Genomic DNA, 56,476 nt, shown 5'->3' with positions numbered 1-56,476 from the left:
TGACCAATTTGGCCCCATATTTTGTGCAAAGACGAAGAATAAATTAAAGCCATCACTTAAATAAGCTGGCATGGCCCAGGCTTCTGCGTCCATTGGCTCAGGGATCACATTTTCTTGGAAAACTAGTAATGGTGCTGTTTTAGCAGTGATTGGTTGATCTAAAATAAAAATAGCATTCTCAAATTCAGGACTGCCGGGTTCTGCGGATAAATTCACGGCGGGACCTCCCTAATAGCTAATTAATTACGAAAAGTTTTTCAGGTAAAAGGCGTATTTTGCCTTGATCTCTTTGATCGGTTGATCGACAACATGCTCATAACCGGCGGCATCAACTAAAAAGCGTTGACGGACGATCTCAGTTAGTTGTTTGCGCAAAACCGCATTAGCTGCGGGAATTGGCGTGGTATGAATATCGAAATTTTTCAAATAGTTAGGCGTCAATAATTTGGCGAAGTCATTAAAGGTATCCGCAAATACTTGAGCATAGGCCTTATCTGCATAATTTAATTCGATTTCTTCCAATTTAGTGTAATAAACTTGATCATCTAACTTCTTTTTATTCTTGATGATGTGCTGGGCGTCATATTCGTGGGTCAAATAAGCATCCCAATCACGAAAAGCGTATGCGGCTAAGCGTTCAACAAATTGTTGCCCTTCTGCTGATAGGTTTTGCCGTTTTAATTCGTGATCGTCGCGAATAAAGTAAGGGTGAGCGAGCCGTTGAATGACGAAATCATAAAAAGTGGCGGGAATGATTTCGCGAACACTATCTGGATCATATAATGGTCCAGTGCCAGGTTGAGTGGGCAAGTTACGCAAAGCTTGTCGAGTCTGATCAACAGCGAAAATTAAATCTTCGAGATCAGTATTGTTAGGATCAGGCTGGCGACTGATCACTTGTAAGATTTGGGTGTACAAACGAACTAAATCGCTGCACTCTGTTTTTTGGTTAGCAAAGACTGCTTCTTGGGCTTCATATTTACGTGTTTCGCGTTCTAATTGAGCCTCTAACGCAACTGCCATCCGTTCAATTTTTACAGGTAAGACTGGTTGGTCAAAGGATTCTTCTGCCACCGTATGGACTGCGCTACGTAATTGGGGCCGCAGTTCAATGAAATCGGGGTAGTCGAAAACGTTCGGGAATTCCTCCTTTGGCTTAGCTGCATTGGCTGGTTCTTCTGAGTTACCAGTCAACGCGGCGTGATTGATGTGAAAATGTGCCATGATGGGTTCACCTATCTTTCTTAATAAAAAGCTATATCCACTATAGACGCTTCAATTGTAAAAGTGAATTAGTGAAATGCCTAATAAAATTAGTTAGTGCCATAAAATGATGCTTAGACGTGTTCCACTCCGCCTAAGTACAAAATAACAACTAAATTAGAATTGCTTTAAACCGCCAAATAAATTCAACAGGACAACAATTAAAACGGCAATATTGCCAAGGCAAGCTAATAGGATAATACTGAAACGTAAGCTAAATATTTGGTAGCCACGACCAGCATAGTCATGCCGCTGTCGTTGCCCACGATATTTGACGGCGGCGACTAGCGTTAGCGCTAACAAAATCACTTGAAGCAAACTACCAATTAAAGGGGCGTAAGTCTGATTGGTTAAAAAGAAATAGTTCATGAGCGTCAGGGTGCCAGTAATAATAGCTAATAAAAACATTAGGTTACCTCTAATACATATTCTAACAAAATTATGACCAAATGAATTGATTTTTTTGATAAAAATTTTATTATGTGGTACGAAGCTTGTATTTGCGGACTATAAGATCGATTTTTTTAGTGGAATTAGCTATAATAACAACAATAAACGTCGTTAAATAATACATAAATATTCTATATACAAGGAGAATCGAGATGGCGATTTCAACATTACAAAATACCTTTGAACAACAATTTTCGCTGTGGGTGCTGTATTTTTTCGCCTATGCGTTTGTTGGTTGGCTGTGGGAAAGCGCTTATGTCAGTGTGCGCAAACGGCACTGGGTCAATTCTGGTTTTTTGATTGGGCCGATCATCCCAGTCTATGGATTTAGTATGGCGGCGGTATTGGCCGTGATCGAGCCGTTTGAAAATAATTTGGTGGTTCTTTATCTGCTAAGTGCGTTGCTAGTTACTTTGATCGAATACGTGACTAGTTGGTTGATGGAACAATTATTCCACGCACGGTGGTGGGATTATAGTGACGTGCCATTAAATATTAACGGACGTGTGGCGATCCCAATTTCGTTGTTCTGGGGTGTCGGCGTTGTCTTGATCGTTAAGTTTATTCAGCCATTGGTTGCCCACTTAGTACTATATTTAGCCGTGCATTACGGTATTTTTATGGTCATCGGCTTAATTGCCATCCTGATGTTTGACTTCGGCTTTACATTGGCTAATGTTATTGCGTTTGGTGCAGCAACGAAACGAATTGGCGATGCGATCGAGGACAAAAAAGGTGAGCTTAAAGCTAAGGTGGCTGACACAGGTGCTAAATTAGAGCACGAACACGCTTGGCTGGAGGCTTTTCGGGCTAACACGGGTGAACGTGAACAACTGCCTAATTTGAATTTTGTCCAGCGGCGGCTGTTGCGTAGCTTTCCACATTTAAGGTTGAACAACACGCGGACCTCGGTCAAGGATATTTCGGCATTAGCAGAATTACGTAAACGATTGGCGCAACGAAAATAGACGAGGAGATTGTCTAAGTTAAATGCTTCTGCAACTGATGAAATATACGCAACGTTACTGACTACACTTAAGCTTGAACCGTACGTTGTATCAGTGATTCGGACGGATAACGATACTAGTTTCTAAATATAGGCTAACAGCGATTATACCTAAGCAAATAATTTGGGATGCTCGTGAAGCTGTTGCTAGTTTGAAAATCGTGATTGACTTTTGCTGTTCGGGACCCTATACTTGCTTTAAATTAAAAATTAATTAAAAAAGATGTTGATGGAAAGAGTAAGTTTTGCGAGTCGATTTTAAGCGACTGCCAATGGTGAAAGGGCAGATCAAAAGCAGAACTGAACATGAATCCAGAGTCTTAACAAGAGTGAAAGCCTTTGTTACAGTGGAGTCTGTTATTACTCCCGGCATGTTTGTGCTTTTGAGGTGTTACCGTATATTGGTGACGTGAATTTGGGTGGTACCACGATATTATCGTCCCTGCAATATTTTGCAGGGACTTTTTTTGTTTTAAAATTAAATTAAAATGTGAGGTTAGTTTTATGAGTGATGTACAGTTTACAGCAGAAGCAGCACTAAATTTTGGTCCAGCCAATGCGGATCATCAAGTAGTCTTAATTTTAAATTTAGGTTGTCCAGATAGTCGGCAATGGTACTTGAATAATCGGCAGGCATTATTTTTTGCCACTGATTCTGGATCGATCAAGTTACAATTAAAATTTTGGAATAAGCCGGTCGCTGATTTAGCTAACGGTAATATAGCCAATAAGTTCATCGATTATAGTCAGCCAAAAGCAGCACTAGCATATATAGATGCGGTTTATGCGCAACAAAATGAATTAAATGCAGCAGTTGATGCAATAGAATTCATTAAAACAAATTTTAAAACTTCAACAACGACTGAGCCAGCAACGATTGCTGCAATCGATACTGAGGTTGCACATAATCAAATTACCAGCTTACCGACCGTAATTTTCGACGATCAAATTTATGCAGAAGACACTCTAGTACCATTAACAACACTATTAGACAATTGAAGGGGGGATTTGTATGAATCGGTTTCGACTCAATTCGGTTAATCAATGGCTGACTTTGTGGCGTGGAAGTGCCAGAAGTGATACAGCCATGTGCTTTCTGTAGATCAGTTGTATGTAATTCAACTCAATACAAGAAAGTAGGCTGGTTCGATGACCGCTATTAAAAAAATATCATTGCCCATTCAATTATTGATCGCGCTGTTTTTAGGACTTGTTTTAGGTAAATTCATTCCAGGGGCTGATAGCTTTTATAATTTACTAGGAACTGTATTTCTCAATGCAATTACTATGGTGATTTTACCCTTGATTTTCCCAACCGTTGTGGTTGCTGTTGTTCAAATTTTTAAAAAACAAGCATTTGGTAAAATTTTATTGAAAACTTTTGTGTACTTTTTCGTGGTTACCACAGTCATTATTTTTATATACTTAGCAGCTGGCTATTATTTTAAATTTGGGACTAGTGTACAAACTAATGTTGATACTCAGGCGCTAAAAGGAATCGCAACTAAAGTCGATCTATGGACTTTTATCGCTAATGTTGTGCCGACCAATGTATTTAAAGCCTTTGCTGATAATGATTTATTGGCAGTCATCTTCTTCGCGATTGTTTTAGGCCTTGGACTAGGTGCTTATGGGCCACAGAAATCGGCGCCATTATTAAAGTTATTTGATATTTGGACTAAGGCAATTTACAAAATAACTGATTTTATTATTAAGTTATCACCGATTGGGATTTTTGGCATCATTGCTCATGATATTAATAGTGTGGGCAGTGGGAAAATTCTATCATTGATCAACTTTATTGTAGGTCTCTACATCGGGTATTTGGCCTTAGCAGTAATTGTTTTTCCAATTATTGCACTAATTTTCAAGGTTCCGTACCTTCAAACTTTCCGTAGTATTCAGGATTTATTCTCACTTGCCTTTTTCTCAGGTAGTTCAAGTGTTGTCTTACCTAAGTTATTGGAACGACTTAAACAGACAGGAACATCAGCAACGATCACAGATTTTGTTGTGCCACTAGGATATACCTTCAATTTAGAAGGAGCTACTGTGTACCTATCAATTGCGGTTGCTTTTATTGCCAACAGTTATGGTGTACAAATAAACTTAGTTTCATTACTAACGATCACCTTGTTGTTAACATTTATTAGTAAGACGATCGCTACGGTTCCTTCGGGCGCAGTTGTTGTATTGCTAGCTACTGCTGCTCAATTAGGGTTACCAAAAGAAGGTGTCGCGTTGATCTTTGCAGTTGATTTCTTCGCTAATGCTGGCCGCACAGCACTTAACGTTTTAGGTAATGCATTGGCAGCTAAAGCCTTAGATACTCAACGTCAGACTAAAGTGGCCCAAGCACCATTAGCGGCTAAAATCGCTAAAAATTAAATTAATTTGGAGGAAATTATTATGACTGAAGAACAACCTAAAGTTTATGTTTTGCATGAGAATATTGATTGGACACGCCATTTAGTCACCTGGTTAGAAGATAAAAAAATACCTTATGAATTATGGGACTTATCACAAGGCATCTTGGATCTAACCAGCACACCGCCAGCAGGAATCTTTTATAATCGGATCTCAGCGTCTGCGCACACCCGCAATCATCGGTACACACCAGAATTTGGGCAGCAAGTTATTAAGTGGTTAGAGGATAATCATCGAGTCGTCTTAAATGGTTCCAATGCCATTGACTTAGAAATCAGTAAAGTTAAGCAATATCTGGCTTTGCAACAAAGCGAGATCAAAACGCCGGCAACAATTGCAGTTTTAGGTAAAGAAAACTTAGTGGCTGCCGCAAAACAACTCAATATTTTTCCGTTGATCACCAAACATAATCGTGCCGGTAAAGGGGCGGGTGTTCATCGTTTTGATTCATTAACAGAATTAAGTGCCTATGTGGCTAGTCCTGATTTTGAAGAACCTGTTGATGGTATCACGTTGTTGCAACAATACATCAAACCAATCGACGGCCGGATCCGCCGTTCAGAGTTTATTGGTCGGCACTTTTTATACACAGTATCAATCGATTCAAGTCAAGGTTTTGAATTATGCCCAGCAGATGAATGCCAGATCCCTAATATTAGTAAATCTAAATTTGAAATTATCGGTCCATTGGCAGATGGACAACAACAGGCCTATGAAGCTTTTCTCAATGCTAATCAGCTAGATGTAGCAGCGGTTGAATGGGTAGAAGATGCGGCACATAATAGATATGTTTACGATGTGAACACCAATACTAATTACAATGATCAAGCAGAAACGGAGGCTAATATTTTTGCTCATGAGCATTTGGCATTGTACTTACAACAAGTCCTTAATGAGCAATACGCAACAATAACGAAGTAACGATAATGTATTGAATTTATATTATTTTATGTTTTTCAAGACTTGATTTTCTATGAGAAGCTTTAAAATTAAAATTTTAGACTGATCACGTCTAAAAAAACCGGCTAAGTGTCACTTAGTCGGTTTTTGTGTTTAGCTGTGTAGTTTTCAACGGTAAGTACTGTTGTAGAAATCCAACGATATGGCGTTGGTACCGTTGGGGATCGAGCCAGAAGCTTTCGACATGGGTCGCACCTTTAACTAACCACAATTCACGCGGACCTTGTGTGGCGGCGTAATTACTAAAAGCCATCTCGCTGGGGACGAAGCTGTCACGATCACCGTGAATAAAGAAAATCGGTAAATGATTCTGCTGCAGCTGGGTGGTTGATTGCACGGCGTTAAGGTAGTAGCCTAAGCGATGTTTATTGATCAGACTGACCAGCGGTACAAACGGGTATTTAGGTAAATGAAATTGCTTTTTCAACAAATAAGCGAGTTCGGCTTCCACACTGGAATAACCACTATCTGCGATCAATGCTTTGACCTGTGTTGGCAATTTTTCACCGCTCATCATTTCCACGGTCGCACCACCCATACTGGCGCCAAAAAGAACGATCTCAGTATCCGGACCGACTTCTTTGATAATTAGCTGTAACCAATCTAGATAGTCTAAGCGATCAAGCCAGCCGAAGTTGATATATTCGCCAGCGCTGTAACCATGACTGCGATTATCTGGCAACAGGACGTTGAAGCCTAATTGATGGAACATATAGGCATAATTGGCCATGGTTGAGCCGTTACCTTTGTAACCATGCGAAATGATCACAACACGTTTGCTGGCAGGAGCAGGAATAAAATGAGCGACTAAATGGTTAGCCGGTTCGTTGGGATGTAGCTGCCAAGTTGTTTTATCAATTTGTTTATACCAGTCGATATAGTGGTAATAAGCCGTCGCGTATTTTTGCTTGTCCGCAGAAGTTTCAGGCACGTAATCGACGCGCTTAAAAGCATAATCGAACAGGCGCAAACTTGCGCCAAATACGCTGGAGGCGACAACTATTGGTGCCGCCAATTCTGCGGCAGTGCGTTTACTTATTTTCATGATCTCATCGCCTTATTGTCCTCATTATACGCGGTTTTCATGGAAATACCTATTATTTATAACTATTAAAAATTTGGCTGGAGTACGCGGCAGGATAACTAGATTATTAGTCGGCTTGGGTGCTTGGTCGTAGCCAGCGGCCAACTAATCGACGCTGACTGATCAATACCGGGATCAATAAAAGTAGCGCTAGAAAACCGCAGGCGGGAAAGCCCCATAAACCAGAGAATACATCCATTACGCCACCAACATAGAGGCTCCCGATCGGCGTGGTACCTTGATTTAATAGAACGTAAACACTCATAATACGGCCGCGCAGTTCATTTGGAATCGAAAATTGGAACGAAGCATTAGATTGATTTAAGAAAATCATATTACAAAAACCAATCGCCACCATCAGTACCATGGCTAAGCCAAATGAACGCACAAACAACATGGTGGCTTGTAGGGCAGCGGTGCCACCTGCGGCAAACAAATAAATATTTCGCTGTAGACCAAAACGTGACATGTAGCTCATTAAAAAGGCTGCGACCAGTGAACCTAGGCCCGTAGCTGAAAGTAAATTAGCGTAGGTTTGTGCACCAGAATGAAGAACTGTTTTAGCAAAAATAGGGATGATCACGTTATTGTTATAATTTAGCGTACAGACGATCAACATTAGTTCGGCACTTAAGCGCACGTCAGCGTGTGACCAAACATAGGCCAAGCCAGTTTTAATATCAGACCAAATTCGTTGCTGTGACGGCGTTGCGACTACAGCTTTTTGTTTAATTAAGAAGAGCCCCAATAAAACAGCAATATAGCTGATCGTATCGACCAAGAAACAAAAACCGACACTAAATTGGACCATTAATAAACCAGCCAATGAAGGCCCAGCGATTTTAGCTAAATTAAAAATCGTTGAATTCAGCGAGATCCCGTTCATAAGGTCTTTTTGACCGACTAGCTCAACGACAAATGACTGCCGGGTCGGCGTGTCAAAACTTTGCAAAATCCCATAGCCAATGGCGATCAATAAAACTTGCCAATACTGAACGACCTTCAAATAAACAATGACGGTCATGATGATCCCTAAAATTAGAAAACCTAGCTGGGTCAATAAAAGAATTTTGCGTTTAGAATAGCGATCAATCAACGTGCCAGCAACTAAGGTCAATAAAAGGATCGGTATAAACTGGCAAGCCGATAAAATACCAACTAGTAACGCTGATTTAGTCATTTCATAGACTAGCCAAGTTTGCGCAGTTCGTTGCACCCACGTGCCCATCACGGATATACATTGACCGATCCAAAAATAACGGAAATTTTTAACGTGTAAGGAAGAAAAAGTGCTGCGTAAAACATTCATCATTAGCCCAACCTTCGTGGTCAGATTCTGGGGATAATCAAGTAGCAGCTAAACTGAATGCTGAAAATCGGCGAACCTAGTAAATTATTGTTCTCATTATTAGGCTTCGCTAAAGGGATGTCAATTTTTCTTCACCGCGAGTAAATGGTTGATCTAACAGTAAAGTATCCGGCAATCACTAAACTGATGACACAGGTTATTTCCCCCAACCCAGGTTTTCAGTTATACTAGACCGTGAGATTAAAATTGCAGGGAGCGAAAAATAAATGACGAAAACGCGAGCCGAGCTGAAAACTGAGGCCAAGACATTATTGCATGGTCACTGGGGCACGGCAATCTTGTTAAACTTAATACCAAATATTCTGACAATTATTTTGTGGGCGTTTATTATGTTCAGCGGCATGATTCGTGACGACGTTAGCACATTGGCCTGGTTATTTGAACTATTAACGCAAATTGTAGTAGCCTTGACCACTGTAGGTGTGTCGTTAACTTACTTACGTTGGCTACGGGACCCGCAACGGAAAATCAACCCATTTCGCGATCCATTCTTTCCGTTTGATGCAGGTTGGTTCGTACCATTATTGATGTTGGCCGTAGCGATTTACGTTTTTACTACCTTATGGTCAATGCTTTTCTTGATTCCAGGGGTGATCAAATCGATCTCTTATAGTCAGACATACCTGATTTATCAAGACACACGCTTGGCTGGCAAACAGCAGCTTAATCCGTTAGCGGCGATCACGCTTAGTCGGCAATTAATGTATGGTCATAAAATGGATTATTTTATATTAATGCTAAGTTTCTTAGGTTGGGACTTGCTAGGCGTGATCACGTTAGGTATTGGCTTCTTATGGATCGCACCTTACCAATCCGCAACGTACGCAGCTTTTTACAATGATTTGGTGCAGACTAAGGCGGCGCAAACAATAGAAAACGATTCACCAACTGCCTAAACTGATATATTAGACCATTGTGTGTTTTAAGTTAAAGTCGTTTCAAATTGAAGCGGCTTTTTTTTGTTCAAAAAGGTTGCCTGATAGCGTACGTGTAGCTGGATTGTTTGACTAAAAAACAAGGAGCCACGACGGTCATTACTGATGTCATGGCGCCATTAGCTTTGTAAAGTTTACTGGTTTTATTTGACGATTCGCCGTTCTGTTTCTTTATCATGCAACAAGGGTGAATTTTTAGTTTGATGGTTGATCCACAGTACGCTGGCTTGGCCTAGTAGAATCGGTGTTATGATCGCCGTGACGATAATTTCGATAACTTTTAGCATCGGCATTCAACTCCTTACTCAATTTGATTAAATTACGCTGGTTAAACAATTGCGGTAGTAGGCACCATCCAATCGAATGATAATAGCTGGTGGAAGTGCCGGCCAACCGGGATCCATAAGCCGGCGGTCAATATATTTTTAAGGGCGGCCCAGAATAAAGGATCGGCACGTTGTTTTTCAGAAGTATTGATCGTCAGGACTTCACCATCTTCGGCCTTAGCCACGATCTGTGCCTGGTTGACGCTGACTAATTGAGCAGTAATAATGTTCTGCATTTTTTTATCATAATCAAGTATCATATTGAATCATCCTTTACTTTAAATGCTATCTAACGCGCAGCATGTGTTTGTTTGAGTTGATAAATACAGTTTAGTGGCGCTGGCTTAAAGTAACCCTAAAAAAGTATGCCTAATTTATAGCGATTTGATTAGGAGAAGTTTAAATGGTTAAGCTGAGGTAAAGAAAATAGACTGACACATAAGATTGCGGTTCTTTCTAAATATTTGGCTAAAAGCAGAGTAAGTTAACTTCCATTCCGGCGCCAGTGGACGGAACGAGTGGCGCGTTGGCGAGCTAATTTTTCCTAGATAAACCCAAAAGCGGACGGAAAAATGGATCTCGCCAGCCACGCATAGTTCTAAATGGCATAAATCGCCATTAAGAACTATCGACACATCTGGTCCACTGGCGACTCCATTCCAGCAGTCAACAGTTGAACATTCAACTGTTGATCTTTTAAGTGGCAAAGTTAGTGGTAATTAGAACGCAAAACACCGATAAAACAGCTTTCTGACTGTTTTATCGGTGTTTTAAGCGTAGATATTTTATTTTTACAACTATGAGCTCTAACAATTGTCAATTAATCCTAATTGAACTAGCTAAGACGATTAAACTAACTAATTTAAATCGTGATCTAACATTGCCAGTGCGCCACTGTCGCTCGTTCTTAACAACTAAGTTCGACAAGTATCAGAAACTAGCACTTATTCGCCAAGCAGTGTTTGCTTCCCGTTGTCGATTGAACTAAGGCAAAGACCGCCAAGTTCAAGTCGCACTGTCGCTCGTTCTTAACAACTAAGTTCGACAAGTATCAGAAACTAGCACTTATTCGCCAAGCAGTGTTTGCTTCCCGTTGTCGATTGAACTAAGGCAAAGACCGCCAAGTTCAAGTCGCACGCGTTCCATACGCCAGCGCCGGAATGGAACCAAACTAACCCTGCCTACGAGTTAATAGGATTTACATTTCCGAATATTATAGCTTAACCGCCTTAGGGCACACGCGCTATTTTCTTCTACAAGTTGTTTTACGCGTGTAGTCGTAAAATATCGGCGATGATCCCGCGCATTTGTTCCGGTGTTGTTTCACGTTTGTGTAAAACCGGCGCGCCAATTAAATCACTGATCGCGCTAGGCAATGGTAAATTAATGAAGTCAGCCAAGCGCTGATCTGCCAAAATACCATCGGTGGATTCATTTTCACCAGCTAGGGCAGTTAATACGGTATTTGGGAATTTAAATGGACTTGCGGTTGCGACAGTGACGGTCAAAGTTTGATCGTCAGTTTCCGCGCGATATTGGCGGGCGACTGCGGAAGCCACCGCCGTATGGGGATCAATTGTGTACTGATTTTCGCGGAAAATACGATTGATTTCTTTGGTAGTTGCTGCTTCATCGGCATAACCAGCATAAAAATCGCCAAGTTCGGCGCGCATCGCTTCATTGATCTCATAATGACCGCTGGTGGTCAAGTCCGCCATTAAGCGCTTAGTTTGTACGCTATTATGGCCGGTTAGGCGGAATAATAAGCGTTCTAGGTTGCTGGAGACGAGAATGTCCATTGATGGCGATGAAGTCACGTGAAATTCGCGGTTACGATCATAAGTACCCGTGCGGAAAAAGTCCGTGAGCACGTTGTTGCGGTTGGACGCGCAAATTAATTTATTAACTGGTAGACCTAATAATTTAGCATAGTAAGCGGCCAAAATATTACCAAAATTACCAGTAGGAACGCTGAGATTGATCTTGTCGCCTAATTTAATGGCTTTTTGATTCAATAGTTGCGCATACGTGTAAATATAGTAGGCGATCTGTGGGACTAAGCGGCCAATGTTGATCGAATTCGCCGAAGAAAGCTGATAATCATTGCGTGCTAATTCTTGACGGAATTCCGTATCGTTAAAAATTTGCTTAACTTGGGTCTGCGCCTGATCAAAGTTACCGGTCAACCCCACGACGGCAGTGTTATCGCCCACTTGAGTGACCATTTGCTGCTTTTGAATTGGGCTGACGCCATCCCGAGGATAAAACACGATGATCTTGGTGCCTGGTACATCAGCGAATCCAGCCATGGCAGCCTTACCAGTGTCACCGGAAGTTGCTGCTAAAATGACAATATCTTTAGCGACCTGATTTTTTTTGGCAGCAGTGGTCATTAAATGAGGCAGTAACGATAACGCCATATCTTTAAAGGCGATCGTTGGACCATGGAATAATTCCAAAAAATAGCCATCCTGCGATTGCCGCAAAGGTGCAATTGCCGGTGTGTCGAATTTTTTATCATAAGCTTGATAAATGCAATCACGCAATTCTTCTTCAGTGAAATCGCTGAAAAAAGCTTGCATAACTCGGTAGGCGACTTCTTGATAAGAAAAGCTACTGAGTTTAGCAAAGTCTAAATTTAAAGCCGGCATTTTCACTGGAACGTACAAGCCACCATCCGGCGTTAAACCTTGTAAAATTGCTTGTGAGGCAGTGACCGCTTTGGCGGCCGCATCCCGTGTACTACGGTAAAGTGTTTCCATATTAAATGATTCTCCTCGTGTGTTTAAAATTAAGCGCTATTTTATATTTTCGCGCGCGATTTTTTTTATTGAGTTGCTGACAAAGTAGGCAATCATCAGGATCAGCCATTGTTTATAGAAGTGACTATCCAAATCATACCATATTGCCGCTTCGTTTTTCGTTTCAGCAATAAAGTTTTATTGTTTTGAAACATTTGCTGTAACATGAGTAATAGATGAGCGTTAAATGAAAAATAAATGAAAACTAGTGTTGACAATGAAAAAATAAATTGTTAGGATGAGAACATCAAATCAAGCAAATCAATTAAGAAAGGGAGCTGATCGTTATGATAAAACAAATTAATAGTCAATCGAACAACTCCCTATTCTTTGCCCTCCTCCTCTAGCCAGGACTCTACACATTGTGTTGAGTCCTATTCGCTTTTGGGAAGTAGGGCTCAACGCAAGGCAGTAATTCAGCTTAGCACCCTATTTCTTAACCGAGATAGGGTGCTATTTTTTTGCTGATAGTGTGAAATAAGGTAGAAAAATCGATCTTACGGAGCATGTTTAACCTGCTGATATAAGACGAAATCTAATGAGGAGCGTGTTCAAAATGAAAAAAATTCAATTCTTCGATACAACGTTACGTGATGGTGAACAGACGATTGGGGTTAACTACAGCATTAAACAAAAGGTTGAGATTGCAAAACAATTAGAAAAATGGGGCGTTGATGTGATCGAAGCTGGCTTTCCAATTGCCTCACCAGAAGATTTTGCTGCATGTAAGGCGGTTTCCGAAGCGGTTACCCATACGATGATCACTGGCTTAGCGCGTTGTAAAAATGCGGATATCGATTCTTGCGTGCAAGCAACCCAAAACGCGCAGATCAAGCAGATTCACGTTTTCATCGCTACTAGCCCGATCCATCGTGAAGATAAGCTACATATGACCAAAGAAGAAGTTATTCAGAGTATTCATGATCATGTCGCTTACGCCAAGCGCTTTTTCGATATTGTTCAATTTTCGCCGGAAGATGCGACACGAACTGAATTAGATTTCCTGGCTGAGGCTGTGCAGACGGCAATCGATGCGGGGGCGACGGTGATCAACATTCCCGATACGGTGGGTTATACCAATCCCAAAGAATTTGCCCACTTATTCCAATACTTACAGCAGCAGATCGCTAACTTTGATGATATTACATTTTCTTCCCATTGCCATAACGATCTAGGCATGGCCACCGCCAATACGTTGGCGGCAATTGAAAATGGGGCGACACGGGTAGAAGGAACGATCAATGGTATCGGCGAACATGCAGGTAACGTCGCATTAGAACAAATTGCAGCTAACTTCTACGTCCGCCGCGATTATTACCAATGCGAAGATAACATTAACCTAGAATACACCAAGGAGACCAGTGAAATGGTCAGCCGGTACTCTGATATGACCGTGGCCAATAATCAACCAGTGACTGGGGTCAATTGTTTCTCAATTGAATCGGGTATTCATCAAGATGGTTTCCTAAAGAATCCGCAAACTTACGAAATTTTAACACCCGCGACCGTGGGCATGCCAGCCACCGCACTGCCATTAGGTAAATTATCTGGCAGCCACGCGGTAATGGATAAATTAAATCATATCGGCTATGACGTTGACCGCGGCGACATGCGCCGAATTTTCCCACGCTTCAAAAATATCGCTGATCAAACTAAATTAGTTTCCGACGCTGAATTACACACCATGATGCAAGACTATAAAAAGGACGTGATCTCGGCATGAGCGCAACGATCGCAGTATTACCTGGCGACTATATTGGACCAGAGATCATGCAAGCAGGGTTGGCGGTACTAAAAGCCGCTGCTGCTGCAACTAATTTTGACTATCAGCTTAAAGCATATCCTTTCGGCGGCGCTGCAATCGACGCAACCGGTGAACCATTGCCGGCAACGACATTAAAGGGTGCACAGGCTGCTGATGCGATTTTACTAGCGGCGATCGGCGGCCCTAAATGGGATCACGCCACGCAGCGGCCTGAAGCTGGTTTACTGGCGATCCGCAAAGCGCTGGGTCTGTTCGCTAACATTCGGCCCACCCAGGTATTGCCGGCGTTGGTCCCTCGTTCACCGCTAAAGGATAACATCGTTAGTGGTACCGATTTTGTGATCGTCCGCGAGCTAACCAGCGGCATCTACTTCGGTGAACCGCGCGAATTAGCGGCGGATCACGCCATCGACACCATGGTCTATCAAGCCAGTGAAATTGAGCGCATTCTCCGCGCTGGCTTTGAATTAGCGCAGACGCGGCGCAATCATGTGACCGTAGTCGATAAAGCCAACGTGCTAGCCACCAGTAAATTGTGGCGCCAAATCGCTGCCCAGGTAGCGTCAGACTATCCGACGGTCACCGTGGATTACGAATACGTTGACGCCGCCGCAATGAAAATTATTCAGCAGCCGACCCATTTTGACGTGATCATCACCGAGAACTTATTTGGCGATATTCTTAGTGACGAAGCGGCTACCATCACCGGCTCATTGGGCACGATCCCATCGGAAAGCCGCGGTATCAGCGGGCCTAGCTTATACGAACCAATTCATGGTTCCGCGCCGGATATTGCTGGTACCGGCAAGGCGGATCCTTTATCAATGATCAATTCAGTGATATTGATGTTACGCAACAGTTTTCAGGCGCAAGCGACCGCTGACAAAATAGCTCATGCTGTAGCCGCCACTTTAGCCGCTGGCATCATGACGCCAGACCTTGGCGGCACCGCGACTACTGAATCAATGACAAGCGCAATTATTGAGCAGATCAAAACGAAAGAAGCGATGAGCTAATGGCACAAACAATGTTTGATAAAATTTGGAATAAACATGTAATTACTGGTGAAGCGGGCCAGCCACAATTGATCTACGTTGATCTTCACTTAGTCCATGAAGTAACCTCACCGCAAGCTTTTGAGGGCCTACGCGAGAATAATCGTAAAGTGCGCCGCCCAGAACGGACTTTTGCGACCATGGATCACAACGTACCAACAGAAGATATTTTTAACGTTAAAGACATGATTTCACGCAAACAAATGGATACTCTGAAAAATAATTGTGAAGAGTTTGGCGTTCGCTTAGCGGCATTAGGTGATCGGCAACAAGGTATTATTCACGCCATCAGCCCGCAACTAGGTTTGACCCAACCAGGCCAAGTAGTTGTTTGTGGCGATTCCCACACCTCAACTCATGGTGCCTTTGGCTCAATTGCCTTTGGCATCGGCACCTCTGAGGTGGAACACGTATTTGCCACGCAGACGATTTGGCAAGCCAAACCGAAAAATATGGGTATTCACGTGACTGGTAAATTGCCCAAAGGTGTTTACGCTAAGGATCTGATCATGGCGTTGATCGGCCAGAATGGTGTTGATTTTGGTACCGGTTATGCAATTGAATTTTACGGTGATACGATCGAGCGCATGTCCATGGAAGAACGGATGACGATTTGTAACATGGTAATTGAAGGTGGCGCTAAATCAGGCATCATTAAGCCTGATCAAACGACTTTTGATTATGTTGCTGGCCGCGAATATGCGCCGCAAGACATGGCCGCTGCTAGTGAATACTGGTCGCAATTTTATACTGACGATGAAAGTGCCTTTGATGAACAATATGAATTTGACGTCACTAAGTTAGCACCATACGTTTCTTGGGGCACCAACCCGGGAATGTCCGTGCCTATCGATCAGCCATTCCCTGAACCCGTGGATATTAATATGCAAAAAGCGTATGACTACGAAGGCTTAAAACCAGCTGGTCAGGCCCGTGATATTGATTTAGGCTTTGTCTTCATTGGTTCGTGTACCAATGGCCGCTTATCCGATCTAGAGATTGCTGCCAACATTATGCGCGGGCGGAAAATCGCACCAAACATTACGGCGTTGGTGGTGCCAGCGTCCCGCGAAATTCGCGATGAAGCGGAACGCCGCGGTTACGCTAAAATTTTCAAAGATGCTGGCTGTGAATGGCGTGAACCCGGGTGCTCGGCTTGCTTAGGCATGAATCCTGATCAAGTCCCCGCCGGCGTTCATTGTGCGTCGACTTCCAATCGTAATTTTGAAGGCCGCCAAGGTGCCGGCTCCATGACCCATTTGGCCAGCCCAGCGATGGTTGCGGCTGCTGCATTACACGGCCATTTTATCGACATCCGCAGCGAAGCAATTTAAAGAGTGTCTGAAAAAAGGCGCTAAGATTATGGCCTATAGCCTAGCTAGGCGAAAAGAGACACGCAGTGGCGCGTTCGACTAGCGTAGCTATACGCAATGATCTGCCTTTTTTAGCACGTTTCAGCAAAAAATGATTTCAAAGAGATTCTCAATGAAGGGCGGCAATAATATGGAACCAATTACAGTTCATACTGGCAAAAGTGTTGCCTTAATGCGCAACGATATTGATACGGATCAAATTATTCCTAAGCAATTCCTGAAAAATATTCTAAAAACAGGTTACGGTATTCATGCTTTTTATGACTGGCGCTACTTAAAAGGTAGTGGGCGGCCTAATCCTGATTTTATTTTGAATCAGCCTAGTTCAAAGGGTGCAACGATTCTAGTGACTGGTAATAACTTTGGCTGCGGTTCCTCGCGGGAACATGCAGCCTGGGCGATCAAGGACTGGGGCTTCAAAGTGATCATTGCTGGTGGCTACAGTGATATTTTTTACATGAACTGTACCAAAAATGGCTTACTACCGATCGTATTACCACAGGCTGCACGTGATGTTTTGGCCAAAGCAACACCAGAAGAGACGATCACGGTTGACCTGGTACATCAAAAAGTGAAGTACAACGATCATGAATTTGCCTTTGATATCAACCCAACTTGGAAAGAGAAGTTTATCAGCGGTATCGATGATATTGATCTAACCATGAGCCATGAACAAGAGATTGAAGATTACGAAGCACAGATTCCTAGTTTTGGGTAAAGGTAGTTCATCTAAATATCTTGGTGGAAATAGTTTTAAGATATATTCTGAATAGAAACGGTGCTGAGATGATCAATTTCAGTGTCGTTTATTTTTGTTGCTACCTTAAGTTCAAAATCACAACTATTTTCCCTTTCACTTATATATACGTTTGAGCAAGCCGATTTGGGACATTATTTTTTTCTAAAAAAATAAGCATATGTTATAAATGCTGTTATATCAGTCTTTATAGCACTAAATTTTTTTACCTATTTTTTTATTGGAATTAGTAGCGTTGCCACTTTTGGCAGAAAAAGTGCCAAAAATGGCAGGCGTGGATGCCAAAAGTGGCAGAAAAAGTGCCAAAAATGGCAGGTGCGGATGCCAAAAGCGGCAGAAAAAGTGCCAAAAATGGCAGGTGTAGATGTCAAAAGTGGCAGAAAAAGTGCCACTTTTGGCATTACTTAGTTAGTGTGAATATTGTCGAAAAAACAGCTATACCGTAAGTATTATATTTACGGTATAGCTGTTTTTGGATTAATTATTTATTTGCTTTGATCAACGCGTCAGTCACAATTTTTAACTGCGCGCGTGTGGCGAATGGATCGTAGTAATACATTTTATTGAAAGGCAGTTCGATGACCCGATTGGCTTTGACTGCAGCCAATGACTGCCAAATTGGGTTCTTCTTCATGGCAACTAAGGCAGGATCTTTCTGGCCCTTGGTGCTAGAAGTAGTGACGAACATGTAATGCGCTTGGTATTTTGGTAAAGATTCAACGGAGATTTCCTTAAAGCCAGCGCCAGAATCTACTTTTTGTAGCGGCTTAGAAAGCTTGAAACCCAGTGCTAACATGGCCTGAGCACCACGACTAAAGCCAGAACCATAAGCATAAAGTTTACTACTTTGCATTTCGTAAACCCCGAAGGAACTCTTACGGCTGATCTTAGCTGCTTCTAAACGTTTGACCTGCTTTTTAGCGGCGGTGTTAAAGGATTTTGTGAAGGCCTTAGCCTGTTTGGGCTGATTCAACAGCTTAGAAAAGTAGTTCATTGAAGCGGTAAATTGCTGCGTCTTTTGATAAGGAATTTCGACGGTGGGGGCAATTTTCTCCATCTTCTTGGTATCACTTTCGTTACTAGTGATGATCAAGTCTGGTTTTAACTTCAAAACAGCCTCGGCGTTCATTGGTGTGCCAACGTCAGTCATTTGTTTGAGTTTAGCTTGATCCAAGTAAGGATTGGCCATTTCTAGCTTGGTTGAGCCGACAACGTTAACCTTTAGCGCCATAACTTGACCTAAATACAGGCCGGCGACAACTCGTTTAGGATGATTAGGTACCTGGATCGTGCCGTTAGCAGCTTTGAATGCATGGGTATCGGCCGCTGCAACTGGCCGTGGTAAGAATATAACTAGCAAAGCGAATGCAGCTAATAAGCCGCCACAAAAGCGCTGAAATTTTTTTGACATAATGAAGTCCCTCCCAGATTAAATTGTTTCACGATCAGCTTGGTGCAGTAATAAAAAGACGAAATAAGGCATAGTGATGACGGCGACAACGAGCCCCACCGGCAACTGGCTTGGTGCGAAAATATTTTCCGCCACCACCGCTGCAAAAAGAATTAAGTTGACCCCAATTAGGGCAGTCAATGGTAAATAATAACGACCGTGATTGCCGACTAAGCGGCGGGCGATATGTGGGGCCATTAAGCCGACAAAGCTGATCGCGCCACCGCCAGCAACTGCTAAACCGGCAAGTAAAACGGCAAGAACTAGTAACGCTTGCCGTTTGCTGGCAACGCCTAAGCCTAGGCCACTAGCAGCTTGTTGGCCCAGCGTGAGTAGATCACTGGCCCACAAGCCACGTAAAGTCAGCGGCAATAAAATCAGTAGGCCAACGGCTAATACTGCAATATAAGACCAATCTTGATTCCAAAAATCACCACTGATCCAGACGATCAATTTATCAAAATCAAACTGATCTAGCTGGAGTTCGATCAATAAAATAATACCGTTAAGTAAAGTGCCACTGGCAATTCCCAATAATAATAGCTGTAGTGGCTGCTGCAAGCGGCGTTGAATAAAAACAATACTGGCGCCGACCAGGCTACCTAGAACAGCAAATAGGGGCAAACCGTAAGTTTGGCTTAGCGGAATATTAAGATGACTTACCGCTAAAAAGACTACTGCACCTAAGCTAGCTCCGGAGTTGATCCCCATAATACTAGTATCAGCTAAGGGATTCTCGGTGACTAATTGCAGAATGGCACCACTTAAGCTCAGACAGACGCCACAAATAACACTAAGGGCAATCTGCGGCAAACGAAATTGTACTAAGACTAAGTCAGCTTGAGCACTGCCGTGACCGCTAAGAACTTGACCAATTTCAGTCCAAGAAAGATGAATACTCCCATGGGTCAGCTGAAAAATAACTAAGCCGATAAATAAAAGAATGAATAGGGTGCAGTAAAAACGAAAACGCTGTTTCATGCAGTCAACGCCCCCTCTTTGCGCCAGAGAAAGGCGAATAAGAACAGGCCGCCGAGAATTGCGCTTAAAGCGCCTAGTGGGAGTTCAAATGGTGGCCGAGCTGACTTAGCTAAAGCATCACCAAAACTTAAAAAGGCACCGCCAGCTAGCAGAACTTGACTAACCGTTTGCTTGAAACGATGACCGCTGAGAATTGCGATACATTGTGGAATACCTAGGCCAACAAAAGCAATATTACCGGCCACAGCGACACAGCGACACAGCCGCCAGCTGCCAGTACAATTAACAATGCGGCCAGTATTCGCGTGCCGGTGCGTTTGCTACCCAGACTTTGCGCTAATTGATCATTTAAGGTCAATAACGTTAGTGAATCGCGCAGACAGAAAATAACGATCAATAAAATCACTAGAATTGCCGTTAATAACCAGACAGAACTATAGGTGATACCGGAAAACCCGCCGACCAACAAAGTACGGTATTGAGCCGTTGTTTGTGTAAGCAAGCTAACCGCGTAAGCGACACTAACTAAAAATCCAGAAAAAATACTACCACCAAGAATCAAGCGCAGCGGCTGCATACCATTGCGGGTCAGCGATAAACCAAGTACGACACCAAAAGCAACTAACGCTCCGATCAAGGCCAGACCGAAGCGTGCGCCGATGGTAAAAGGAATACCAAGGACTGTACCAACGATCAAGGCGAGGTTGGCACCACTATTTACCCCAAGGATCGCGGGGTCGGCGATCGGATTGCGCGAAATAGTTTGTAATAGTTGTCCGGCAACGGCTAATTCAGCGCCAACTAAGACGCTGGTCAATGCGCGCGGTAGACGAACGGATAAAATTGTTTGCGCTTGTAAGCCAGGCTGGGGATGGATCAGGGTCAGCGGACTAAACCAAGTTGGGCCGCTACAAAGATCGACCACAAAACCGGCGACTAACAAAAGAATTAAAACAAGATAGATCCGCCGTGTTCGGCGCGTCATTATTGTGCCCCCACAGCTGTTGGCAACGGCGCAAATGTATCGTAACTAGTGATCATTGGACAGCCTAGCCGTGGTTCCGTGGCTACCGTCGCATCGATTTGGAAGACCTTAGCCAACATACGTGATGTAAAAATTTGGTCAGGGCGGCCTTGGTACATAACTTGGCCCTCCTTAAGGCAAACCAGAAAATCACAAAACCGGGCTGCTTGATTTAAATCGTGCAAAACAATAATGATTGTTTTATGTTGGGTCTGGTTAAGCTGCTGTAACAGCTTTAGAATCTCTAACTGGTGGGTTAGATCAAGATAAGTGGTAGGCTCATCCAATAAGAGGATGTCGCTATTTTGCGCCAACGTCATCGCAATAAAAGCACGCTGCCGCTGACCACCGGATAGATTAGCTAAACTGCGTGTGGCTAAACCTTCTAAATTAGCATCAATTAGCGCCTGGTCGATGGCTGCTTCATCGTCAACTTGTAAACCATGCAATGGTTTTTGATAGGCAAACCGACCGTAGCCAACTAAATCGCGAACGAGTGTATCTTCTGGTGCTTGTGGATTTTGCGGTAAGCTGGCAATATTTTGTGCGCGTAATTTTGGCCGAAATTTTACCAATGGCTGACCATTTAAAACCACGCTACCGGCTGCTGGTTGGCGGAAACCGGAAAGCACGTTAAGCAGTGTTGACTTACCACTGCCATTGGGTCCGATCAAGCCAATGATCTGCTGATCGGGAAATTTTATATTTAAATGCTCGATAATCATATGGTTCGGATAACCGATACATAAATCATGTCCTTCAAGTTGTGTCAATGATGCCCCTCCTTGACTAAAAGCATAGTTCTAGTTTAACGGAAAAACGCTTTATTTAAGTGAGTATAGGAAGACTTTTAGATAATAATTCGGTAAATTAATATCTGATTAAAAATTAATTAAAAACGCTCTGTTTAGCTACTTATTTTAACAGAATAAATTGTGTCTGGCTAGGCTAAATGAAAAATGTTCTCAATTAGAATGCTTATTAAATGATTCTCATTTTTGCTCAGGGTCTTTTCACTTTAGCTAGGGTTTGATATGCTATTAATCAGGAAAATGACTAAAGGAGTCGATTTTAAATGGTAGAAAAGAAAACGCTCGCGGATTACGAAGTTGATATTCCACAAGTAAGTGAGTTACTTAATGATGCCCCCGCAACTAAACAATTCTTTGATGACTTAACCCCTGGTTACCAACGCGAATGGGCGCGGTATGTTTTTGGCGCCAAGGCGGAAGTAACTAAACAACGGCATATTGCTGACATGCGGATGATCCTCGACGCGGGGTATAAATCTAAGCGTGGTTATGGTCAACGAGCTAAATAACACGCTTACATTTAAATCGATAAAAATAGACTGACAGTTTGAGCTGTCAGCCTATTTTTTTATCTGGAACTTTAGTTGAGCAGCACGATAGTTAAATATTAGCGCAATCAAGTTACCGGAGGATTATTATGCATGCCACTAATCATTAACTAAATTAGACAATGATAACTGCTTATTTTGCGAATTTTAATAGTATCTGCAAAATAACACAAGGAAAGGAATATCATGTAATTCTTTAAACGAATTACATGATATAATACAGTTATGGCTATTAAATACAAAAGCTTGCGTAATAAGTATTTCATTGATCATTATTGGCCAAATGACCAATTCAAATTTGACTGGCAACAATTACTGCATAAATATCTTGATAATTAATTGAACGGAGGCTAGTACAATGCCACTAGTAGATAATGAAATCGATCTAACCGACTATCATGCAGTCCTGGAACAACGTAAATTGATCAGTAATACCATCAATCACTATCCGGCTGATTCAATCGAATACGCTGAAGCGACTATGGCTGATAGTAAAATGTTGGATACTACAGTACCAATCAGAATATTAGCTCTAATTGGCGGTGGTTTAGATCATCAAATCACAGAAGCTGAATTAGCACACTTAATTGTTGCTAGTGCTAAACATGAAGATATCAGTGAAGTTCTATCAATTTCGCCGGAAATCAAAATGGCAATTAAATTTCAACAAGCCCGGCGTATCGCCCATATGACCCAAGCGGATGTGGCCGCAAAAACGAATATTTCGCAATCACAGATTGCCAAAGCTGAACTTGGTCAAACTGCGCTGACCTTGACTCATTGGGTGGATTTGTTTAAGGCAGTCAATGGTCAAGCAACATTAAAATTTGCATAAACGCAACTAAGCTAAAGTTATTTTTGAAAAAATATCAGGAGCTAATAGCGTAGTGCTGACAATTTAAACCGATAAAATAAGGCTGGCAGCTCAAACTGTCAGCCTATTTTTTATAGTGATAATAATTTAGCTCGTAACTGCGGATCAGTAGCGTAGAGGTATAAGCCATAGCGCCCGCGTTGTAGTAATACGTTGATCGAATTTAGGATGATCTGCTGCTTCACCTGGGTCGACTGCTGCGTGGTTAGGTCGGATCGGCGCTTAAACGCTTCGTGATCTTGGTAATTGTTGGGGAGTAGCTTAAGGCGCTGGGTTGCGGCATCATAGGTGACTGAGGGCCCAAGTATAACGGCAACGTAATTGAGGTCAAAGCCTTGGATCGTATAGATTGAGCCCACTTCATCCAGTGTTTCGGGACGCTCAGCCCAAGTTACGTTCGGGTCCATATTTTTATCCCACGGTAGCTTAAACCCTGGTGCAGTGACGTAATAAGTGTTGCCGTCTAGCTTATAGGGAAAGTCGGCCGTGGCCACTAAACGGGAAAGTCCATATTCATGGTCACGTTGACATAATTGTTGGTACATAAAATTGGCGTCAGCGAAAATTCGTAAATCAAAATCGGCATCAGTTGGTCGCGGTAATAACTGGCCTTGGGTACCTAGCGCGGTTAACCACTGCTGGGTTGCCCTATTGGCGTGGACTCGAAATTGTTGGGTCAAATGAAAAATTTCGTGGGGCTGAGCTTCAATTAATGCCGCTAATTTAGCCTGATCCCAGTAGCTTTTCATTTTCAAAACTTGGTGGGTGTCAAAGACTAAAATAACTACTCGGCTGTGTTTGCAAATTTCAGCTAATTGATTTTCTTGATTGAAGCGATTGTAACGGTCGCTTTTAGTCAGTAGTAGGTGGGCTTCATCGACCAGTACGATATCAGCAGTCGTCGCTTGCTTAGCCATTTGATTGATGAATGGCGTTGGTTTCATGAAGTCCTTTTTGCGTAAGTAAGGTTGATCGGCCGCAATTTGTTTGTAGGTTTTCAACATCTCGGGATGATTGACGAGCAAATAATTATTAGTCTGGTAAAACGGGCTGGTGGCGTCGTTGCGGCCTCGCTGTAAAGTAGCCATTAGTGCACTCAGGACAACACTTTTACCGGTACCGGCTGCGCCTTGAATAACAAATAAGCCAGTTTGCTGCTGAATTAAATGTTGCTCACAAAAAGCGAGCACGCGCTTTTTTAGTTCTTGTTGTTGCGCTGATAATTTAGTTTCTGGGGCTAACTTGGTGGTTGCGGTATTTTCTAACACTGGCTTCAGCCTACTTTCTACCTAACAACTTAGCGCAGTGTGCTCAAACTTTCAAGGGATGTAGCGGTTGATTTTTTTCTGTAAATTATGGATATCCAATAAGGTGATTTCTGGAAAGATTTTAAACACAAAAGAAGCAAAGGTATCGTGGTGATACTTGTAATTCATTTTCCCCACAGTATAACTGCTAGTCGCTTGTTGGCGCCGGACTTCTAGATCGTAGCTGGCTTCAGGGTGGAGCACAATATAGGTATCAAGGTTGATTGGAATAGCTTCAATCGGTGTATCAGTAAGGGGCATAAACGCTCAACTTCTTTCCAAGTGATAGCTCTATCATACAAACATACGTTCTGATTTGTCAAGCTATTTTTAGTGAGTAGTAACCAAGTTTGCGGTCGCGTATTTTACGCATTGGCGCGTTAAGTGCGGCTGAGACTATAAAAAATGTACCCGCAAATTAATGCCGATACATTTTAATGAATTTTATAAATATTTAGCGTCAAATTCAGGATCTTGCGAGGTTAAAATTTTAGGGCCTTCTTTGGTGATTGCTAAGGTGTGTTCATATTGTGCAGCCATTGAACCATCTTCAGTAGCGTAATATTCCCAAGTATCGTGGGGCACGACGCGGGTGGTTAAGCGCCATGTACCGCGAGTGATCATGGGCTCGATGGTGATGGTCATACCTTCGCGTAGACGCAATCCCTTACCAGCTTCACCGTAATGTGGAACTGCTGGATCTTCATGGATCGTTGGTTGGATACCATGGCCGATCAATTCGCGAACATCGCCAAAATTATTTTCAACTTCAGTATATTGTTGGATCGCGTGACCAATATCACCGATCCGATTGCCGATGATAGCTTGATCAATGCCTAAGTATAAGGCTTTTTTAGTAACTTCCATTAAGCGCTTATTCTCGGGTGAAATTTCGCCGACGGCATAGGTCCAGCAGGAGTCACTTTCATAGCCATCAAGGTTTACGCACATATCGACCTTTACGATATCGCCGTTTTTAACATCCAAGCCACGCCGGGGGATGCCGTGCGCAACTTCATCGTTAAGGCTGACACAAGTTGCATATTTATAACCGTCAAAACCGATTTCTGAGGCGGTTGCGCCATGAGATTCGATATATTCACGAGAAAATTTTTCAATTGCCCAAGTTGAAACGCCAGGCTTGATGAACTTCTGTAGTCCCAAATGTACACCAGCTAAAATAGCGCCAGATTTACGCATACCCTCAATTTCACGTGCAGATTTTAATGTAATCAAAATAGTAGCCTCCATAGTAGTAATCCCTATTATTGTAAACTTTTTTCGCAAAAATAACAGCTGTCAGTTAATGAACGGCGACAAGCAGCAGCTAGCGAGCTGACAAACTAGTTGCAGTGTGAAAGTTAAGTGCCCCAACGCTGAGTAAATAACTGGTAATTCAATAAGATTTACCTTAAAATATAGACAGCATTGGTACGGCCTAATGGGCTGCCGAATCATATTTAGGCCAGCCTTTGATGCATCGACGAACAGCATCAAAGAATTTTGGTACAAAATTTATCCACTATTGTGGAGTAGAGCCATGTTTTTGACGCGCGTGGCTGCGGCCGTCAAAATGGCCATCGACCGTAGCATCAAAGAATTTTGGCACAAAATTTATCCACTATTGTGGAGTAGAGGAGATCGACATCTATGAAATTAATCGAAGTTCCGATCAAAGTCAATACAAGTTTACGCAAGATGATTCCTAACACGATTTCTTATCTTTACGGCAATACTGCGATTCGTTATTTTCGTAAGTACACATTAGGCAATACTAGCGTGTACTTTGTGGATAATTTTGAACATTTGGATGTGATCTTAACCAACAGTAACCGCAATATTCGTGAAGATGAAATTAAATTCGTCAGCGAGCGGTTATTACCGGGGCTACCAATCAGCGATACCACACGCTTTAGCAAGAGTGAAATCGAAGCCGCGCGCCACCATAAAATTCGGTCAATGAAGGATATTGTGATCATCGAAGCGCCTAATTCTGCAGAATAATTTAATAATCGTAATTATTAAGCACGCTTGAAAACAGTTCAAGCGCGCTTATTTTTTTTCGTAAGAATTAATGGCGCTGATTTTGCGTAGTTTAAATATAGCGGATAAAAAAAGCCGCCAACGCTAGGCGACTTCATAGGCTTTGATTATTGATTCATGATCCATAAGAAGAGCACAAACACGAAGAACAGCGCGTACATCAGCGGGTGGACTTCCTTTCCGCGTTTAGCGGCGATCATTGTGATCGGGTACATGATAAAACCAAGTGCGATACCGTCAGAAATACTGTAGGTTAGCGGCATACCGATCACAATTAAGAAAGCCGGAATGGCGATCTCCAACTTGCTCCAATCGATTTCACGTAATGACTGAGCCATTAAGACGCCGACGATGATCAGCGCAGGTGCGGTTACTTGACTAGTGACTACGGACAAAAGCGGCGAGAAGAACATACCGCCGATAAAGAGTATCCCGGTGGTAACAGCAGTTAAGCCTGAGCGACCACCAACGGCGATACCAGCCGAAGATTCAACGTACGCGGAGGTTGGCGAAGTTCCTAGTAGGGAACCCACCAACATGGAAGTCGAATCAGCCAGTAAAGCTCTACCGACGCGCGGCATTTTGTTGTTGACCATGAAGCCAGCTTGTTCAGCCAGGCCGACTAAAGTGCCAGCAGTATCAAAGAATGTGACCAACAGGAAAGTGAGCACGACCACCACCAGTTGCATTGAATTGATATCGCCAATATGTAAGGCGCCAACCATAAATGTTGATTTGATACTAGGTACGCCAGCAATAATAGCGCTCGGCGCGTGGATCAAGCCAGTGATCAAGCCAAGGATCGCAGTTGCAACCATACCGATAAAGATAGCGCCAGGAACTTTGCGCACCATTAGAATGGCCGTTACGATCAAGCCAAAAATGGTCAACCAAGTTGTACCTACATTAAGTGCGCCTAAACCAACCACGGTTGATTTGTTGGCGACGATCAAACCGCCGTCGTGTAAACCAAGAAAAGCAATGAAAAGGCCGATCCCAGCAGCGATTGCTAATTTAAGATTACGGGGGATAGCATTAATGATCGCCTCACGTAATTTTAAAACGGTGATCAACATAAAAATTAGTGAAGCCACAAAAACGCCGGCCATCGCTGTTTGCCAAGGAATCTTCATCCCGATAACGACTGAATAGGCGAAGAAGGCATTAACACCAAGACCAGGGGCAATCGCGATCGGGTATTTTGCCAGTATTCCCATTAAGATACAACCCAATGCACTAGCTACGGCGGTGGCGGTGAACACCGCCCCTTTATCCATCCCGGCAGCACCGAGAACGCTTGGATTAACGAATAAAATATAAACCATAGAGATAAAAGTGGTGAAACCAGCTAATACCTCACGTTTGATCGTGGTGTGCAGCTGAGCTAAATCAAAGTAATGCACCAAACTTGCTTTCAAAATGAAGTCCCCTTAACTAATATAGTTTATAACTGCATTTGTGGTAATGTTCGTGTTTATATCAACGACAACCCTTATTTTACTATATAAAAAGCATGTTGCCAACCTAAAACTGAACGTTATCTAAAAATTATCGTTAAATTTTAGCTATATACGACTAAAACGTGCATTTTTTTGTCAATGATCCAAAAAGCATTCGCCTTATTACCTGTTCTAACAGAAAGCTTTAGACAGATTTGCTATACTGGAGCTGGGTTGATCGTAAAGCGGAGGTGGAAGTATAAATGATGGCGGAAAAACAATTCACGGTGATCGTGCCGGTATATAATTTAGCACCTTACTTAGAGCAATGTCTTGCAAGCTTGCAGGCACAGACGTACACTAACTTCAACGTGTGGCTGATCGATGACGCTTCAACTGACGATTCGGCGGCTATTTTGGCGGCGTGGACGCAAAAAGACAACCGATTTCATATCTGGCGTCAACCGACCAATCAAGGTGTTTCGGCGGCGCGTAATGTAGGCATTCAGCAGGCCAGTGGCGACTATGTATGTTTTGTCGATGGCGATGATTGGTGCGAGCCAACTTATTTAGCGAGTTTCAGCGAACAAATGGCGCAGCCGCAAGCAGATATGGCGATGTGTGGCTATTATACTGATTGGCCCAGTCTGAAAGTATTATTTGGTAGCGCGGAAACGCAAGTGCTAGATCGACAAGCGATGTTGACCAATGTGCTCAAACCTAGTGGTGATATTCGGGGGTTTCTGTGGAATAAATGCTATCGTTTGGCGCTGATCCAGCGGCAACAACTAACATTTGACGAGGAAATCACATTACTGGAAGATCAATTGTTCAATGTGGCTTATGTGTTGCAGACGCACTGTTTCTACTACGCGGCCGCGCCACAGTACCATTATGTGACGCGTAACGACAGCGCAATTCATAAATGGTCGCCACAAACGCTGCCAGAAGAATTAAAGGCCTTGGACCGTATTCAACGTTTGTTAAAGCAACAACCGAAATTCAGTCGGTTGCTAGCAGATCGCCGTCGTAAAACGCGCCATGATCTCGCCGCACGTTTACGGGATGAGTTGACCAAAAAATAATGTAAGCATGTTTTTTGGTCCAAAAATGATCCACTATTGTGGAGTAGCGCCATGTTTTTGATGAGCGAGGTTGCGGCCATCAAAATGGTCATCGACCGAAACATCAAATTTTTGGTCCAAAAATAACCTATAATTGTGGAGTAGAGGAAGGTTTGTTTATGGTAGAAAAATTAGATTATATGCAGCAAGCGGCTTGGTCGTTTAGTAGCGGTCAACAACAGTCGCCAGTGGCATTGCACGTTGATTCTAGCCAAGTGATCCAGGCCGCTGACTTGTTGGAATGGCAGGTTCCTTATTATGGCGAAACGCTAAGTGATCAAGCCAATAATATGCAACTAGCCGGAAAAGGATACGCTAAACTCGATCATCGAAATTATCGCTTTGTGCAGTTACATTTCCACGCGCCAGCTGAGCACGTAATAGAAGCGCAAAAACCAGTGATGGAATGGCATTTTGTTCATGAAAACACATTGGGCCAAAAGGCGGTTATTGCGGTCACTGCAGTGTTAGGTAAAGAAAATCCGCAACTGGCACAATTGTTAGCGGCATTTATCCCTAAAACGGCACTCCCGCTGCCAGAAGCCGTGTTACTCACTTCGTTGCTACCCACGCGTGGACTGATTTATCGTTATGTAGGCTCATTAACAACGCCGCCGCTCAGCGAAGGGGTTGAGTGGTTTGTTGCTGCTGAACCATTAACCGTTTCGCCTGAGCAGCTAGCGCAGTATCGGCAACTATTCCCACAAGATAATAACCGGGCATTGCAACCGCTAAATCAACGACCAGTGATGGGGTATGATCTAGGTGCTGGTTCGTCATTATTTTAAGCAGCATAAAAGCCTGAAATTTGGTTGATAGACACCAAACTTCAAGCTTTTCTTATATATTCTCAGCAATATTATTTTCGTGTAGAACGGCGTTAGTGGCTTTTTTAAATGCGGCCTTATTAACGCTGTCTTCTGGTTCATCATGTAGTCGTGCTTCGGCCAAAGCCCAATGGACTACAGTTTCACTAACGCGTAGTTCGGTTGCTAAAATCTTAAAATCGTAGTTTTCTGTTAACATGTCAGTTAAACTTTTGTAACGCCGCCGGTTTGAGATTTCGCGAAAGCGACTGCCATCTTTGTGACTAGTTGCCTCAAAAATAAGTAGCGGTGACTCGCGGGCAGCAGCAATCAGCTGATTTTGGAGTTGTAGCATTTTGGGTGACATGATTGACCTCATTCCAAATAATTTGTCCGCAGCGTGTCAATATCAGCGGCAGTAAAGCCTAGTTGATTGATCAGATAACGATCGATTCCACCAAACGCCTGAATCGTGGCAAAAACTGCCTCAAAGTTAGCGTCTTCTACTGATAAAGTTTGATTCATCCGATTGGTTAAAGCGTCATGTTCGTTTTGCGCCACAATTTGTTCAATACTTTGACGGGTATCAGCACTGAAAATTTGGTTGGTCAACAGATAATCGCGCTTGATAATTTCTGGCACGACTTTAAGCGCGCTGAGTACTAGCATCGCACCGACACCAGTGCGATCTTTACCGGCTGCACAATGAAAGACCACACTTTCGCGGGCACTTGTTGCGTCAAGCATGGCCTGAAAAATTGCGCGCCAAGCTTGTTGGGGATGTGGATCAGCGATCATTTGTTGGTAGACCTGTGAGAACATAGCCCATTGTGGCTCTTTCAATTGAATATTCAGACCACTTAGCGAATCGCGCTGGCTAAACGGATAAACGGGCGCCGCGATCAACTCAGTTTTTGCGGGTAGCCGATCGGGAAATGTAGTCATTTCATGCTCGGAGCGCAGATCAATATCATAACGCAAACCATAATTACCCAATGCCGCAATATCGCTTGGTGTTAGCTCATCCAAGCCGCCGGCACGCATTATTTTTTGCCATTTGACCTGACGACCGTCAGTAGTGGGATAGCCACCTAATTCACGAAAGTTAATACCGCCCTCTAAATCAAGAACTCGTTGTGGTTGCACGAATATCATTCCTCTCTACTTCACAAATAACTTTTTCGGGTGCTGCGAATTGATTTAATTATACCACCTTATTTTAGTATATTTTGGTATGAACGATGTGACTGGGCTTGGCGTACTTAGGCAATAAGTCCAATCGGCAATTAAAATCTAAAGTTGTGCTGTAAGCAGAATCAATTGGCTTCCATTTCGGCGCCAGTGGACGGAACGAGTGGCGCGTTGGCGAGCTAATTTTTCCTAAGATAAACCCAAAAGCGGACGAAAAAATGGATCTCGCCAGCCACGCATAGTTCTAAATGGCACAGACCGCCATCAAGAACTATCGGCACATCTGGTCCACTGGCGACTCCATTCCAGCAGGCAATGGTTGAACATTCAATTATTGGTTGTCTAAGTGGCAAAGTTAGTGATAATCAGAATATAAAAACACCGGCAAAACAGCTTTTAACTGTTTTGCCGGTGTTTTAAGCTTAGATATTCTATTTTTACAACTGCGAGCCCCTAACAATTGGCGATTGATCCTAATTGAATTACCTAAGACGATTAAGCCTAATCAATTAAATAGTGTTCTAAGACTGCCAACGCGCCACTATCGCTTGTTCTTAACAACTAAGTTCGACAAGTATCAGAAACTAGCACTTATTTGCTAAACAGATCTTGCTTCCCGTTGTCGATTGAACTATGGCGGAAACTGCCAAGTTCAAGTCGCACTGTCGCCCGTTTCTAACAACTAAATTAACAAGTGTCAAAACTAGCGCTTAACCGCTAAACAGATCTTGCTTCCCGTTGTCGATTGAACTAAGGCAAAGACCACCAAGTTCAAGTCGCACGCGTTCCATACGCCAGCGCCGGAATGGCACCAAACTAACTCTGCCTACGAGTTAACAAGACAGCCACCTTTCAGAAAGAACCTGAAATTATGGTGCCACCTCTGTAACGTTACTTTTATAGGCGACTAGAATAAGTCATGAAGCTAATGTAACAAACGTCGCCATCTGGTAATTTGTAACCAGTATTAATATTTTTACCGTCATCTTCATGCAAAACGATAAATTCACCGGAACCGTAATCTTGTTGATTAAGGTAGGTGACCAAGTGTTCATCACATTCAGCCAATGTTTTGCCGGTAACGATCCGTTTATTCCAACCACGGTGAATCGCGTTATTTGTATTAGTATTCAAAAAAACATCTCCCTATGCATGTCTAATTTAAGTATGAGCGTTGGCTGATAAACGGTCAAGTTCTTAACAAAAATCAGCTGATAATAAAAAAAGTCAGATAAATTTATTGCACTTACTTTTTGTAACCTTTATACTTTAAGTATTAAAGGATAACGCTTCACTTATCACGAAAGGAAGTTTTAAAAATGGCCTTTTTCCCAGCTTATACAGATGATGAAATTATTGAGTTTTTAAAGATACATGCACCACACGCAACCGTGATTACAACTGCTGCAGAATTAGCACCGCACCAAGCCGGTAAATATGGTATGGGCGCTGGTTCTGGTCAGTTATTGGCTTACATTGAAGTCGCTGATACAGCTGATATTCAAGGGGTTTTACAAACTGCACGCAAGTTCCATCTACCAGTGATCCCGCAAGCAACTGCGACTAGCACGGTTTCCGGTTCGGACGGCGAAGATCATGCGTTACTTTTATCAACGCGGCGCATGAACAAAATTATTGAGGTCAATCGTGCTGATCAGGTCGCGGTTGTTCAGCCTGGTGTGATCAATCAAGATTTAGATAATGCGGCTCGCGAAGTAGGTATGTTTTACGCACCAGATCCAGGTTCTAAACCAATTTCAGCTGTTGGTGGTAATACAGCGACTAATGCGGGTGGAATGAGCACGGTCAAATACGGTGCGACCCGTGATAACGTACTCGGTTTAAAGGTTATTTTGGCGGATGGCCGTGAGTTATCGTTAGGTCATCGGACTTTAAAGCAAGCGTTTGGCTATAATTTAACGCAACTATTTGTTGGTTCAGAAGGAACTTTGGGCGTTATTACTGAAGTGACGGTTAAATTAATGCCGATTCCGTTAGGACAGCCGATCACTGGGATGGCCTTTTTCTCCGATATGAAAACATTAGCTGCTGCGGTAACTGAGATTCGTGCTTCTGGTGTCTATCCAGCTATGTTGGAGGCACTAGATGGCCCAACAGTTGCGGCGTTAGATCGTTATGAAGGCACTCATTATGCCCAAGGCAATGGTGCCTTGCTGATTTTACGTTTGGATAATGGCGGTGCTGAAGCGTTGCAGCGAGTACAGGGAATTTTAGCTAATTTCGACGCTCAGCATATCAGTGTTACCAGCGATCCAGAGGAACAAGCAGCAATCTTGAAGCTACGCCAAGACATGTTACCTGCTGTTTTCGCTAATGGTAGTCATGTAATGGAAGATATGGCGGTACCGTTATCGCAGCTAGCTAACATGATGGATTACATTGCTAAAATTGCGAAAGAGCTAGATGTTGAAATTTATACGGCAGGGCACGCAGGCGATGGCAACGTTCATCCAACCTTGATTTGGCCCAAAGAACAGACTGAAGTCCCTGCTAAGGTGACTAAGGCCCTACAATTAATGTTCCGCGAAGCGTTGCGCTTAGGTGGGACAATTTCTGGAGAACATGCCGTTGGTTTATTGAAGAATCAGTGGAATAATGAAGAACTTGGCGAAAACGTTGATCAATTACAGCATCAAATTAAGGCATTGCTCGACCCAATGAATTTATTAAATCCAGGTCGTAAAATTGATTGATCGTTAGCTTTTTGTGGGAGCTTGGCATACTTGCTGAGCTCTTTTTGTATGGCGTAAAATATTTCAGCCATGAAAACGGAATCATCTATTATCCCCACTGAAACTATGGTATGGTTATGCAGGTGGTTTTCATGCAAATAGGTAAACAGCGCTATATGTTAGTCTAAACAAAGCTTCTTGAATTTATACATAAATGATAGACTAAGCGGACAGCCGGTACCAGGGCTGCTTTTTTGTTGCCAAAATGCCTGGATCGACCATCAAAAATAACGCGGGTGGCGTTGGCGGCGTGCTGTTTTGGCTGTTACTAGACAGTTGATCAGTGTGCTGCAACCTGTACGCGTTTAAATTCAGGAGGAAAAATTTTGGTTCATCAGTTATTAGCAGAATTCATGGGAACTGCGCTTATGATTATTTTTGGTGTTGGCGTGCATTGTAGTGAGGTTTTAAAAGGAACTAAGTATCGGGGCTCTGGTCATATTTTTGCAATCACGACTTGGGGCTTTGGGATCACGATTGCGCTGTTTATTTTCGGCGATGTTTCGATCAACCCAGCGATGGTGCTGGCGCAATGTTTACTTGGGAACATAGAATGGTCATTATTTATTCCCTACTCAGTTGCCGAAGTATTAGGCGGTGTTGTCGGCGCGATGATCGTTTGGGTCATGTATGCTGATCACTTTAAAGCTTCCGAAAATGAAGTTTCACCGATCACGATCCGTAACTTGTTCTCCACGGCACCAGCTGTCCGTAACTTGCCGCGTAATTTCTTTGTCGAATTCTTTGATACTTTTATCTTTATTTCTGGAATTCTAGCAATTTCGCAAGTTAAAACACCAGGGATCGTGCCAATTGGTGTTGGTTTGCTGGTTTGGGCAATTGGGATGGGCTTAGGCGGCCCAACTGGATTCGCGATGAATTTAGCCCGTGATATGGGACCAAGAATCGCCCACGCAATTTTACCAATTAAAAATAAAGCTGATAGCGATTGGCAATATGGCATTATCGTACCAGGGATCGCACCATTTGTTGGTGCTGCCTGTGCCGCATTGTTCATGCACGCCTTTTTCGGAATTAGCTAAATTCTTTACAGTCTGCCTTAGTGCAGGCTTTTTTTATTCACGTAGATGACTAAATGAACCACTATTTCAACCTATTTATGCTACATTATTAAAAAAGCTATATTTTTATGAAATGAAGGAGGCGTTACTTATGTTAATTCGGCAGGCAACAAAAGCTGATTTACCCCAGTTAGCGCAAATTTATCTGCAAGTGCGCCAACAGACTTTTACTTGGCTGGCGGCACCGCAGTTGGCTGATCTACAAAAGGAAACCAAAGGTGAACAATTAGTGGTCGCAGAAAATAGGGGCGTGATCTGTGGCTTTGCCGCTTTTCAACCAGCTGCTAGCTTCGTTCACCTTTTGATCGTGACGCCAGCTGCACAAAGGCAAGGCGTTGGTCGTGCGCTATTGCAGACATTACAACAGCGGCGGCATAAATTATTGCGTTTAAAATGTGTCAAAAGTAATCAAGTCGCATTGGATTTTTATGCGCATTTAGGATTTCAGATCATCAAAGATAATGCTAGTGCACAGCCGGCTAATTATACATTACAAGCAACACGATTTGCACTAGGCGAATCGGAAAATAGCAAGTGAACGAGTTTTCAAATGCAGCCTAGAATCGACTTGCATTTAACGTTAATTTTCGGTACAGTTAGTAGGTACGTGAAACACAAATGTTTCACGAAACTAATGCTTAAATTAACATGATTTAGAGAGGGCGGCAGCAATGACTCCGACTACTTTTCAGGCGACCTTGGCTGACCAAGGTATTGACCTATCCAGCCAACAAATGGCGCAGTTCCACCGTTATTTTGAAGTGTTGGTGACGGTTAATCAACAAATGAACCTGACCAATATTACCGCAGAACCTGAAGTTTATTTGAAACATTTTTACGATTCACTAACGCCTAGTTTTTACTTGGCAGCATTACGCGAACAGCCGTTGACTATTTGTGATATCGGTGCCGGCGCTGGGTTTCCATCGATTCCGCTAAAAATCGTCTTCCCCCAGTTGCAAGTAACAATCGTTGATTCCCTGAACAAGCGCATCAACTTTCTCAACCAATTAGCCGCCGAACTAGACTTAGACCAAGTGGCGTTTTATCATGATCGTGCCGAAACGTTTGGCGCTAAACGCAGTGAACATCGGGAACAGTACGATTTAGTCACGGCGCGCGCAGTCGCACGGTTGAACGTGCTCAGCGAATTATGTCTACCTTTAGTGAAAAAAGGCGGCCAGTTTGTGGCGCTGAAAGGGCAATTACCGGATGACGAGTTGACGGAAGCTGACTATGCGATCAGCAAACTTGGTGGCAAACTTAACGCAACCACCGCCTTTACGCTGCCAGAAACAGGTGATCAGCGTCATTTGATCGTTATCGATAAAAAGCGGCAGACACCGAAAAGTTATCCGCGGCGTGCTGGAATCCCGAATCGGGAACCATTAGTTGCGGCTGATTAATTTCTATATAGGAAAGGAACTGAATTTATGGCACAAGTGATCGCCATCGCGAATCAAAAAGGTGGTGTCGGTAAGACGACCACCGCGATCAATTTAGGCGCTTGTTTGGCTGAACTTGGCGCACAAGTGTTACTGGTGGATGCCGATGCACAAGGGAATGCAACCAGTGGCGTTGGGATTGAAAAAAGCCATATTGAACATGATATTTATAATGTGTTGATCGATGAATACCCATTAGAACAAGCAATTCAGCATACACAGCGAGCCAACTTAGATATTGTGCCGGCAACGATTCAACTGGCCGGTGCCGAGATCGAGCTGACCAATTTGATGGCGCGTGAATCGCGCTTAAAACTAAGTTTGGCGCCTGCTCGTGAGCAATACGACTATATTTTGATCGATTGCCCGCCAGCGTTAGGTAATCTGACGATCAACGCCTTTACCGCTAGTGACAGCATTCTGATCCCAGTTCAAAGCGAATATTACGCTTTGGAGGGCTTAAGTCAGTTGTTACATACGATTAAATTAGTCCAGAAGCATTTCAATCCGAATTTACAAATTGAGGGCGTCTTGTTAACGATGTATGATGCGCGGACTAACTTAGGTGCGGAAGTTGTCGCCGAAGTGCGCAAATTTTTCCCGCAACAAGTATACCAAACGATCATTCCACGCAATGTACGTTTGTCGGAAGCTCCTAGTCATGGCCTACCGGTGATCGACTACGATAAACGCTCTAAAGGCGCAGAAGTCTACGATTTATTGGCGAAGGAAGTGTTAGCTGCCCATGAATAAGCAAAATAAAAGTCTTGGCCGCGGCATGGATGCGCTGTTCAGTGATTTTGATGATTTCACTACGCCGCAAGCCAGCGAACAAGTCACGATGATCGCTTTAAGTGAAATTCGTCCAAATCCATACCAACCACGGCGTCAATTTGACGAAACGGCGTTACAAGAACTTGCTGCATCGATCAAGGAAAATGGCGTATTTCAGCCGATCATTGTGCGTAAAAGTATTAGCGGGTACGAATTAATTGCTGGTGAACGGCGTTTTCGTGCGTCTAAGTTAGCTGATAAAACAGAAATTCCGGCGCTGGTGCGCAAAGTCGACGAATCACTAATGATGGAGATCGCGGTGTTAGAGAATTTACAACGTGAAGATCTGAACCCATTGGAAGAAGCGGCCGCCTATGATATGCTGATGAAGAAGCTACATTTGACGCAAGAGCAAGTCGCCACGCGCTTAGGTAAAAGTCGCCCGTATATCGCTAACTATTTACGGCTGCTAACATTACCGGCGCCAGTGAAAAAGTTGGTTGAAGCGCAGGCGCTGTCGATGGGCCAAGCACGGACGCTTTTAGGCTTAAAAGATAAAAGTAAAATGGTTACCGTCGCGCAACGGACGATCAAAGAACAATTAACGGTGCGCGAGCTGGAGCGTTTAGTCAGTCAATTAAATGCGGCTAAACCGGTTAAGCCAGCGCCGCAACCAGTTAAATCACCTTATCTAAAAGTCAGTGAAAATCGACTGCAACAGCATTTTGGCACTAAAGTTAATATTGCTGCTCATGGTGATAAAGGCAAGATCGAAATCAATTATTTGTCGACGGCGGATTTAAATCGTCTTTTGGATCTACTAGGCGTTGAGGAGGAATCATGATGTTTGATTTAAACGATATTGTTGAAATGAAGAAACCACACGCATGTGGCGCTAATCGCTGGCAGATCATCCGGGTGGGTGCTGACATCAAAATCCAATGCACGCAATGTCAGCATATCGTCATGATGTCGCGGCGTGATTTTACCCGTAAGCTGAAAAAAGTTTTGGAAAAAGCACCTGATAACGAGTCGGGTACAGAATAATTTTTAACTAAAAGTATAAATGTGTCTAAAAAAGGCCGATTTCAAATCACCTATTTGGGCATGCTTTAAATTCTAGAAAGCGAGTGACAATAAAATGGCTTTAACTGCAGGTATTGTCGGCTTACCTAATGTCGGCAAATCAACATTATTTAACGCGATCACAAAGGCAGGCGCGGAAATGGCGAACTATCCTTTCGCCACCATCGATCCTAATGTCGGGATGGTCGAAGTACCAGATAAACGGTTAGCACGAATCGATGAAGTTATTCCCGCAAAGAAAATCGTTCCCACAACTTTTGAATTCACTGATATTGCCGGCATCGTTAAAGGCGCCAGCAAGGGTGAAGGTCTGGGCAATAAATTCTTAGAGAATATTCGCCGAGTCGATGCAATTGTTCACGTAGTACGCGCATTTGACGACGATAATATTACGCATGTTACTGGTAAGGTAGCACCGCTAGATGACATCGAGACCATTAACTTGGAATTAGGTTTGGCCGATTTAGAAAGTGTTAACAAACGCTTGGCTAAAGTTCAGCGCGATGCTAAATCACGTGATAAAGACGCGCTAGCCGAATTAGCGGTTTTAGAAAAAATTCAGCCTGTTCTAGAAAATGGTGGTTCAGTACGCTCACTAGAATTTGACGAAGATGAACAACCTATCGTTAAAGGATTATTCTTGTTGACGGCTAAGCCAATTCTGTATGTGGCTAATATTGCGGAAGACGATATGGCTGATCCAGAAAAATCAGTTTACGTGCAGCAGATCACGGAATATGCCGCTAAGGAAGGCGCCGAAACGATTGCTGTTTGTGCGGAGACTGAAGAGGAAATTGCTGAATTAGATGATGCCGACAAGGCTGATTTCCTGGAAGCTGAAGGCGTTGAAGAACCTGGTTTGGATCGTTTGATTCGCGCCTCGTACCATTTGTTAGGCTTAGGCACTTTCTTCACTGCTGGTGGTAAGGAAACCAAGGCATGGACGTTCCAGCGCGGAATCAAAGCACCACAAGCCGCTGGTATTATTCATTCTGACTTTGAACGTGGCTTTATCCGTGCTGAAACAGTCTCGTTTGCCGACCTAGATCAGTATGGTAGCATGCAAAAGGTCAAGGAAGCGGGCCGTTTACGTGCAGAAGGTAAGGAATACGTCGTCCAAGATGGCGACATCATTGAATTTAGATTCAATGTTTAATTGGAGGGTAACGCATGAGTGATGATAAGCAAGAGCGCAACGCTGGCGTGCAGCAACATCAGCACAAACCAGTTGGACCAGATGAATTAACTAAGCGTAATCAAGATTATTTGTACCATTTAAAAAAAGCTTTAGTCGAAACTAAGCTGACACCAGAAAAGCAACAGGCTGCCATTGACGACATGATCCCCAAAATGTTGGCGGGCCAAAAACAAGGCCAAACGGCACGTCAGTTATTTGGTACGGTAACGGAGCAAGTTGTGGCGATCATTCAAGGACCAAAAACAGATCCGAATGCGTCACAAAACAAGTGGCTGTTAATGTTAGATAGTTCATTGATGGTTTTCATGGTCTTCAACTTGATGTATGGGATCATGTTCTTCTTCAGTAATAATTCTAAAATTCAAACAGGCCAAGCCGGTATTTTATCAGAATTAATTTTGGCGATCGTCGCTGGGTTCGGTATTATGCAAATGCAATTAAATATGGGCAACTGCGGCCAAAAACGGATGCCGATTTGGCGGTTACTGGTTTATGGGGTTATTTTCTTTATCGTATTGACGGGGACTTATACCTTAGTTATGTTGATCCCCGGGCCGTTGAACGCTAATTTGCCAGCTGCAGTTTACATTGTGATCGGTGCAGCGGCATTAGTATTACGGATTTATCTGAAAAAACGCTTTAACATTAAAAATACAGTCTTTTAAAGATAAGTGTGTCACCGCGATTATCGGTGGCACATTTTTTAATATCCGAACATTTATGTAGTGAATGTTAATAATAAGCGTAAAAACCGAATATAGAATATAATTTATTAATTTTTGTTTATGAAAAAAAGATTAAAAAGCCTTGACGCTATTAAATATCTCTGGTAAGTTAGTCGGTAATCTAAAAATAAATACTCCACTGAAGGGATCGATAATCGCCATGTCTAATTGGGACACGAAATTTGCGAAAAAAGGTTACACGTTTGATGATGTTTTATTAATTCCAGCAGAAAGCCACGTTTTGCCACATGATGTAGATGTCAGCGTGCAGTTGGCGAAGAATCTACACCTCAATGTACCAATTATGAGCGCGAGCATGGATACCGTTACGGAGTCAGCAATGGCAATCGCGATGGCACGCCAAGGTGGTCTTGGTGTGATTCACAAAAACATGACGATCAAGCAACAAGCCGATGAAGTCCGCAAAGTTAAACGTTCTGAAAGTGGTGTTATCGTTGATCCGTTCTATCTGACGCCAGAACATACGATCCAAGCTGCTGAGGATTTGATGAAGCGTTATCGAATCAGCGGTGTCCCGATCGTTGATTCGTTGGATAGCCGGAAATTAGTCGGAATCATTACGTTCCGCGATATCCGTTTTGTTACCGACTATTCAGTCGCTATCAGTACTGCGATGACTAAGGAACCATTAGTTACAGCACCAGAGGGGACTTCTTTAGCCCACGCTGAACAGATTTTACAACAACATAAAATTGAAAAATTACCTTTAGTTGATGCGGCAGGCCGTTTAAGTGGCTTGGTCACGATTAAAGATATTGAAAAGGCAGTCGAATTTCCTAATGCAGCTAAAGACGTGCAAGGGCGGTTATTAGTTGCGGCAGCAGTTGGTGTCACAAGTGATACTTTTGACCGTGCTGAAGCGTTACTTGAAGCTGGCGCGGATGCGATCATTATCGATACTGCCCATGGTCATTCTGCCGGTGTGATCCGTAAAATCGGTGAAATTCGTGCCCGCTTCCCTGAAGCAACTTTGATTGCCGGAAACGTCGCTACAGCCGAAGCAACTCGTGCTTTATATGATGTAGGTGTTGATGTAGTCAAAGTCGGTATTGGTCCTGGTTCGATTTGTACGACACGAATCGTTGCTGGCGTCGGTGTGCCACAATTAACGGCTATCTATGACGCTGCCAGTGTGGCACGCGAATATGGTAAAACGATTATTGCCGATGGTGGGATCAAGTATTCCGGTGATATTGTTAAGGCGTTGGCTGCTGGCGGTAACGCAGTAATGTTAGGTTCAATGCTAGCAGGGACTGACGAAGCGCCTGGCGAATTTGAAATCTATCAAGGTCGTCGCTTCAAGACTTATCGCGGTATGGGTAGTATGGCCGCGATGGACAGTTCTCACGGCTCTTCTGATCGTTACTTCCAAAGCGGCGTTAATGAAGCCAACAAATTGGTTCCTGAAGGTATTGAAGGCCGTGTCGCTTACAAAGGTAGCTTAGCCGATATCGTCTACCAAATGGTTGGTGGCTTACGGGCCGGAATGGGTTATGTTGGCGCAGCTGATCTACAAGATTTAGCCGACAACGCACAATTCATTCAGATCTCAGGCGCCGGCCTACGTGAATCGCATCCCCATGATGTTCAGATCACCAAGGAAGCACCCAATTATTCAGTTCAATAAAAATTTAAACGCTACTCGATCGTCGCCTGACCCAGGTGGCGATTTTTTTTTGGCTGCATGTTGTACTTCAACCATGGTCAAGGTAAACTTAAATTAATTAATGTACGTGATTTTATGAAGCGTAACGTTCAAGTTGGTTAATAAACAACTAAAATTGTGAAGTAGCGAGGAGTTTGCCTAATGAAAATTAAAGTAAAGCAGCCAGCTGCGGTTCAGCTGACGTTGGATGAACAGGAGTTAGTGGTCCAACAAACGGTCAAGCACGGTTTGAAGCGGTCGTCTGTTGTCACTACCGTACCGCGTACAGCTTTGATCGGTATGGAAATGCATCAACCAACTGAGGATAATAACGGTCATTTTCAAGTGACTTATCAGTTAGATAAAAAAGCGGATAAGCAAATTGTCGATTTTTGGTTTGGTCGGTCCGACGCACCTTTTTTGAATGAACTTCATCAGATTTTAGAGCAGCAAATCAATAAGAACAGTGAATGGGGCGAGGCTGATTTTGTGGCTAATGGTCAGCTGATCATGGAATATTTAGATATGCGGGACAAAGGCTTACTGACTAATGCAGAATTTGAAGCCAAAAAACGTGAAATTTTAAGATTAGATTGAACCGACATTGCGATTGATAATCTGAAGGGAGTTGTGAGCTATGGCCAAGCAACGACAAAAGCAAATGAAGAATAAGTTGAAAAACTTACAAAGGGCGACGCAAGCACGGCAGCAACGCATTCAAAAACAAGCACCTGATCAGCCAAGTGCGTTGGCGCAGAATTTAGCGTTATTATCAGACGATGAGCCGAAATCAAGCGCGCTTGAAACGGCGCTTGATGTTGAAAATATGCCGATCGTGCAGCAAGCGCATTTGTTAGCTGATCTGCGACAATTGATTGCCCAACAAAAATTAGTTACGTTGCCGGATAGCCGGCTGACTACCGCTGAGCTAGCGGATCTAGCCACCCAATTACCGTTGCCCCTACCACGTGGTTATCAACAGATGTTACGCGATTTAGGTGCTTTATACGGATTTGGTTATTTTTTTGCTGGACGTAGTACTAAAAATGTAGCTGCTGATCTGGTTTATTTAAACCAAGCCGCACGGCACGATTTATTGGCGCCCGAACAAGCCGCGCATTTATTGATTTTTGCTGCCAGTGAACAACGTTATCTTGCTTTCTCATATGCGCAAGCTGGAACACCGCGGATCGTTCGTGGTGATCAACACCAACAAACTGAGGTGGCGCCAGATTTTGCAACCTTTGTGGCACAATTAACGCAGTAACGCACGATTTTTCTTTTTTGCCGGCGAACTTGCTATACTAGTATTAGAAAGCGAGGCGCAGCGGCTATGAAAAAATGGCGACAAAAATTAGTTTATTGGCAGAAAAAAAGTGCGCCGTTGATCACGACTTATCAAACGGCTAATATTAGTAAAAATGCAGTGGTCGTGGCCTATTATGCGTTGCTTTCCGTTTTTCCGCTGTTGATTTTCTTAGGCAATTTATTGCCCTTTTTGAATATTCCGGTCAAGGAAGTATTAACCTATATTCAGGCGCTACTGCCGGCTTCGATATATCAGACGCTAGCGTCGCAAATCAAAGGTTTTCTAACTAATGGTAGCGGCGGCTTGTTATCATTAGGTGCGGTGATCACATTATGGTCGGCTAGCCGTGGAATCGTTAGTTTGCGCGATAGTGTTAATCAAGCCTATGGCATTAAAACACCGCAAAACGCTTTGCTGGCAAGATTTTTGTCGTTATTTTTAACCCTGTTTTTTGTTTTGTTGATGATATTTTTAGTTTTAGTTTTCGGATTTGGTCAAGATGTTTTGAATTATATCGTGCCCCGATTAGAATTACCCAATGCGATTTTAGCTATTTTTGCACAGTTAAAATTACCGGTCACTGGGTTAATGCTACTGATTATTTTACTGTTACTTTTCTACTTTTTACCCAATGCGCGCCTGCATTTACGTTGCGTTTTACCAGGCACGTTACTAACCGCAACGGGTTGGCTTGTCTTGGCACAGTTTTTTGCCTTGTATGTCCGCTATTTTGCCCGCTCCGTTAGTAGCTATGGTGCCATCGGAACGTTTATTGTTTTAATGTTCTGGCTGGTTTTTATTGCGCAGATCTTGTTATTTAGTGCATTTTTGAATCGATTGATCGAGGAACATTTTTATGGCGAAATTCAACCGATTGCCGGTAAGTTACGTGATTGGTGGGAACGTTGGCGTAGCAAAAAAGCGTGATCACAAAGGATCACGCTTTTTGAATATCGCCATCAGCTAAAATTTCGCTTAAATGAGGAATTGAAGGCTGTGCGCCTAATTTTTGCACAGTTAGTGAAGAGGCTTTATTGGCAAAACGTACTGCAGTATCTAAATTGCTCAAGTCCTTATTCAACTGTGAGCTGAGTGCACCGATAAAGGTATCACCGGCGGCAGTCGTATCAATGGTATCAACTTTAAAGGCTTTAACGAAGCCATGTTCAGTTTTAGTCTGGTAGTAAGCGCCTTTAGCGCCCACCGTGATGATCACAGCGCTGACGCCTTGTTGGAGCAAGGCTGTCGCGGCGGCGTTCATACTCGTTTCATCCGTTACTTTAATGCCGGTCAGTGTTTCACTTTCAGTTTCGTTAGGAACAATTAAGTCGGTCAGCGTTAATAGTTCGGGATCTAGTTCTGTTTTAGCCGGTGCTGGATTTAAAATCGTGGTGACACCGACTGATTTAGCATAACGGAAAGCAGCTAAAGTAGTCGTTAGCGGGGTTTCAAATTCAGCGATCAGAAAATCAGCAGCAGCGATCGTTGCTTGGGCGGTGTCGATATCGCCAATTTTGATTTCCTGATTAGTGCCGCCATCAACGAGAATACTATTCTGACCGTTGTCATCTAGTAAGATAAAGGCTTCACCAGTGTCGGCGTAATTACTGGTCGTGATTTGTGTGATATCGATCCCGGCAGCTTGCAGCGCGTCCAACATCATTTTACCATTAGCATCTGCACCAACTTTACCAATAAAGGCAGTTTGAGCGTTTGCCCGCGCAGCTGCAATTGCTTGATTGGCGCCTTTACCACCACCAGCGACTTGTTTGCCGCTCATGGCCAAAGTTTCGCCAGGTTTCGGCAGGCGGGGAATTTGTAGGATCGTATCGACATTAATACTGCCAAGAATTGTTACACGTGTCATAAATAAGCCTCCAGAGTTGAATTTACCACTATTATAGCGAAAAAAGCGCCGCGACGGCAAATTTAGGCGCTTTTTTGATCATATTGATTTGATAATACTTAGTGAAATAGTTTAAGTTATAAGTGTTCGAAAAAAAACGGAACAGAATTTTCTGTTCCGTTGGCTAAACTTAGCGATATTGGCGCAATGCACGTTGATACTCAGCGGTTGTTAAACGGCCAGCTGCATATTCACGCGCTAGGGTTGCCCGAGTCATTGGTCGCTGGATACGCGCCTTAACGGTTTGCCGTTGCGGTAAATTAGCACCAATTAGGCCAGCCATTAACAGGATCATTAGAATACTAAATTGAATCATCATGGTCACCACCACTTTCTATACTCCTATTGTACCCCATCAAGGCTGATTTACGCGATTATTTTGTTTAAGAAAGTTTGAAAGTTTGTTATAGTAGAGCTTGCTTCCTGTTATCGCTTGGACTATGCGGTAGGTCTAGGTCATGGCCGAAACAGTTTGAGTCGTAGACTTACAACTACGCAGCACTGATTTACCACAAGCGTGGACACAACTTTAATGTTAAAATTAATTCTAAAAAAAGAGGTAAAGCTATGTTTGAACCAACTAAAAAGCGGCAAACCGCAGATGAAGTTAAAGCACGTGTACCAGCAGCAGTAATTAATTTATTATGGCAAACGCTAAGCGATTTTCGGCAGCAAAAGAAAATCATTTCTTCGCCATTGGCAATTGCCTTCAGTGACGATCATGATGCAGATAATATTTATGTTTTAGTTATGCAGGAAAATGGGGACATTGCCGAAGAAGTTACCCTGGCTTATAATGGGCCGGTTGATTTTCTTGGGCAAGGGACGATCGTTATTATTAGTGATAAAAAGAAAGCGATCAGAATGACATTGAGCACACTTAATAAGGAATAAGCGCGTTATCGAGCGCGCTTGTTCAGTTACTTTTTGAAAATTATTTGACGGTTTTCATTTCCTGTGCTATTCTCATTATAATTTAATATTCGGATTTGTCGTGATAATGCTAACCTAGTAGTGCATTACTTCAGTGAACAGAGAATTGGCGGTCGGTGCAAGCCAAGCAGGGTAATGTGATGAATTATATTATAGCGACAATGGTTTTAACCATTATCTAATTATAAGTGCAGAATTTATTCTGAAGCTGGGTGGTACCACGGTAAATCGTCCCTGTTGTCGTAAGGCAGCAGGGACTTTTTTTATACAATATTATCGAGCAGCTAGATGCGACACAATAAAAATGAAATGGGGTGTCAGTTATGACAACCGTACTTATTGAAGGTTTAGGGTTGATCGGCGGATCGCTCGCGCTCGCGCTTAAACAGAAGGTGGCTGACACCTATCTTATTGGGTTAGATCAGAATTTAGATAGCTTGCGTTATGCCCAAGCAGCAGGCATTATTGACGAAGCTGGAACCAACCTAGCGGCAGTGGCACCGCGGGCGGATGTGATCATTTTAGCAACGCCAGTTAAAAATATTGCGGCAACATTACGACAATTGGCAAATCTTAAGCTGAAACCTAATGTGATCGTCACCGATACCGGCAGCACTAAGCAAACAGTCTTGCGTGCTGCTGAACCATTATTAGCGCAAGGAATAACTGTGATCGGTGGTCATCCGATGGCGGGCTCACATAAATCTGGTGTACAAGCCGCAAACCTTGATCTATTTCGCAGTGCTTACTATTTTTTGGTGCCAGCTCAGCACGTAGCGCCTAAACAAGTCGTACACCTGCAACAGCTATTGGCCGGGACACAGGCTAAGTTCTTACAAGTTGCGCCGGCGGAACATGATCATATTGTGGCCATGTTGAGCCACGTGCCACACATGTTAGCGGCCACGTTAGTTAATGAAACCACGCACCAATTTCAAGACTCGCCGACTGCACTGCGATTGGCTGCCGGTGGCTTTCGCGATATGACGCGAATTGCTTCGTCAGATCCGCAAATGTGGACCGATATTCTGCTCACAAATACAGCGGCGATCCAACAAATATTACATCGCTACATCACTGATCTAACTAATTTGGAACAAGCGATGACGACTCGTGATCAAACGGCTTTGTTAGCATTTTTTCAGCAAGCTAAGGTGACACGTGACGCCATTGATCCACAAAAAGCGGGGGCAATTCCAGGATTCTTCGATATTTTTGTCGACATTCCTGATCGTACGGGGGCAATCGCTAAGGTGACGACAATTTTAGCGCAAGCACAGATTCAATTAGTTAATCTACAAATTCTGGAAACGCGCGAAGAATTGAATGGTATCCTACAATTAACCTTTGCTAGTGCGGTGGCACAACAACAGGCACAGCAATTATTAGCTGCAAAACAAATCAGTATTTTAAGGAGGGCGTAACATGTTAGATGTGATTTTAGTTGGATTTATGGGCACTGGTAAAACAACGGTCGGTGAGGTATTAGCCGCTAATTTTAAGCGCCCGCAAATTGATTTGGATGATGAGATCATTACCACCGCTGGTAAATCGATCAAGCAAATTTTTGCTGATTCTGGTGAAGTCGCTTTTCGCCAGTTGGAAACGCAGGTTTTAAAGCAAGCCTTCACTAAAAACGGTATTCTGTCGACTGGCGGTGGTGTCGTTGAATCGGCGGCTAATCGCGAATTATTGCGGCAAACAGCGATTCCAGTAATTTATTTGCAGACAGAACCAGCGGCAATTTTTCAACGTTTAAAAAGTGACGATGGCCGACCTTTGGTGCAGCAGCTTGGTGAAGTGGGTCTACGCAAGCTTTGGCAACGCCGGGTACCACTTTATCAGCAAGTGGCGACACATACGATCACGACTGATACCCGCACACCACAGCAAGTGAGCCAACAAATCCAACAATTATTAGGTCAGGAAGTGCTGTCCCATGAAATCTAAGCGACTTATTCTCGGGTTATATTTAAATTATTTTGTTCTGGGGATCAGCCAAATTATTTTGGCTCAGAATATGGATGCACTGCGGTTACACTGGCACACTACAACAGCCGGCGTGGCGTTTGTTATTTCCGCACTTGGTGTCGGCCGGCTACTCGTTTATCTGCTATCCGGCTTTTTATCAGATCGTTTTGGCCGTCGCCCGTTTGTCTTGTTAGGTATGGGCGCTTTCGTCGTTTTTTATGCGGGTATTTTACTTAGCCCTAATATTTATTTCGCATTTGCTTTCAGCGTGCTTTCCGGTGTAGCTAATTCTTGCCTCGATACCGGTACTTATCCAACACTGATCGATCTATTTCCACAGCGCGATGGTGCAGCTACGGTGATGTTGAAGGCCTTTATGTCGTTAGGCGAACTGTTTATTCCACTGATCATCGGTTTATTGACGGTAGCGCACTTGTGGTATGGCTGGTCAATGCTGTTTGTCGTCGTAGTGATCCTGATCAACGTGGCGCTATTGTGGCGGGCAGATTTTCCTAGCCGAGCCGCAGTTCAACAATTAAGCGCCAGTGAACAGTCAGCCCAGCGGACGCCAGCAAAATGGTACCTTGACGGTGTTTTGTTCGTGCTATACGGTTATTTATCGATGGCGACTTTTTATTTGATCGCCCAGTGGCTGACTAAATACGGCGCCACAGTGGCCGGTATGGGTAACTTGGCGGCGCACGCTTTGTTGAGCTACTACAGTATCGGCTCAATTGCCAGCGTTATCTTGACTGCCATTATGGTCAATCGGCTAGTTAAACCCATGCAGATCCAAGTGGGTTACACCTTTATGGCACTAATAGCGATCGGTGCGATGTGGCAATTTCCCACGCCAACGGTGCTCAGTGTTGGTGGCTTTGCAGTTGGTTTCTTTGCGGCCGGCGGTGTGATGCAGCTGGGTCTGACCACGATGGCCAAATTTTTTCCGATCGGCAAAGGTTTGGTCACGGGTATTTTCTATACTGCTGGTGCACTGGCTTCGTTTACGATTCCGTTGCTCACTGGCTGGTTAGCGCAGACCAATATGCACAGCATTATGTTAGTTGACGTGCTCATCGCTGCCTTGGGTTTTGTGGTTTCAGTCGGTATTAGTATTCGCTACCGTATATTGTTCGCTAAATCAGCGCCAACATTGGATTTAGTGGAATAAAAAATGACGACGACCTAGCATAAATATGCGCGGTCGTCGTCATTTTTTGTCCAATTCTAATGGTTTATTTTGTGGCGCCGCGCAGTGATGAAGAGAAAAATCAAGGTCGGAATCAGAACGATCAGCCACCAACGGCTAAAGTTGGCGCTAAACCAAAGTTCACAGCCAATAATAATGATAAACACGAGGGCGAGTAAATAATATTTCACAGTCATGGGTCGAGACCTCCCGCGGATAAGCATAATAAGCATCGGACAGCTGCTATTTTCATAGCGATCGATTTAAAATGTCACTTGTTGCTTTAAGTATAATCGATGAACTAATATTGCAAAACAAAAACGCATAGGCTATTCGCAGGCGTGCGTAAAAAGTTAACGCCGCACTATATTGCGCCATAATAAAAAGCACTTCATTGCCGATAAATTCCGGAATGAAGTGCTTGTCAATTAAACTTCAATAATGTATTCAGCTAATCGTTGGCGATCCTCAGGACTAACTTCGGCGGTAATTTGCGTACCGTCAGCCGTGTAATCTTGCGCGATAATATTTGTTTGTTCATTGAGATAGTCGACCCACTTACCAGCAGCAAAAGGAATCATGAACGTCACTTTGGTCAAGTTAGCAAATAATTCTTTGATGATCATTTGCGTCAATAATTCTAATGAAGCGGGATCAGTGGCTGCATAAACTAAATCATGCTCGCCGGTTTGTAATGGGAATGTGGTTTCCGGTTTACGATCGGCTTTATTATAAGCGTAGATCATTGGAATATCATCGATACCCATGGCGTGCAGTGTTTTTTCAGTTACTTTGATCATTTCTTGATAATTAGGATCAGAAAAATCGATCACTTGGATCAATAAATCAGCCGCTGCTGCTTCAGCTAGTGTAGAGCGGAAAGCTTTGACAAGCTGGGTGGGTAATTTATTGATGAAACCGACTGTATCGCTGAGTAGGAACTTCTTGTTGTCAGGCAAAGTAATTTCGCGCACGCTGGTGTCTAAGGTAGCAAACAACATATCTTGTTCAAAGACAGTCTTAGGCGTGTCCTCATTAAAGCGGCGCAATAAGCCGTTCATAGTGGTTGATTTACCAGCATTAGTATAGCCAACTAATGCGACGGTGGGCAATGCCGCACGATCACGTTGCGCCCGCTTAGTCTGTTGCGCCACTTCCATTTGTTTCAATTCGTGCCGTAATTGGCTGATTTTATTTTTGATCGTCCGTTGGTTCATTTCCAGCTTGGTTTCACCGCTACCACGGTTAGCAAAACCAGGGCCGCCGCCTTGTTGCATTAAGTTGGCCTGTTCGCCAGCTCGTAGTCGTGGCAGTTCATATTGCAAACGGGCAATTTGCACTTGGACTTTGGCTTCACGACTTTGCGCACGATTAGCAAAAATAGCTAAAATCAAGCCAGTCCGATCTAATAAAGTCATTTTTAAGTTTTGTTCCAGATTACGGATCTGTGATGGGCTTAATTCGTCGTTGACAACTAAAACATGCGCGTCGTTTTCTTCCGCTAATTGGCGAACCTCATCCAGCTTGCCGCTACCAAAATAAGTGGCAGCCACCGCGCGCTCTAAATTTTGGCGAATATCGCCGACCACCAACATATTGTTAGCTTTGACTAATTCGTTTAATTCAGCCATATCGCTTTCAAAATAAGCTTGGTTTTGGCTGACGCCACCGATCAATACTTTAGTTAATTCGATTTCTTGCATATTTCCTCCGTATGTGGCGTATTTACACCACTAATGATTTTGAGTTACGGTTAATTATAGGAAAATACGTTTCTTTTTGATCATCTTACAAGTCTCCTTTACGCCAGTCGCAAGTATCGCCGACGTTAAATACAGGTTTTAAATTTGTGACTGTGCCTGTATTTAGTTGATTTGTCGCACTTTCATTGTAACATGGTAGTAGAATAAAATAAAAGCATTGGAGGCACGCAAAAATGGCAGATGACATCCAAAATTATCTGAAAAATCATGTTTTTAGTCAGCCGCAGTTAAAGCCGGATGAGCAGCGCGCTTTTCTCGGTAATTTTCGTGAGCGCGTCGCATTGGCGCTGACAATTAAGCAATTACGTACGGCCAAAGCGGAAGCGTTAGTCCGTGACGTTTTAGCACGCTATCCCGGTATGCGTATTTACATTAATGGCCGGATGGGGAAAACGCTGATCAATCGCTATTTGCGGGTAGCAGTCGCGACGGATTATCCATTTACGATATTAGCGCAAAATGGGCTACGGGTGACGCAGCCGCTAACTGACCAAGATTTTGGCTTAGTCATCGCAGGACAACAAAAAATGACGCGCCCAATTGTATTATGATCTAGTGACTTAGCGGGGCTAATCTGCGTTGGTAAACCGCTAGCGCAGCAATTTCGCATAAGAGAATTAGAACCGCCAGCGGCATATAGGAATCTTGTCCCAATAAGCCAACAAATGGTGAAAGCACCCCACCAATCAAGTTTTGGGTCAGGCCTAGCAAGGCCGACGCGCTGCCGGCATTAGCGTGTGCGTGCTGCATCGCCAGTGAAGCAGCCACGGTGCTGACAATGCCGACCATTGAAGCAACTAAAAATAGTGGAATTAACACCAAAGTTAAGTGGCGGGGCAAAAATAAGGTGACAAATAAGGCTAAGCCACCGATCAAAGCAATCAGCACACCGCCGTAGAGCACACGATACTCGTTGAAACGAGTGGCCAGATAGCCAGCTAGTTGTGACATGACCACGATGCCGAGACCGTTCAGTGCATAGACCATGCTGAAACCTTGCGCTGAAAGGCCGAAAATATTTTGTAGCATAAATGAAGAACCAGAAATATAGGCAAATAGGCCGCCAGAGACTAGCCCAGTAACCAGCGTGTAGCCCATAAATATGCGATCATGCAGCAGAATGTTAAGGATGCTAAGTGAATTTCTTTTTACGGTGGTCTCGGCGGGATGTGTTTCGGGTAAGCCGAGCCAAACGCTGATAAATAGAACTAAACCAACGGCGGCTAAAATATAAAAAATACCGCGCCAAGTCGTGAACGTAAGCACGAAGCCGCCAATGATCGGTGCGATCACTGGGAAAATACCGTTGACCCCCATTAGTAGCGCATAGAATTTAGTTAACTTTTTACCGGTGAATAGATCCGTTGCGATCGCCCGTGACGTCACTAATCCAGCTGCACCAGCTAAGCCTTGAATGGCCCGCAAAAAAATCAGCCACCAAACATTAGTCGCCCAGCCGGCTAACAAGGAAGCGACGGTAAAGACAACCATACCAGTTAAGGTTGGTAATTTACGACCAACGCGGTCACTCCAAGGACCAATAAAAATTTGACCGACTGCTAAACCGATCAAGCAAGTGGTGATCGATAGTTGCGTTAGTGAGGCGCTAGTATGTAACTGCTGCTGTAATTGCGGTAGCGCAGGTAAATACATGTCCATTGAGAGCGGACCAAAAGCGCTCAATGTTCCCAGTAAAACCAATAACCATAATTCACGCCGCTTACTCATTTAAATAATCTCCTTGTCTATCAAACGGTTGTTTATTCCAAAAAAAATTAGACCCGCGTCGGATTTTATTCGGACGCTGCCTAATGTGTATTTTACGATACTTAAGTTAAAACGATAAATGGCTGAAAAATAATTTTTGTAACTAGACTTGAATTATTTTTTGGTTAGCCTTGCCGCCAATGATTATACCCTAAAGCGACGATATAAAACAAACATTCAATGGAAGCAATGAAAAACGTGACCGGCCAGTTAGTGATGTAGCCTAGGTACAAGCCGCCCCAGACACCGACCAGCGACATGCCGATCGCCACGACCATCATCCCGCTGACGGTATGTGCAAAGTAGCGCGAACTTGCTGCTGGTAGGGTCAGCAAGACGAAAATCAATAGTGAACCGACGATTTGCGCAGCGACACTTACCGATAGCGCCAATAAAACTAAGAAGATGATCGATAAAATGTTAGTCCAGAGACCTTTGACGCGCGCGCCAATATGATCGAAGGAGTCAAATTTTAAATCACGGTAGATGAATAATAGAACTAATAAAACAACTGCCGATAAGACGATCACTTGGATCACGTTGGCGCGACTAATGCCGATAATACTACCAAATAAAATATTAGTGGCGTAACTTGAAGTTTTGTTGGCTAACGACAGGAATAAAATACCTAGGCCGATAAATAGACTGGAAATAGCGCTGATCGAAGCTTCACGCCGGGCGGCTTTAACGCTGAGTTGACCAACGATCACCGAACTGACCATGGTGAACAGCAACATGCCGTTAAGTGGAGGCCAACCAGCAAAAATACCAAAAGCTGCGCCAGCAAAGCCAATTTCTGATAGGGTATGCGTCAGAAAAGACATATTGCGGGCAATGACGAAAACGCCAACGATGCCACTAATGATCGCGATAAAAGTACTAGCCAGAAAGGCGTTTTGCATAAAAGGTAGACTAAGCATGGCTCGTTTCACCTCCACGGTCGGCGCTGATCAACGCATCTTCAGGTAATTTAGCGATCGGGCCTAATTCATAGCCCGACCGACGCAATAATAAAAACTCATCCGCATATTGCTTGGCTAAAGGGAGATCATGAGTGACAAAGATCACCGTTAGATTCTGTTCACGGTTGAATTTTTTAACTAATTCCAGTAATTCGTATTTCATCATATTATCGAGACTAGCTGTTGATTCGTCTAAAATTAATAGATTCGGCTGCTCAACCAAAGCTTGCGCTAAATAAGCACGCTGCTTTTCGCCACCAGAAGCCATCCCTAATGGCCGCTTAGCGATGGCAGTCAGGTTAGTTGTCCGAATAGCAGTATCGACGGCTTGGCGCTCTTTGCGTGATAACCAAGGTAAATGGATCCCGCTAAGATTTAGACTGACAAAATCACGTACGGTCAACGGATATTCTTCATCCAGGTTACGAAACTGCGGCACATAACCGATACGAATCGCTTTACGTTCGGGGAAAAAGCTGATCGTTCCAGCGCTAGGTTTCAACTGATGTAACAGTGCGCGGATCAAAGTCGTTTTGCCGGCGCCGTTTTCACCAACGATACTGAGAAAACTACCGCGTTGTAACGTGAAATTTAGATCTTGAAAAACTTGGTGATCAGGGAAGTTGACCGCCAGATGTTCAACTGTTAAAAGTGGTGATTGCGTCATGATGACCTTCCTTTTTACTAGAGAGTGTTTAAAAAGCGTTAGATAGTTATTGCGTTTTCTGAATTTTGGCGAGTTGCTCATATTGCTGTAGCATCCACTGCCGATAATTAAGACCATGGGGCATCGTCTCGGTAACTTTGATTACTGGGACGTTATGTTTATTGGCTAGACTAACCAAGTTTGCGACGACCTTGTCGGTAGATTGACTATTTTGAACAAAAAAGGCGATTTTGTGTTCAGTGATCGCAGTTTGTAGCGACTTAATATCGCTGGGTGATGGATCAGTGCCTTCTTCGATCGCACGTGCAAAATGTTGGTCACTAATTTGATAGCCTAGTTCGGCTAATGCATAGTTGAAAACTGGTTCACTCACGGCAACTTTTTGCCGCTGACTATTTTGTTTTAATTGGTTTAATTTAGTTGAGATCGGTTGGAGTGACTTAATATATTTTTCCGCGTTACGCTGATAGGCCGCCTGATGTTTCGGATCACGCTTAGCGTAGACTTTAGCTAAGTGGCGGGCTAACTTGCTCATAGTTGTTTCATTATACCAAAGGTGTTCATTGGCGCCGGTTTTTTTGCTCATTAAATCTTCACCAACACGAATGCTAGTCACGGCTGAATTACCGTTGGCCTTGACTAACTTTTGCATCCAACCGTCATAGCCGATACCATTAGCGATGACAACATCCGCGGCGGCAACTGTTCGTGCAGTTTTTGTGGTCGGTTCAAAATCATGCGGATCAGTATTTGGGCTAGTAATAATTGAGGTAACGGTCCCGTGATCGCCAAGGACTGCTTTAGCCACTTCACCATAAAAATTAAGCGAGCTAACCACCGTGATACCATCGGTTTTGGCGGCTGGCTTGGTTGTGCACCCCGCTAGGAGCAATAAAAGACTGGCCAGCAAGGTCACGCTAGCCCAAAGTTTGTGTTGCTTCATTTGTTAGGTCTCCTTCGCAAAATTGTCGTTTACGCGTCAAGAATTCAGTAGAAACAGGATCAAATTAAAAAAGTGTTATGTTCCGCAACTCGTTTGTAAGCTAGACCGTTTAATTTGTTATACTGAAATATGTCTAGCAACGCTTCAAGAATACTTAGCTTAGTTTACTGGTAAAATTTAATTTGTCAAGTTGTTTTATTCTGATTAAGACAGCAAACGTGGATTGGTAGCTAGCTAAAATAATTAATTTAGTTTCCTTAAAAACAATTATTTATTAAAGGATCAATACCCATTTAACGGTAATTATTGATCGTGGCTTTAACAAGATCCCTAAGCTAAGCGGGGATATATTTCTATAAATGGTTACAACGGAGGGGTAATAATGGCAATTAGTAAATCGACTCAAGCTGAATTACAACGGTATGCTCGCGCCCAAACGCGCTTACGGTTGGTTAAAAATGAACGAACGTACTTTGAACAACTAGGCGCTCGCGTTGGTCGTGATATTCATTATCATGGTGTGCTGCGGTTTACACCGAAAACACATTTGGTCGAGGCGGATGAATTGGCCGGTTATATGATTGATTACGTTCAAGCGCGCACGGCTGAGGGGATGGACGAAGCCACTGCGTTAGCACAGGCCGCGACGATCTTTACTGTCGATTCACCAGAAAATCCGTTGGTGATCAACCCTGAATATCGCCAATGGCAGACTTATTATGCTCAGCTAGAACAGGTGACCTACAAAATACTTTGGTTGGTTTTTGGCAGTCGGTTACTGATCGGTACAGTAGTTGGCGCCATGCTCGGGGTTTTGGCGGAAAGTCGTTACGCTGATCGGGCGTTGGGCTGGTTGTTTTGGCTCTTACTGGCACTAGGCGCGCTACTTGGACTGGGTCTAGGCATTGCCAGTATGCTAAAGGTGGCGTGGTCAGAGCACTAACGCCGCCAGTCCACTTTGACGGTATTAGCGCACTATTTCATGAATTAGATTAAACGCTTAGTTAGCTCAATTAGGATCCCAAATTGTCAAATCAAGTGCAACAGTATCGACCTATTCTTATAAATTGGTATAGTTAATCATCTAAATCAATGAATAGTTCACTGGCGCAGTTGTAGTTCAAGCTCCGACGTGGCCGGTGGTTAAGCGCGTCTTGGATTCCTTGG

At 43.4% G+C, this 56,476-nt stretch carries 62 protein-coding genes (1 of these 62 cut by a window edge); 35 read left to right on the top strand and 27 right to left on the bottom strand.

Going from position 1 to position 56,476, the window contains the following annotated elements; genetic code table 11:
• The 3 genes from EKM76_RS03795 to EKM76_RS03785 form a co-directional block, all read right to left on the bottom strand.
• Positions 1 to 216, bottom strand: the 5' portion of a protein-coding gene (locus EKM76_RS03795) for a hypothetical protein (RefSeq protein WP_125549365.1). Its footprint begins 183 nt before the window's first position; only the first 216 of its 399 coding nucleotides appear in the window; its start codon is at positions 214 to 216; the stop codon falls past the left edge of the window.
• A gap of 27 nt (positions 217 to 243) precedes the next feature.
• Positions 244 to 1,224, bottom strand: coding sequence for a hypothetical protein (locus EKM76_RS03790; protein WP_125549364.1), 981 nt, complete (start codon positions 1,222 to 1,224; stop codon positions 244 to 246).
• Positions 1,225 to 1,380: 156 nt separating this feature from the next.
• Entirely contained in the window at positions 1,381 to 1,671 is a 291-nt protein-coding gene (locus EKM76_RS03785; protein WP_125549363.1) for a hypothetical protein, read from the bottom strand.
• 194 nt (positions 1,672 to 1,865) lie between these two features.
• Here EKM76_RS03785 and EKM76_RS03780 point away from each other — a divergent pair, with 194 nt between their 5' ends.
• The 4 genes from EKM76_RS03780 to EKM76_RS03765 all read left to right on the top strand — a co-directional run bounded on the left by EKM76_RS03780 (position 1,866) and on the right by EKM76_RS03765 (position 6,067).
• On the top strand, positions 1,866 to 2,681 hold the full coding sequence (locus EKM76_RS03780) for a putative ABC transporter permease (RefSeq protein ID WP_125549362.1): 816 nt from the start codon (positions 1,866 to 1,868) through the stop codon (positions 2,679 to 2,681).
• 542 nt (positions 2,682 to 3,223) lie between these two features.
• Positions 3,224 to 3,718, top strand: a complete 495-nt coding sequence (locus tag EKM76_RS03775; RefSeq protein WP_125549361.1) for a thioredoxin domain-containing protein — start codon at positions 3,224 to 3,226, stop codon at positions 3,716 to 3,718.
• Positions 3,719 to 3,868: 150 nt separating this feature from the next.
• Complete coding sequence (locus tag EKM76_RS03770) at positions 3,869 to 5,107, top strand: dicarboxylate/amino acid:cation symporter (RefSeq protein WP_125549360.1); 1,239 nt, start codon at positions 3,869 to 3,871, stop codon at positions 5,105 to 5,107.
• 21 nt (positions 5,108 to 5,128) lie between these two features.
• Positions 5,129 to 6,067, top strand: a complete 939-nt coding sequence (locus tag EKM76_RS03765) for an ATP-grasp domain-containing protein (protein WP_125549359.1) — start codon at positions 5,129 to 5,131, stop codon at positions 6,065 to 6,067.
• A 115-nt stretch (positions 6,068 to 6,182) separates the two neighbouring features.
• On the opposite strand, the gene EKM76_RS03760 is transcribed toward EKM76_RS03765, so the two are convergent.
• Positions 6,183 to 7,151 carry an alpha/beta hydrolase gene (locus EKM76_RS03760; protein ID WP_125549358.1) on the bottom strand — a complete coding sequence of 323 codons (969 nt, stop codon included), beginning with the start codon at positions 7,149 to 7,151 and terminating at the stop codon, positions 6,183 to 6,185.
• Between the two features lie 106 nt (positions 7,152 to 7,257).
• Positions 7,258 to 8,502 (bottom strand): MFS transporter, encoded by a 1,245-nt coding sequence (locus EKM76_RS03755; protein ID WP_386794893.1) that lies wholly within the window; start codon positions 8,500 to 8,502, stop codon positions 7,258 to 7,260.
• Between the two features lie 263 nt (positions 8,503 to 8,765).
• On the opposite strand from EKM76_RS03755, the gene EKM76_RS03750 reads away from it, so the two are divergent.
• Positions 8,766 to 9,455 (top strand): DUF975 family protein, encoded by a 690-nt coding sequence (locus tag EKM76_RS03750; protein ID WP_125549357.1) that lies wholly within the window; start codon positions 8,766 to 8,768, stop codon positions 9,453 to 9,455.
• 182 nt (positions 9,456 to 9,637) lie between these two features.
• Here the strand turns inward: EKM76_RS03750 and EKM76_RS13400 are convergent, their stop codons facing one another.
• The 3 genes from EKM76_RS13400 to thrC all read right to left on the bottom strand — a co-directional run bounded on the left by EKM76_RS13400 (position 9,638) and on the right by thrC (position 12,582).
• Entirely contained in the window at positions 9,638 to 9,781 is a 144-nt protein-coding gene (locus EKM76_RS13400) for a hypothetical protein (protein ID WP_164507577.1), read from the bottom strand.
• Between the two features lie 41 nt (positions 9,782 to 9,822).
• Positions 9,823 to 10,080, bottom strand: a complete 258-nt coding sequence (locus EKM76_RS03745; protein ID WP_125549356.1) for a hypothetical protein — start codon at positions 10,078 to 10,080, stop codon at positions 9,823 to 9,825.
• A 1,005-nt stretch (positions 10,081 to 11,085) separates the two neighbouring features.
• Positions 11,086 to 12,582, bottom strand: coding sequence for a threonine synthase (gene thrC, locus EKM76_RS03740; protein WP_125549355.1), 1,497 nt, complete (start codon positions 12,580 to 12,582; stop codon positions 11,086 to 11,088).
• Between the two features lie 595 nt (positions 12,583 to 13,177).
• On the opposite strand from thrC, the gene EKM76_RS03735 reads away from it, so the two are divergent.
• The 5 genes from EKM76_RS03735 to EKM76_RS13395 all read left to right on the top strand — a co-directional run bounded on the left by EKM76_RS03735 (position 13,178) and on the right by EKM76_RS13395 (position 18,017).
• The gene (locus EKM76_RS03735) at positions 13,178 to 14,344 is read left to right on the top strand and encodes a 2-isopropylmalate synthase (RefSeq protein ID WP_225417867.1); all 1,167 of its coding nucleotides are present in this window, start codon (positions 13,178 to 13,180) and stop codon (positions 14,342 to 14,344) included.
• Complete coding sequence (gene leuB / locus EKM76_RS03730; RefSeq protein ID WP_125549353.1) at positions 14,341 to 15,402, top strand: 3-isopropylmalate dehydrogenase; 1,062 nt, start codon at positions 14,341 to 14,343, stop codon at positions 15,400 to 15,402. The genes EKM76_RS03735 and leuB overlap by 4 nt, the downstream gene beginning before the upstream one ends.
• Positions 15,402 to 16,775 carry a 3-isopropylmalate dehydratase large subunit gene (gene leuC / locus EKM76_RS03725; protein WP_125549352.1) on the top strand — a complete coding sequence of 458 codons (1,374 nt, stop codon included), beginning with the start codon at positions 15,402 to 15,404 and terminating at the stop codon, positions 16,773 to 16,775. Before leuB ends, leuC begins: the two co-directional genes overlap by 1 nt.
• 169 nt (positions 16,776 to 16,944) lie before the next feature.
• Entirely contained in the window at positions 16,945 to 17,532 is a 588-nt protein-coding gene (gene leuD, locus EKM76_RS03720) for a 3-isopropylmalate dehydratase small subunit (protein ID WP_125549351.1), read from the top strand.
• Between the two features lie 326 nt (positions 17,533 to 17,858).
• Positions 17,859 to 18,017, top strand: a complete 159-nt coding sequence (locus EKM76_RS13395; protein ID WP_164507576.1) for a hypothetical protein — start codon at positions 17,859 to 17,861, stop codon at positions 18,015 to 18,017.
• 35 nt (positions 18,018 to 18,052) lie between these two features.
• Here the strand turns inward: EKM76_RS13395 and EKM76_RS03710 are convergent, their stop codons facing one another.
• From EKM76_RS03710 to EKM76_RS03695, 5 genes are read right to left on the bottom strand one after another with little or no spacing between them, the layout of a single operon-like run.
• On the bottom strand, positions 18,053 to 18,982 hold the full coding sequence (locus EKM76_RS03710; protein WP_125549349.1) for an ABC transporter substrate-binding protein: 930 nt from the start codon (positions 18,980 to 18,982) through the stop codon (positions 18,053 to 18,055).
• A gap of 18 nt (positions 18,983 to 19,000) precedes the next feature.
• Positions 19,001 to 20,002: a FecCD family ABC transporter permease gene (locus EKM76_RS03705; protein WP_125549348.1), complete on the bottom strand. Its 1,002-nt coding sequence runs from the start codon at positions 20,000 to 20,002 to the stop codon at positions 19,001 to 19,003.
• Positions 19,999 to 20,247 (bottom strand): iron ABC transporter permease, encoded by a 249-nt coding sequence (locus EKM76_RS13765; RefSeq protein ID WP_263853672.1) that lies wholly within the window; start codon positions 20,245 to 20,247, stop codon positions 19,999 to 20,001. Before EKM76_RS13765 ends, EKM76_RS03705 begins: the two co-directional genes overlap by 4 nt.
• Entirely contained in the window at positions 20,217 to 20,987 is a 771-nt protein-coding gene (locus EKM76_RS03700) for a FecCD family ABC transporter permease (protein WP_263853671.1), read from the bottom strand. Before EKM76_RS03700 ends, EKM76_RS13765 begins: the two co-directional genes overlap by 31 nt.
• Complete coding sequence (locus tag EKM76_RS03695) at positions 20,987 to 21,799, bottom strand: ABC transporter ATP-binding protein (RefSeq protein WP_125549347.1); 813 nt, start codon at positions 21,797 to 21,799, stop codon at positions 20,987 to 20,989. The genes EKM76_RS03700 and EKM76_RS03695 overlap by 1 nt, the downstream gene beginning before the upstream one ends.
• A 302-nt stretch (positions 21,800 to 22,101) precedes the next feature.
• On the opposite strand from EKM76_RS03695, the gene EKM76_RS03690 reads away from it, so the two are divergent.
• Positions 22,102 to 22,347, top strand: coding sequence for a YdeI/OmpD-associated family protein (locus EKM76_RS03690; protein WP_125549346.1), 246 nt, complete (start codon positions 22,102 to 22,104; stop codon positions 22,345 to 22,347).
• Between the two features lie 397 nt (positions 22,348 to 22,744).
• On the top strand, positions 22,745 to 23,221 hold the full coding sequence (locus EKM76_RS03685; protein ID WP_125549345.1) for a helix-turn-helix domain-containing protein: 477 nt from the start codon (positions 22,745 to 22,747) through the stop codon (positions 23,219 to 23,221).
• 110 nt (positions 23,222 to 23,331) lie between these two features.
• Here the strand turns inward: EKM76_RS03685 and EKM76_RS03680 are convergent, their stop codons facing one another.
• From EKM76_RS03680 to map, 3 genes are all read right to left on the bottom strand, one after another.
• The gene (locus tag EKM76_RS03680) at positions 23,332 to 24,528 is read right to left on the bottom strand and encodes a DUF2075 domain-containing protein (RefSeq protein WP_125549344.1); all 1,197 of its coding nucleotides are present in this window, start codon (positions 24,526 to 24,528) and stop codon (positions 23,332 to 23,334) included.
• Between the two features lie 51 nt (positions 24,529 to 24,579).
• Positions 24,580 to 24,828 (bottom strand): hypothetical protein, encoded by a 249-nt coding sequence (locus EKM76_RS03675; RefSeq protein WP_125549343.1) that lies wholly within the window; start codon positions 24,826 to 24,828, stop codon positions 24,580 to 24,582.
• A 183-nt stretch (positions 24,829 to 25,011) separates the two neighbouring features.
• On the bottom strand, positions 25,012 to 25,803 hold the full coding sequence (gene map / locus EKM76_RS03670; RefSeq protein ID WP_125549342.1) for a type I methionyl aminopeptidase: 792 nt from the start codon (positions 25,801 to 25,803) through the stop codon (positions 25,012 to 25,014).
• A 414-nt stretch (positions 25,804 to 26,217) separates the two neighbouring features.
• On the opposite strand from map, the gene EKM76_RS03665 reads away from it, so the two are divergent.
• Complete coding sequence (locus tag EKM76_RS03665; protein ID WP_125549341.1) at positions 26,218 to 26,571, top strand: DUF1827 family protein; 354 nt, start codon at positions 26,218 to 26,220, stop codon at positions 26,569 to 26,571.
• Between the two features lie 146 nt (positions 26,572 to 26,717).
• Here the strand turns inward: EKM76_RS03665 and EKM76_RS03660 are convergent, their stop codons facing one another.
• Positions 26,718 to 28,028 carry an NCS2 family permease gene (locus EKM76_RS03660; protein WP_125549340.1) on the bottom strand — a complete coding sequence of 437 codons (1,311 nt, stop codon included), beginning with the start codon at positions 28,026 to 28,028 and terminating at the stop codon, positions 26,718 to 26,720.
• 284 nt (positions 28,029 to 28,312) lie between these two features.
• On the opposite strand from EKM76_RS03660, the gene EKM76_RS03655 reads away from it, so the two are divergent.
• Complete coding sequence (locus tag EKM76_RS03655) at positions 28,313 to 29,134, top strand: glycosyltransferase family 2 protein (protein ID WP_225417866.1); 822 nt, start codon at positions 28,313 to 28,315, stop codon at positions 29,132 to 29,134.
• A 158-nt stretch (positions 29,135 to 29,292) separates the two neighbouring features.
• Positions 29,293 to 29,961, top strand: a complete 669-nt coding sequence (locus EKM76_RS03650; RefSeq protein ID WP_125549339.1) for a carbonic anhydrase family protein — start codon at positions 29,293 to 29,295, stop codon at positions 29,959 to 29,961.
• Between the two features lie 52 nt (positions 29,962 to 30,013).
• Here EKM76_RS03650 and EKM76_RS03645 read toward each other — a convergent pair whose 3' ends face one another.
• The 3 genes from EKM76_RS03645 to EKM76_RS03635 form a co-directional block, all read right to left on the bottom strand.
• The gene (locus EKM76_RS03645) at positions 30,014 to 30,346 is read right to left on the bottom strand and encodes a hypothetical protein (RefSeq protein ID WP_125549338.1); all 333 of its coding nucleotides are present in this window, start codon (positions 30,344 to 30,346) and stop codon (positions 30,014 to 30,016) included.
• Positions 30,347 to 30,354: 8 nt separating this feature from the next.
• Positions 30,355 to 31,134, bottom strand: coding sequence for a tyrosine-protein phosphatase (locus EKM76_RS03640; protein WP_225417865.1), 780 nt, complete (start codon positions 31,132 to 31,134; stop codon positions 30,355 to 30,357).
• Between the two features lie 933 nt (positions 31,135 to 32,067).
• A complete protein-coding gene (locus EKM76_RS03635; protein WP_125549336.1) occupies positions 32,068 to 32,304 on the bottom strand; it encodes a hypothetical protein in 237 nt (78 codons plus the stop codon).
• 185 nt (positions 32,305 to 32,489) lie between these two features.
• Between EKM76_RS03635 and EKM76_RS03630 the strand changes: the two genes are divergently transcribed.
• From EKM76_RS03630 to EKM76_RS03570, 13 genes are all read left to right on the top strand, one after another.
• Positions 32,490 to 33,884: an FAD-binding oxidoreductase gene (locus tag EKM76_RS03630; protein WP_125549335.1), complete on the top strand. Its 1,395-nt coding sequence runs from the start codon at positions 32,490 to 32,492 to the stop codon at positions 33,882 to 33,884.
• 365 nt (positions 33,885 to 34,249) lie between these two features.
• Entirely contained in the window at positions 34,250 to 34,966 is a 717-nt protein-coding gene (gene larD, locus EKM76_RS03625; RefSeq protein WP_125549334.1) for a D/L-lactic acid transporter LarD, read from the top strand.
• 130 nt (positions 34,967 to 35,096) lie between these two features.
• Positions 35,097 to 35,543 carry a GNAT family N-acetyltransferase gene (locus EKM76_RS03620; RefSeq protein WP_125549333.1) on the top strand — a complete coding sequence of 149 codons (447 nt, stop codon included), beginning with the start codon at positions 35,097 to 35,099 and terminating at the stop codon, positions 35,541 to 35,543.
• Positions 35,544 to 35,676: 133 nt separating this feature from the next.
• On the top strand, positions 35,677 to 36,411 hold the full coding sequence (gene rsmG, locus EKM76_RS03615; RefSeq protein WP_125549332.1) for a 16S rRNA (guanine(527)-N(7))-methyltransferase RsmG: 735 nt from the start codon (positions 35,677 to 35,679) through the stop codon (positions 36,409 to 36,411).
• Between the two features lie 27 nt (positions 36,412 to 36,438).
• Entirely contained in the window at positions 36,439 to 37,203 is a 765-nt protein-coding gene (locus EKM76_RS03610; protein WP_125549331.1) for a ParA family protein, read from the top strand.
• A complete protein-coding gene (locus EKM76_RS03605) occupies positions 37,196 to 38,068 on the top strand; it encodes a ParB/RepB/Spo0J family partition protein (RefSeq protein ID WP_125549330.1) in 873 nt (290 codons plus the stop codon). The genes EKM76_RS03610 and EKM76_RS03605 overlap by 8 nt, the downstream gene beginning before the upstream one ends.
• Positions 38,068 to 38,271: a DUF951 domain-containing protein gene (locus tag EKM76_RS03600; protein WP_125549329.1), complete on the top strand. Its 204-nt coding sequence runs from the start codon at positions 38,068 to 38,070 to the stop codon at positions 38,269 to 38,271. The genes EKM76_RS03605 and EKM76_RS03600 overlap by 1 nt, the downstream gene beginning before the upstream one ends.
• Positions 38,272 to 38,365: 94 nt before the next feature.
• On the top strand, positions 38,366 to 39,466 hold the full coding sequence (gene ychF, locus EKM76_RS03595; protein WP_125549328.1) for a redox-regulated ATPase YchF: 1,101 nt from the start codon (positions 38,366 to 38,368) through the stop codon (positions 39,464 to 39,466).
• Between the two features lie 14 nt (positions 39,467 to 39,480).
• Positions 39,481 to 40,173 (top strand): DUF1129 domain-containing protein, encoded by a 693-nt coding sequence (locus EKM76_RS03590; protein WP_125549327.1) that lies wholly within the window; start codon positions 39,481 to 39,483, stop codon positions 40,171 to 40,173.
• 220 nt (positions 40,174 to 40,393) lie between these two features.
• Positions 40,394 to 41,881, top strand: coding sequence for an IMP dehydrogenase (guaB, locus tag EKM76_RS03585; protein WP_125549326.1), 1,488 nt, complete (start codon positions 40,394 to 40,396; stop codon positions 41,879 to 41,881).
• A gap of 180 nt (positions 41,882 to 42,061) precedes the next feature.
• Positions 42,062 to 42,496, top strand: coding sequence for an SHOCT domain-containing protein (locus EKM76_RS03580; RefSeq protein WP_125549325.1), 435 nt, complete (start codon positions 42,062 to 42,064; stop codon positions 42,494 to 42,496).
• A 40-nt stretch (positions 42,497 to 42,536) separates the two neighbouring features.
• Entirely contained in the window at positions 42,537 to 43,166 is a 630-nt protein-coding gene (locus tag EKM76_RS03575) for an SMI1/KNR4 family protein (RefSeq protein WP_125549324.1), read from the top strand.
• A gap of 66 nt (positions 43,167 to 43,232) precedes the next feature.
• The gene (locus EKM76_RS03570; protein WP_125549323.1) at positions 43,233 to 44,135 is read left to right on the top strand and encodes a YihY/virulence factor BrkB family protein; all 903 of its coding nucleotides are present in this window, start codon (positions 43,233 to 43,235) and stop codon (positions 44,133 to 44,135) included.
• Positions 44,136 to 44,145: 10 nt separating this feature from the next.
• On the opposite strand, the gene rbsK is transcribed toward EKM76_RS03570, so the two are convergent.
• A complete protein-coding gene (rbsK, locus tag EKM76_RS03565; RefSeq protein WP_125549322.1) occupies positions 44,146 to 45,075 on the bottom strand; it encodes a ribokinase in 930 nt (309 codons plus the stop codon).
• 169 nt (positions 45,076 to 45,244) lie between these two features.
• Positions 45,245 to 45,433: a hypothetical protein gene (locus tag EKM76_RS03560; protein ID WP_225417864.1), complete on the bottom strand. Its 189-nt coding sequence runs from the start codon at positions 45,431 to 45,433 to the stop codon at positions 45,245 to 45,247.
• A gap of 248 nt (positions 45,434 to 45,681) precedes the next feature.
• On the opposite strand from EKM76_RS03560, the gene EKM76_RS03555 reads away from it, so the two are divergent.
• From EKM76_RS03555 to EKM76_RS13390, 5 genes are all read left to right on the top strand, one after another.
• Complete coding sequence (locus EKM76_RS03555; RefSeq protein ID WP_125549321.1) at positions 45,682 to 46,008, top strand: hypothetical protein; 327 nt, start codon at positions 45,682 to 45,684, stop codon at positions 46,006 to 46,008.
• Positions 46,009 to 46,370: 362 nt separating this feature from the next.
• Positions 46,371 to 47,471 carry a prephenate dehydrogenase gene (locus EKM76_RS03550; protein WP_125549320.1) on the top strand — a complete coding sequence of 367 codons (1,101 nt, stop codon included), beginning with the start codon at positions 46,371 to 46,373 and terminating at the stop codon, positions 47,469 to 47,471.
• Between the two features lies 1 nt (position 47,472).
• Positions 47,473 to 47,997, top strand: a complete 525-nt coding sequence (locus EKM76_RS03545) for a shikimate kinase (RefSeq protein WP_125549319.1) — start codon at positions 47,473 to 47,475, stop codon at positions 47,995 to 47,997.
• Positions 47,987 to 49,189: an MFS transporter gene (locus EKM76_RS03540; RefSeq protein WP_125549318.1), complete on the top strand. Its 1,203-nt coding sequence runs from the start codon at positions 47,987 to 47,989 to the stop codon at positions 49,187 to 49,189. Before EKM76_RS03545 ends, EKM76_RS03540 begins: the two co-directional genes overlap by 11 nt.
• A gap of 59 nt (positions 49,190 to 49,248) precedes the next feature.
• The gene (locus tag EKM76_RS13390; RefSeq protein WP_164507575.1) at positions 49,249 to 49,386 is read left to right on the top strand and encodes a hypothetical protein; all 138 of its coding nucleotides are present in this window, start codon (positions 49,249 to 49,251) and stop codon (positions 49,384 to 49,386) included.
• A gap of 249 nt (positions 49,387 to 49,635) precedes the next feature.
• On the opposite strand, the gene hflX is transcribed toward EKM76_RS13390, so the two are convergent.
• The gene (gene hflX, locus EKM76_RS03535) at positions 49,636 to 50,910 is read right to left on the bottom strand and encodes a GTPase HflX (RefSeq protein WP_125549317.1); all 1,275 of its coding nucleotides are present in this window, start codon (positions 50,908 to 50,910) and stop codon (positions 49,636 to 49,638) included.
• A 233-nt stretch (positions 50,911 to 51,143) separates the two neighbouring features.
• Here hflX and EKM76_RS03530 point away from each other — a divergent pair, with 233 nt between their 5' ends.
• Positions 51,144 to 51,521, top strand: coding sequence for a DUF1694 domain-containing protein (locus tag EKM76_RS03530; protein WP_125549316.1), 378 nt, complete (start codon positions 51,144 to 51,146; stop codon positions 51,519 to 51,521).
• Between the two features lies 1 nt (position 51,522).
• Here EKM76_RS03530 and EKM76_RS03525 read toward each other — a convergent pair whose 3' ends face one another.
• The 4 genes from EKM76_RS03525 to EKM76_RS03510 form a co-directional block, all read right to left on the bottom strand.
• Positions 51,523 to 52,698: a multidrug effflux MFS transporter gene (locus tag EKM76_RS03525; RefSeq protein ID WP_125549315.1), complete on the bottom strand. Its 1,176-nt coding sequence runs from the start codon at positions 52,696 to 52,698 to the stop codon at positions 51,523 to 51,525.
• Positions 52,699 to 52,862: 164 nt separating this feature from the next.
• The gene (locus tag EKM76_RS03520; RefSeq protein WP_125549314.1) at positions 52,863 to 53,657 is read right to left on the bottom strand and encodes a metal ABC transporter permease; all 795 of its coding nucleotides are present in this window, start codon (positions 53,655 to 53,657) and stop codon (positions 52,863 to 52,865) included.
• A complete protein-coding gene (locus tag EKM76_RS03515) occupies positions 53,650 to 54,366 on the bottom strand; it encodes a metal ABC transporter ATP-binding protein (RefSeq protein ID WP_125549313.1) in 717 nt (238 codons plus the stop codon). The genes EKM76_RS03520 and EKM76_RS03515 overlap by 8 nt, the downstream gene beginning before the upstream one ends.
• Positions 54,367 to 54,412: 46 nt before the next feature.
• Positions 54,413 to 55,309, bottom strand: a complete 897-nt coding sequence (locus EKM76_RS03510; RefSeq protein ID WP_125549312.1) for a metal ABC transporter solute-binding protein — start codon at positions 55,307 to 55,309, stop codon at positions 54,413 to 54,415.
• 382 nt (positions 55,310 to 55,691) lie between these two features.
• Here EKM76_RS03510 and EKM76_RS03505 point away from each other — a divergent pair, with 382 nt between their 5' ends.
• Entirely contained in the window at positions 55,692 to 56,252 is a 561-nt protein-coding gene (locus EKM76_RS03505; RefSeq protein WP_125549311.1) for a hypothetical protein, read from the top strand.
• Positions 56,253 to 56,476: the final 224 nt, after the last annotated feature.

The organism is Loigolactobacillus zhaoyuanensis (assembly GCF_003946385.1).
Classification (GTDB): Bacteria; Bacillota; Bacilli; order Lactobacillales; family Lactobacillaceae; genus Loigolactobacillus; species Loigolactobacillus zhaoyuanensis.
Note: the sequence above shows the minus strand (reverse complement) of the source record. Positions and strands in the feature narration are given on the sequence as shown.

What these genes read in the sequence shown, in the direction of transcription:
- EKM76_RS03600 (WP_125549329.1), top strand. Translation starts at nt 38,068, where the DNA reads ATGTTTGATTTAAACGATATTGTTGAAATGAAGAAACCACACGCATGT.
- ychF (WP_125549328.1), top strand. Translation starts at nt 38,366, where the DNA reads ATGGCTTTAACTGCAGGTATTGTCGGCTTACCTAATGTCGGCAAATCA.
- EKM76_RS03650 (WP_125549339.1), top strand. Translation starts at nt 29,293, where the DNA reads ATGGTAGAAAAATTAGATTATATGCAGCAAGCGGCTTGGTCGTTTAGT.
- thrC (WP_125549355.1), bottom strand. Translation starts at nt 12,582, where the DNA reads ATGGAAACACTTTACCGTAGTACACGGGATGCGGCCGCCAAAGCGGTC.
- rbsK (WP_125549322.1), bottom strand. Translation starts at nt 45,075, where the DNA reads ATGACACGTGTAACAATTCTTGGCAGTATTAATGTCGATACGATCCTA.
- EKM76_RS03760 (WP_125549358.1), bottom strand. Translation starts at nt 7,151, where the DNA reads ATGAAAATAAGTAAACGCACTGCCGCAGAATTGGCGGCACCAATAGTT.
- EKM76_RS03640 (WP_225417865.1), bottom strand. Translation starts at nt 31,134, where the DNA reads ATGATATTCGTGCAACCACAACGAGTTCTTGATTTAGAGGGCGGTATT.
- EKM76_RS13390 (WP_164507575.1), top strand. Translation starts at nt 49,249, where the DNA reads ATGGTTTATTTTGTGGCGCCGCGCAGTGATGAAGAGAAAAATCAAGGT.
- EKM76_RS03530 (WP_125549316.1), top strand. Translation starts at nt 51,144, where the DNA reads ATGGCAGATGACATCCAAAATTATCTGAAAAATCATGTTTTTAGTCAG.
- EKM76_RS03590 (WP_125549327.1), top strand. Translation starts at nt 39,481, where the DNA reads ATGAGTGATGATAAGCAAGAGCGCAACGCTGGCGTGCAGCAACATCAG.
- EKM76_RS03645 (WP_125549338.1), bottom strand. Translation starts at nt 30,346, where the DNA reads ATGTCACCCAAAATGCTACAACTCCAAAATCAGCTGATTGCTGCTGCC.
- leuD (WP_125549351.1), top strand. Translation starts at nt 16,945, where the DNA reads ATGGAACCAATTACAGTTCATACTGGCAAAAGTGTTGCCTTAATGCGC.
- EKM76_RS03780 (WP_125549362.1), top strand. Translation starts at nt 1,866, where the DNA reads ATGGCGATTTCAACATTACAAAATACCTTTGAACAACAATTTTCGCTG.
- leuC (WP_125549352.1), top strand. Translation starts at nt 15,402, where the DNA reads ATGGCACAAACAATGTTTGATAAAATTTGGAATAAACATGTAATTACT.
- EKM76_RS03790 (WP_125549364.1), bottom strand. Translation starts at nt 1,224, where the DNA reads ATGGCACATTTTCACATCAATCACGCCGCGTTGACTGGTAACTCAGAA.
- EKM76_RS03655 (WP_225417866.1), top strand. Translation starts at nt 28,313, where the DNA reads ATGATGGCGGAAAAACAATTCACGGTGATCGTGCCGGTATATAATTTA.
- EKM76_RS03765 (WP_125549359.1), top strand. Translation starts at nt 5,129, where the DNA reads ATGACTGAAGAACAACCTAAAGTTTATGTTTTGCATGAGAATATTGAT.
- EKM76_RS03675 (WP_125549343.1), bottom strand. Translation starts at nt 24,828, where the DNA reads ATGCCCCTTACTGATACACCGATTGAAGCTATTCCAATCAACCTTGAT.
- EKM76_RS03580 (WP_125549325.1), top strand. Translation starts at nt 42,062, where the DNA reads ATGAAAATTAAAGTAAAGCAGCCAGCTGCGGTTCAGCTGACGTTGGAT.
- EKM76_RS03570 (WP_125549323.1), top strand. Translation starts at nt 43,233, where the DNA reads ATGAAAAAATGGCGACAAAAATTAGTTTATTGGCAGAAAAAAAGTGCG.
- EKM76_RS03785 (WP_125549363.1), bottom strand. Translation starts at nt 1,671, where the DNA reads ATGTTTTTATTAGCTATTATTACTGGCACCCTGACGCTCATGAACTAT.
- leuB (WP_125549353.1), top strand. Translation starts at nt 14,341, where the DNA reads ATGAGCGCAACGATCGCAGTATTACCTGGCGACTATATTGGACCAGAG.
- EKM76_RS03690 (WP_125549346.1), top strand. Translation starts at nt 22,102, where the DNA reads ATGGTAGAAAAGAAAACGCTCGCGGATTACGAAGTTGATATTCCACAA.
- EKM76_RS03605 (WP_125549330.1), top strand. Translation starts at nt 37,196, where the DNA reads ATGAATAAGCAAAATAAAAGTCTTGGCCGCGGCATGGATGCGCTGTTC.
- EKM76_RS03560 (WP_225417864.1), bottom strand. Translation starts at nt 45,433, where the DNA reads ATGATGATTCAATTTAGTATTCTAATGATCCTGTTAATGGCTGGCCTA.
- EKM76_RS03540 (WP_125549318.1), top strand. Translation starts at nt 47,987, where the DNA reads ATGAAATCTAAGCGACTTATTCTCGGGTTATATTTAAATTATTTTGTT.
- EKM76_RS03665 (WP_125549341.1), top strand. Translation starts at nt 26,218, where the DNA reads ATGAAATTAATCGAAGTTCCGATCAAAGTCAATACAAGTTTACGCAAG.
- EKM76_RS03520 (WP_125549314.1), bottom strand. Translation starts at nt 53,657, where the DNA reads ATGCTTAGTCTACCTTTTATGCAAAACGCCTTTCTGGCTAGTACTTTT.
- EKM76_RS03610 (WP_125549331.1), top strand. Translation starts at nt 36,439, where the DNA reads ATGGCACAAGTGATCGCCATCGCGAATCAAAAAGGTGGTGTCGGTAAG.
- EKM76_RS03545 (WP_125549319.1), top strand. Translation starts at nt 47,473, where the DNA reads ATGTTAGATGTGATTTTAGTTGGATTTATGGGCACTGGTAAAACAACG.
- EKM76_RS03705 (WP_125549348.1), bottom strand. Translation starts at nt 20,002, where the DNA reads ATGAAACAGCGTTTTCGTTTTTACTGCACCCTATTCATTCTTTTATTT.
- EKM76_RS03515 (WP_125549313.1), bottom strand. Translation starts at nt 54,366, where the DNA reads ATGACGCAATCACCACTTTTAACAGTTGAACATCTGGCGGTCAACTTC.
- EKM76_RS03525 (WP_125549315.1), bottom strand. Translation starts at nt 52,698, where the DNA reads ATGAGTAAGCGGCGTGAATTATGGTTATTGGTTTTACTGGGAACATTG.
- EKM76_RS13400 (WP_164507577.1), bottom strand. Translation starts at nt 9,781, where the DNA reads ATGCTAAAAGTTATCGAAATTATCGTCACGGCGATCATAACACCGATT.
- EKM76_RS03770 (WP_125549360.1), top strand. Translation starts at nt 3,869, where the DNA reads ATGACCGCTATTAAAAAAATATCATTGCCCATTCAATTATTGATCGCG.
- guaB (WP_125549326.1), top strand. Translation starts at nt 40,394, where the DNA reads ATGTCTAATTGGGACACGAAATTTGCGAAAAAAGGTTACACGTTTGAT.
- EKM76_RS03745 (WP_125549356.1), bottom strand. Translation starts at nt 10,080, where the DNA reads ATGATACTTGATTATGATAAAAAAATGCAGAACATTATTACTGCTCAA.
- EKM76_RS03555 (WP_125549321.1), top strand. Translation starts at nt 45,682, where the DNA reads ATGTTTGAACCAACTAAAAAGCGGCAAACCGCAGATGAAGTTAAAGCA.
- EKM76_RS03630 (WP_125549335.1), top strand. Translation starts at nt 32,490, where the DNA reads ATGGCCTTTTTCCCAGCTTATACAGATGATGAAATTATTGAGTTTTTA.
- EKM76_RS03700 (WP_263853671.1), bottom strand. Translation starts at nt 20,987, where the DNA reads ATGACGCGCCGAACACGGCGGATCTATCTTGTTTTAATTCTTTTGTTA.
- hflX (WP_125549317.1), bottom strand. Translation starts at nt 50,910, where the DNA reads ATGCAAGAAATCGAATTAACTAAAGTATTGATCGGTGGCGTCAGCCAA.
- EKM76_RS03510 (WP_125549312.1), bottom strand. Translation starts at nt 55,309, where the DNA reads ATGAAGCAACACAAACTTTGGGCTAGCGTGACCTTGCTGGCCAGTCTT.
- EKM76_RS03685 (WP_125549345.1), top strand. Translation starts at nt 22,745, where the DNA reads ATGCCACTAGTAGATAATGAAATCGATCTAACCGACTATCATGCAGTC.
- EKM76_RS03550 (WP_125549320.1), top strand. Translation starts at nt 46,371, where the DNA reads ATGACAACCGTACTTATTGAAGGTTTAGGGTTGATCGGCGGATCGCTC.
- EKM76_RS03505 (WP_125549311.1), top strand. Translation starts at nt 55,692, where the DNA reads ATGGCAATTAGTAAATCGACTCAAGCTGAATTACAACGGTATGCTCGC.
- EKM76_RS03710 (WP_125549349.1), bottom strand. Translation starts at nt 18,982, where the DNA reads ATGTCAAAAAAATTTCAGCGCTTTTGTGGCGGCTTATTAGCTGCATTC.
- EKM76_RS03575 (WP_125549324.1), top strand. Translation starts at nt 42,537, where the DNA reads ATGGCCAAGCAACGACAAAAGCAAATGAAGAATAAGTTGAAAAACTTA.
- EKM76_RS03620 (WP_125549333.1), top strand. Translation starts at nt 35,097, where the DNA reads ATGTTAATTCGGCAGGCAACAAAAGCTGATTTACCCCAGTTAGCGCAA.
- EKM76_RS03735 (WP_225417867.1), top strand. Translation starts at nt 13,178, where the DNA reads ATGAAAAAAATTCAATTCTTCGATACAACGTTACGTGATGGTGAACAG.
- EKM76_RS03750 (WP_125549357.1), top strand. Translation starts at nt 8,766, where the DNA reads ATGACGAAAACGCGAGCCGAGCTGAAAACTGAGGCCAAGACATTATTG.
- EKM76_RS03755 (WP_386794893.1), bottom strand. Translation starts at nt 8,502, where the DNA reads ATGATGAATGTTTTACGCAGCACTTTTTCTTCCTTACACGTTAAAAAT.
- rsmG (WP_125549332.1), top strand. Translation starts at nt 35,677, where the DNA reads ATGACTCCGACTACTTTTCAGGCGACCTTGGCTGACCAAGGTATTGAC.
- EKM76_RS03775 (WP_125549361.1), top strand. Translation starts at nt 3,224, where the DNA reads ATGAGTGATGTACAGTTTACAGCAGAAGCAGCACTAAATTTTGGTCCA.